The 41,910-nt window shown below is 67.4% G+C and carries 41 protein-coding genes; 13 read left to right on the top strand and 28 right to left on the bottom strand.

Going from position 1 to position 41,910, the window contains the following annotated elements:
* Positions 1 to 128: 128 nt before the first annotated feature.
* The 3 genes from B4L26_RS09210 to B4L26_RS09200 form a co-directional block, all read right to left on the bottom strand.
* Positions 129 to 746, bottom strand: a complete 618-nt coding sequence (locus tag B4L26_RS09210) for a hypothetical protein (protein ID WP_290718228.1) — start codon at positions 744 to 746, stop codon at positions 129 to 131.
* Positions 747 to 919: 173 nt separating this feature from the next.
* Positions 920 to 1,543 (bottom strand): DUF456 domain-containing protein, encoded by a 624-nt coding sequence (locus tag B4L26_RS09205; protein ID WP_290718226.1) that lies wholly within the window; start codon positions 1,541 to 1,543, stop codon positions 920 to 922.
* Between the two features lie 116 nt (positions 1,544 to 1,659).
* Positions 1,660 to 2,532, bottom strand: a complete 873-nt coding sequence (locus tag B4L26_RS09200; protein ID WP_290718224.1) for an exodeoxyribonuclease III — start codon at positions 2,530 to 2,532, stop codon at positions 1,660 to 1,662.
* Between the two features lie 47 nt (positions 2,533 to 2,579).
* On the opposite strand from B4L26_RS09200, the gene B4L26_RS09195 reads away from it, so the two are divergent.
* The 5 genes from B4L26_RS09195 to B4L26_RS09175 all read left to right on the top strand — a co-directional run bounded on the left by B4L26_RS09195 (position 2,580) and on the right by B4L26_RS09175 (position 7,862).
* Positions 2,580 to 3,818 carry an MFS transporter gene (locus B4L26_RS09195; protein WP_290718222.1) on the top strand — a complete coding sequence of 413 codons (1,239 nt, stop codon included), beginning with the start codon at positions 2,580 to 2,582 and terminating at the stop codon, positions 3,816 to 3,818.
* Between the two features lie 93 nt (positions 3,819 to 3,911).
* Positions 3,912 to 4,400, top strand: coding sequence for a Fur family transcriptional regulator (locus tag B4L26_RS09190; protein ID WP_290718220.1), 489 nt, complete (start codon positions 3,912 to 3,914; stop codon positions 4,398 to 4,400).
* Positions 4,397 to 6,616, top strand: coding sequence for a catalase/peroxidase HPI (gene katG / locus B4L26_RS09185; RefSeq protein WP_290718218.1), 2,220 nt, complete (start codon positions 4,397 to 4,399; stop codon positions 6,614 to 6,616). The genes B4L26_RS09190 and katG overlap by 4 nt, the downstream gene beginning before the upstream one ends.
* A 37-nt stretch (positions 6,617 to 6,653) precedes the next feature.
* The gene (locus B4L26_RS09180) at positions 6,654 to 7,307 is read left to right on the top strand and encodes a class I SAM-dependent methyltransferase (RefSeq protein WP_290718236.1); all 654 of its coding nucleotides are present in this window, start codon (positions 6,654 to 6,656) and stop codon (positions 7,305 to 7,307) included.
* Between the two features lie 90 nt (positions 7,308 to 7,397).
* The gene (locus B4L26_RS09175; RefSeq protein WP_290718216.1) at positions 7,398 to 7,862 is read left to right on the top strand and encodes a hypothetical protein; all 465 of its coding nucleotides are present in this window, start codon (positions 7,398 to 7,400) and stop codon (positions 7,860 to 7,862) included.
* A gap of 4 nt (positions 7,863 to 7,866) precedes the next feature.
* Here the strand turns inward: B4L26_RS09175 and B4L26_RS09170 are convergent, their stop codons facing one another.
* The 12 genes from B4L26_RS09170 to B4L26_RS09115 form a co-directional block, all read right to left on the bottom strand.
* Positions 7,867 to 8,289 (bottom strand): nitroreductase/quinone reductase family protein, encoded by a 423-nt coding sequence (locus tag B4L26_RS09170; protein WP_290718214.1) that lies wholly within the window; start codon positions 8,287 to 8,289, stop codon positions 7,867 to 7,869.
* 92 nt (positions 8,290 to 8,381) lie between these two features.
* The gene (locus B4L26_RS09165) at positions 8,382 to 8,984 is read right to left on the bottom strand and encodes a TetR/AcrR family transcriptional regulator (RefSeq protein WP_290718212.1); all 603 of its coding nucleotides are present in this window, start codon (positions 8,982 to 8,984) and stop codon (positions 8,382 to 8,384) included.
* Positions 8,981 to 9,829, bottom strand: coding sequence for an enoyl-CoA hydratase family protein (locus B4L26_RS09160; protein ID WP_290718210.1), 849 nt, complete (start codon positions 9,827 to 9,829; stop codon positions 8,981 to 8,983). The genes B4L26_RS09165 and B4L26_RS09160 overlap by 4 nt, the downstream gene beginning before the upstream one ends.
* A gap of 10 nt (positions 9,830 to 9,839) precedes the next feature.
* A complete protein-coding gene (locus tag B4L26_RS09155; protein WP_290718208.1) occupies positions 9,840 to 10,997 on the bottom strand; it encodes an acyl-CoA dehydrogenase family protein in 1,158 nt (385 codons plus the stop codon).
* 21 nt (positions 10,998 to 11,018) lie between these two features.
* Positions 11,019 to 13,007, bottom strand: a complete 1,989-nt coding sequence (locus tag B4L26_RS09150) for an acetyl/propionyl/methylcrotonyl-CoA carboxylase subunit alpha (RefSeq protein WP_290718206.1) — start codon at positions 13,005 to 13,007, stop codon at positions 11,019 to 11,021.
* An 8-nt stretch (positions 13,008 to 13,015) separates the two neighbouring features.
* The gene (locus B4L26_RS09145; RefSeq protein WP_290718204.1) at positions 13,016 to 14,614 is read right to left on the bottom strand and encodes an acyl-CoA carboxylase subunit beta; all 1,599 of its coding nucleotides are present in this window, start codon (positions 14,612 to 14,614) and stop codon (positions 13,016 to 13,018) included.
* Positions 14,611 to 15,774, bottom strand: a complete 1,164-nt coding sequence (locus tag B4L26_RS09140; RefSeq protein ID WP_290718202.1) for an acyl-CoA dehydrogenase family protein — start codon at positions 15,772 to 15,774, stop codon at positions 14,611 to 14,613. Before B4L26_RS09140 ends, B4L26_RS09145 begins: the two co-directional genes overlap by 4 nt.
* The gene (locus B4L26_RS09135) at positions 15,774 to 17,483 is read right to left on the bottom strand and encodes an acyclic terpene utilization AtuA family protein (protein ID WP_422653588.1); all 1,710 of its coding nucleotides are present in this window, start codon (positions 17,481 to 17,483) and stop codon (positions 15,774 to 15,776) included. The genes B4L26_RS09140 and B4L26_RS09135 overlap by 1 nt, the downstream gene beginning before the upstream one ends.
* Positions 17,480 to 18,283, bottom strand: coding sequence for a TIGR03084 family metal-binding protein (locus B4L26_RS09130; RefSeq protein ID WP_290718200.1), 804 nt, complete (start codon positions 18,281 to 18,283; stop codon positions 17,480 to 17,482). The genes B4L26_RS09135 and B4L26_RS09130 overlap by 4 nt, the downstream gene beginning before the upstream one ends.
* A gap of 164 nt (positions 18,284 to 18,447) precedes the next feature.
* Positions 18,448 to 19,119 carry an alpha/beta fold hydrolase gene (locus B4L26_RS09125; RefSeq protein WP_290718199.1) on the bottom strand — a complete coding sequence of 224 codons (672 nt, stop codon included), beginning with the start codon at positions 19,117 to 19,119 and terminating at the stop codon, positions 18,448 to 18,450.
* 26 nt (positions 19,120 to 19,145) lie between these two features.
* Complete coding sequence (locus tag B4L26_RS09120) at positions 19,146 to 20,027, bottom strand: PaaI family thioesterase (protein ID WP_290718198.1); 882 nt, start codon at positions 20,025 to 20,027, stop codon at positions 19,146 to 19,148.
* Complete coding sequence (locus B4L26_RS09115; RefSeq protein WP_290718196.1) at positions 20,024 to 21,049, bottom strand: hypothetical protein; 1,026 nt, start codon at positions 21,047 to 21,049, stop codon at positions 20,024 to 20,026. Before B4L26_RS09115 ends, B4L26_RS09120 begins: the two co-directional genes overlap by 4 nt.
* Before the next feature lie 87 nt (positions 21,050 to 21,136).
* On the opposite strand from B4L26_RS09115, the gene B4L26_RS09110 reads away from it, so the two are divergent.
* Entirely contained in the window at positions 21,137 to 21,895 is a 759-nt protein-coding gene (locus B4L26_RS09110; RefSeq protein ID WP_290718194.1) for an esterase/lipase family protein, read from the top strand.
* A 57-nt stretch (positions 21,896 to 21,952) separates the two neighbouring features.
* On the opposite strand, the gene B4L26_RS09105 is transcribed toward B4L26_RS09110, so the two are convergent.
* The 8 genes from B4L26_RS09105 to B4L26_RS09070 form a co-directional block, all read right to left on the bottom strand.
* On the bottom strand, positions 21,953 to 22,816 hold the full coding sequence (locus B4L26_RS09105) for an SDR family NAD(P)-dependent oxidoreductase (RefSeq protein ID WP_290718192.1): 864 nt from the start codon (positions 22,814 to 22,816) through the stop codon (positions 21,953 to 21,955).
* Position 22,817: 1 nt separating this feature from the next.
* On the bottom strand, positions 22,818 to 24,125 hold the full coding sequence (locus B4L26_RS09100; protein WP_290718190.1) for a hypothetical protein: 1,308 nt from the start codon (positions 24,123 to 24,125) through the stop codon (positions 22,818 to 22,820).
* A gap of 4 nt (positions 24,126 to 24,129) precedes the next feature.
* A complete protein-coding gene (locus B4L26_RS09095; protein WP_290718188.1) occupies positions 24,130 to 24,705 on the bottom strand; it encodes a nuclear transport factor 2 family protein in 576 nt (191 codons plus the stop codon).
* A gap of 30 nt (positions 24,706 to 24,735) precedes the next feature.
* Positions 24,736 to 24,927, bottom strand: a complete 192-nt coding sequence (locus tag B4L26_RS09090; protein WP_290718186.1) for a ferredoxin — start codon at positions 24,925 to 24,927, stop codon at positions 24,736 to 24,738.
* 17 nt (positions 24,928 to 24,944) lie between these two features.
* The gene (locus B4L26_RS09085; protein WP_290718184.1) at positions 24,945 to 26,324 is read right to left on the bottom strand and encodes a cytochrome P450; all 1,380 of its coding nucleotides are present in this window, start codon (positions 26,322 to 26,324) and stop codon (positions 24,945 to 24,947) included.
* A 54-nt stretch (positions 26,325 to 26,378) separates the two neighbouring features.
* Positions 26,379 to 27,170, bottom strand: a complete 792-nt coding sequence (locus B4L26_RS09080) for an SDR family oxidoreductase (RefSeq protein WP_290718182.1) — start codon at positions 27,168 to 27,170, stop codon at positions 26,379 to 26,381.
* The gene (locus B4L26_RS09075; protein ID WP_290718232.1) at positions 27,170 to 28,384 is read right to left on the bottom strand and encodes a cytochrome P450; all 1,215 of its coding nucleotides are present in this window, start codon (positions 28,382 to 28,384) and stop codon (positions 27,170 to 27,172) included. Before B4L26_RS09075 ends, B4L26_RS09080 begins: the two co-directional genes overlap by 1 nt.
* Positions 28,385 to 28,453: 69 nt before the next feature.
* Complete coding sequence (locus B4L26_RS09070) at positions 28,454 to 29,056, bottom strand: TetR/AcrR family transcriptional regulator (RefSeq protein WP_290718180.1); 603 nt, start codon at positions 29,054 to 29,056, stop codon at positions 28,454 to 28,456.
* 96 nt (positions 29,057 to 29,152) lie between these two features.
* Here B4L26_RS09070 and B4L26_RS09065 point away from each other — a divergent pair, with 96 nt between their 5' ends.
* The 5 genes from B4L26_RS09065 to B4L26_RS09045 are packed head-to-tail and all read left to right on the top strand — an operon-like array spanning position 29,153 to position 34,012.
* Positions 29,153 to 30,619 carry an aldehyde dehydrogenase gene (locus B4L26_RS09065; protein WP_290718178.1) on the top strand — a complete coding sequence of 489 codons (1,467 nt, stop codon included), beginning with the start codon at positions 29,153 to 29,155 and terminating at the stop codon, positions 30,617 to 30,619.
* Positions 30,620 to 30,671: 52 nt separating this feature from the next.
* A complete protein-coding gene (locus B4L26_RS09060) occupies positions 30,672 to 31,409 on the top strand; it encodes an SDR family oxidoreductase (protein ID WP_290718176.1) in 738 nt (245 codons plus the stop codon).
* Positions 31,406 to 32,254: an NAD(P)-dependent oxidoreductase gene (locus tag B4L26_RS09055; protein ID WP_290718174.1), complete on the top strand. Its 849-nt coding sequence runs from the start codon at positions 31,406 to 31,408 to the stop codon at positions 32,252 to 32,254. The genes B4L26_RS09060 and B4L26_RS09055 overlap by 4 nt, the downstream gene beginning before the upstream one ends.
* A 43-nt stretch (positions 32,255 to 32,297) precedes the next feature.
* The gene (locus B4L26_RS09050) at positions 32,298 to 32,696 is read left to right on the top strand and encodes a carboxymuconolactone decarboxylase family protein (RefSeq protein WP_290718172.1); all 399 of its coding nucleotides are present in this window, start codon (positions 32,298 to 32,300) and stop codon (positions 32,694 to 32,696) included.
* Positions 32,693 to 34,012, top strand: a complete 1,320-nt coding sequence (locus tag B4L26_RS09045) for an alpha/beta hydrolase domain-containing protein (protein WP_290718171.1) — start codon at positions 32,693 to 32,695, stop codon at positions 34,010 to 34,012. The genes B4L26_RS09050 and B4L26_RS09045 overlap by 4 nt, the downstream gene beginning before the upstream one ends.
* Positions 34,013 to 34,068: 56 nt before the next feature.
* On the opposite strand, the gene B4L26_RS09040 is transcribed toward B4L26_RS09045, so the two are convergent.
* From B4L26_RS09040 to B4L26_RS09025, 4 genes are read right to left on the bottom strand one after another with little or no spacing between them, the layout of a single operon-like run.
* Positions 34,069 to 35,217: an alpha/beta fold hydrolase gene (locus B4L26_RS09040; protein WP_324548672.1), complete on the bottom strand. Its 1,149-nt coding sequence runs from the start codon at positions 35,215 to 35,217 to the stop codon at positions 34,069 to 34,071.
* Entirely contained in the window at positions 35,214 to 36,644 is a 1,431-nt protein-coding gene (locus B4L26_RS09035) for a wax ester/triacylglycerol synthase domain-containing protein (protein ID WP_290718169.1), read from the bottom strand. Before B4L26_RS09035 ends, B4L26_RS09040 begins: the two co-directional genes overlap by 4 nt.
* 3 nt (positions 36,645 to 36,647) lie before the next feature.
* Positions 36,648 to 38,285, bottom strand: coding sequence for an AMP-binding protein (locus tag B4L26_RS09030; RefSeq protein WP_290718167.1), 1,638 nt, complete (start codon positions 38,283 to 38,285; stop codon positions 36,648 to 36,650).
* Between the two features lie 8 nt (positions 38,286 to 38,293).
* Entirely contained in the window at positions 38,294 to 39,034 is a 741-nt protein-coding gene (locus tag B4L26_RS09025) for a lysophospholipid acyltransferase family protein (RefSeq protein ID WP_290718229.1), read from the bottom strand.
* A gap of 257 nt (positions 39,035 to 39,291) precedes the next feature.
* Here B4L26_RS09025 and B4L26_RS09020 point away from each other — a divergent pair, with 257 nt between their 5' ends.
* Both B4L26_RS09020 and B4L26_RS09015 read left to right on the top strand, forming a co-directional pair.
* Positions 39,292 to 40,293 carry an SDR family NAD(P)-dependent oxidoreductase gene (locus B4L26_RS09020; RefSeq protein WP_290718165.1) on the top strand — a complete coding sequence of 334 codons (1,002 nt, stop codon included), beginning with the start codon at positions 39,292 to 39,294 and terminating at the stop codon, positions 40,291 to 40,293.
* Positions 40,294 to 40,302: 9 nt separating this feature from the next.
* A complete protein-coding gene (locus B4L26_RS09015) occupies positions 40,303 to 41,220 on the top strand; it encodes an amidohydrolase family protein (RefSeq protein ID WP_290718163.1) in 918 nt (305 codons plus the stop codon).
* Here B4L26_RS09015 and B4L26_RS09010 read toward each other — a convergent pair.
* Positions 41,217 to 41,910 (bottom strand): enoyl-CoA hydratase/isomerase family protein (locus B4L26_RS09010; RefSeq protein WP_290718161.1); only part of this gene is annotated, 694 nt, incomplete at its 5' end. The two genes, B4L26_RS09015 and B4L26_RS09010, sit on opposite strands and share 4 nt — an antisense overlap.

Genomic DNA, 41,910 nt, shown 5'->3' with positions numbered 1-41,910 from the left:
CAGACAGCTTGACAACTACCGGGCTGACGCTGACTTGACGAAACCGCGCAGGGTTCATGACACCAAATGAAGATCGGGCCGGATCACCTCGCGGTGATCCGGCCCGATTCCTTGCTAGTCACAACCGACTACGGGGTGTTCCACCACGTCCAGAAGGCGCGGATGGTCTCACCGCCGCGGCAGTTGCTGTAGCCGATGTAGGCGCCGACTGCGGCACCGGCAGCGATGCCCCAGAACGCACCGACGATCACAAAGAAGCCGATGAGGCCTCCGACGATCGCACCGACGAGAACCGACGGAGCAGCGCACGACCAGTTGTTGTTGGCCTTCGTGACGAGGTTGTTCCAGGCCTGGGCCTTGGTCATCTTCGCCACGTTGTGCTTGAAGGCGACATCGTTCTTCGCAACCTTGGCGACCTGGGGCTTCAGGTCCACGGACTTGGAGTCCGACGCGACGACGGCCTTCATCGGGATCGTCTTGCCGGCCACCTGGTGGCTCGTCAGGCTGATGCGCTCGGTCGTCACGCCGAGGGCGTTGCGGACCATCAAGGTGTCACCGGACTGCTTGAAGGTGCCCTTGTTGAGCTGCAGGTGAATCGTGTCGTAGTCGGCGCCGGTCAGGACACCCCGGACGTCACCGGTGCCGAGCATGGCCCGCGGGGCGGCGTTCGCGGTACCCAACGGCACGACGAGCAGTGCGGCGAATGCTACCGCGAGCATTCCCATAATCGAGGCAATGCGCTTCAATGAACTCCCCTTTCGATGGCCTGCAGAAAACCTGCAGTATCGCGATTCAAGCACAGGAAGGTCACGGACGAACGTTTTACGCGCGAACACGGGACAACTGTCCCGATTTCACACGTGTCGGGCCGGGTCCCGGAAAGGACCCGGCCCGAGGTTCACCCGTGGCGAACCGGCTGTTATGGCGCGCTGAGCCACCGCTGGCCGGCGCGGATCGTCTCGCCACCGCCGCAGTTGCTGTAGCCGATGTAAGCACCGATCAGGCCACCGATGACCCAGCCCACGAAGAAGACGAAGAATCCGATGATGGCACCGACCGCGATGGCGGGCAGAGCGCAGTTGAAGTTCTTGTTCGCCTTGTTGACCAGGTCGTTGTAAGCCTGGGCCTTCGTCATTCCCTTGACGTTGTGCTTGGCGACCTGCGTCTTCGTGAAGTGCGGCGTCAGCTCGGCCGACTTGCGGTCAGCGGCAACCCGAGCGGAAACCGGGACACTCTTCCCTTCCGACTTGACGACCAGCGGAATACGGTCAGTGGTCTTGCCCAGAGAGTTGACGATCGCCAGCGAATCACCCTGCTGCCTGAAGACGGAGTTGTGGAGCTTCACGGACACGGTTTGGTAGTCGTTCACGAGCGAGATCTGGGCGTCGCCGGCCTTGACCGCGGCGGGAGCCGCATTCGCGGTGCCCAGGGGGACCACCAGCAGCGCCGCCACGGCCGCCGCCAGCATTCCCAACACTGAAGTAATTCGGTTCATGTTCACCCCTTCTACGTGGCTGCAGCGAATCTGCAGTTCGCCGATCAAAACACAGCGTGCTCTCAGATTTGAGATGAGTCATATTTGACCGATTCGCACGCCCAAAAAGGCGGATATTCAACCGCCATAAAAGGGACTAAATGCGCACTTCCGACGCGTATTCGTCACGCCTGGGGAAGGCGGGCACCACCCTTGCGCTTCACCGGATTGGACGGCGGCGGGACGACAGGCCCGATATCACCGTCGGGAGCGGTGTCCAGATCGACGATGACCGGCGCATGGTCACTGGGCTTGGTCCCCTTGCGCGCCTGCCGGTCGACAAATGCCGCCGCGACGCGCGGTACGACGTCGGCACCGGCGAGGATCAGGTCGATGCGCATCCCGAGGTCCTTGTGGAACATCCCGGCGCGGTAGTCCCAGTAGCTGAAGACCCGCTCCCCCGGCCACCGCGCACGGATGACGTCGACGAGTCCGGTGTCGACGACCGCGGCCAGCGCCGCCCGCTCCACATCGGTGACGTGCGTGTGCCCGGCGAAGGCCGCCGGATCGAACACGTCGTCGTCGGCGGGGGCGATGTTGATATCGCCACACACGATCGTCGACGACGGGCCCGCACTCAGTACCGCGTCCCGTAGCGCTTTGAGCCAGGTCAATTTGTAGTCGTAGTGGTCAGAGCCGACTTCGCGCCCGTTGGGCACGTACAGGGAGTAGACGCGCACCCCGTCGCACACCGCCGAGACGGCACGCGCCTCGACCGATTCGGGGTCGGGATAACCGGGCGTGCCGGGGAAGGCCTTCTCCACGTCGTCGAGTCCGACCCGCGAGAGCAGCGCCACGCCGTTCCACTGCCCCTGCCCGTGGTGGGCCCACTCATAGCCCAGCGCGTCGAGGTCCGCCCCGACGGCGTCGGCGAAACCCGCATCGTCGAGCTTCGTCTCCTGCAGGCAGACGACGTCGGGACGGCGCTGCTCCAACCACGGCAGGAATCGCGGCACCCGCGCTGACAGGGAGTTCACATTCCAGGTCGCAACACGCATGGCTTCAAGTTAGCGTGCAGATACCCGAACCCATGAACGGCGGCTAGATGCACGACGAGCCAGATCCGGGCGTGCCGCGCAGCGCTGCCGGCCCGCGCGCTGAGTCGTTATGGGCGGGGCGCCTCATCGTCGGCATCGCCATCCTGGTCTTCGCCTTCACCTTGCGCACCGCGGTGACCTCACTGGTCCCTCTGCTGACTCGCGTGGCCGCAGACCTCGGGTTCGGACCGACAACCATTGGCTTCGTCGCCATGATGCCGACGGTGATGTTCGGCCTCGCGGGCTTCGTCTCTCCCCCGCTGACCCGACGATTCGGCCTCGAACGCGTCGCGTTGGGGGCGGTGATCGCCACGGGTGTCGGGATCGCCGCACGAGCGGGCTCCGGGTCCGCAGCCATGCTGCTGGTGTGGTCGGGGCTGGCACTGGGCGGCATGGGAATCGGCAACATCATCATCCCGCCACTCGTCAAGCGGTACTTCGGCGACCGAATCGCCCTCCTCTCAACCGCCTACATCACGTGCGTGCAATTAGGCACCGCCGTACCGGCCGCCCTGGCGGTCCCCGTCGCCGAGGCCCACGGCTGGCGGATCTCCCTGGGCATGTGGGCACTGATCCCGGCCATCGCCGTTCTCCCCTGGATCAGCGTCGTACGCGCCCGTCATCGCCACGACCTTGCCGACCACACGGCACTGCCGCACGGCCGGGTGCGCGGTGTGTGGCGCTCGCCGCTGGCCTGGGGTCTGACCGTGATGTTCGGCATGACGGCGTTGGTGACGTACGCGCTGTTCGCATGGCTCCCGGTGTTGCTGATCGACGCGGGCGGAAGCGAACGACTCGGCGGAAACATGATCGCCCTGTTCGCAGCCCTTGGCTTCGCTGGCACGCTCGTCGCACCGTCGATCTGTGCGCGGTTCCGTAATCCGTTCGGCTTCGCGCTGGTCTTCGCGGCCCTGCTCGTCGTCGGCATGGTCGGCTTTCTAGTGGCACCACTGGCCGCCCCGTACCTGTGGATCTTGCTGCTCGGCCTCGGGCCGACGACCTTCCCGATGGCGCTCACGTTGATCAACCTGCGTACGCGGACCGACGAGGAGTCGGCCGCTCTATCTGGGTTTACCCAGGGCACCGGATATTTGCTGGCGTGTTCGGGACCGGTGCTATTCGGCGTACTGAACGAGATGACCGGCAGTTGGGCGTGGTCGATGGGCTTTCTGTTCGCCGCCGTCGGGGCTCTCGTCGCCGGCGCCGCTGTCGCCTGTCGCCCGGGATACCTGACTGTGCGGGCTTGACCGCGCGAGCCCGACACCGCCAGCAGGCAGGGACTTTCGGACTGATATCCGCAAACTCTGGATCGAGTCAAGAAAAGGGTCCATACTGGAAACGTGCCGTCGACCGATGAGCTGACGCAGGCGCTGCGCGCCGCGGATCTGCGTGTCACGCAACCCCGCGTGGCGGTACTCGACGCCGTCCACCGCAACCCGCACGCCGACACCGACAGCGTTCTCACGACCGTCCGCGCGGACCTGCCCACCGTCTCGCGCCAGGCGGTCTACGACATCCTCGCCGCACTGACCGAGTCCGGCCTCGTCCGCCGCATCCAGCCCGCGGGCACCTATGCCCGCTACGAAGCGCGCGTCGGCGACAACCACCACCACGCGGTGTGCCGACGGTGCGGTGCCATCAGCGACATCGATTGCGCCACCGGCCAGACACCCTGCCTTGACGGCCCCGCCCCCGACGCATTCATCGTCGACGAGGCGGAGGTCATCTACTGGGGCACGTGCGCGACGTGCTCGACCACAGACTTCTCCGAAGAAGAATTCACCAAAGAAGATTCAGCCCTCAGCCAGTACCGAAAGGACCCGAAATGACTGATGCCGCCGAGCTCGACGCCGTCAATGCCTCCGACGCCAGTTGCCCCGTGATTCACGGACTCACCCGCCCCACCGAGGGGTCGGCGAACCAGGAGTGGTGGCCCAAGCGTCTCAACCTGCGCATCCTCGCGACGCACCAGCCCGTGTCCAACCCGATGGCAGGCGAGGACTTCGACTACGCCAAGGAGTTCGAGTCGCTCGACCTCGAAGAGGTGAAGGCGGACCTGCGCGCCGTCATGACCGACTCGAAGGAGTGGTGGCCCGCCGACTACGGCAACTACGTCGGCAACATGGTCCGCATGACGTGGCACGCTGCGGGCACCTACCGCGTCCAGGACGGCCGCGGCGGCGCCGGCAACGGCCAGCAGCGCTTCGCCCCGCTCAACAGCTGGCCCGACAACGTCGGCCTCGACAAGCCGCGCCGCATCCTGTGGCCGGTGAAGAAGAAGTACGGCCGCAAGCTCAGCTGGGCCGACCTCATCGTCCTGGCCGGCAACGTCGCCATGGAGAACTGCGGGTTCGAGACGCTCGGCTTCGGCGGCGGCCGCGCCGACCAGTACGAGGGCGACGACGAGACCTACTGGGGTCCGGAGACCACCTGGCTGGGCGATGAGCGCTACACCGGCAACCGCCAACTGGAGAATCCCCTTGCTGCGGTCCAGATGGGCCTGATCTACGTGAACCCCGAGGGCCCCAACGGCAACCCGGATCCGCTGGCCGCGGCGGCCGACATCCGCGAGACGTTCAAGCGCATGGCGATGGACGACGTGGAGACCGCGGCCCTGATCGCCGGCGGCCACACCTTCGGCAAGACCCACGGCGCCGGTCCGGCCGACCTCGTCGGCCCCGAGCCCGAGGCCGCCCCCATCGAGCAGATGGGCCTGGGTTGGAAGAGCAGCTTCGGCTCCGGCGACGGTGCCGACACCATCCAGTCCGGTCTGGAGGGCGCCTGGAACAGCACCCCCACCACGTGGGACAACAACTTCTTCTGGACCCTGTACGGGTACGAGTGGGAGTTGGGCGAGAGCCCGGCCGGTGCCAAGCAGTGGCACCCGAAGGACGGCGCGGGTGCGACGAGCGTCCCCGATGCCGCCGACCCGACCAAGCGGCACGCACCGATGATGCTGACCACTGACATCGCCCTGCGCACCGATCCGGCCTACGAGAAGATCACGCGCCACTTCCTGGACAACCCGCAGGACTTCGCCAGGGAGTTCGCCAAGGCGTGGTTCAAGCTGACCCACCGCGATATGGGCCCGCTGTCCCGCTACAAGGGCTCCGAGGTCCCCGACGAGGTGTTCATCTGGCAGGATCCGATCCCCGAGATCGACTACACCCTGGTCGGACCGTCGGAGATCGCTGACCTGCGCAGGCGGATCGTCGACTCGAAACTGACCGTCGAACAGCTGGTGTCGACGGCGTGGGCGTCGGCGGCGAGCTACCGCAACAGCGACAAGCGGGGCGGCGCCAACGGTGCGCGCATCCGCCTTGAGCCGCAGCGGAGCTGGGAGGTCAACCAGCCCGAGAAGCTCGCCAAGGCCCTGTCGCGGCTGGAGAAGATCCAGGCCGAGTTCAACGCCGCACAGGACGGCGCGACCCGCATCTCGCTGGCGGACCTGATCGTGCTGGCGGGCGGCGTCGGCGTCGAAGAGGCGGCCCGCAAGGCCGGTTACTCGATCAACGTGCCGTTCCACCCGGGCCGCAACGACGCGACCGCAGAACAGACCGATGTCGAGTCCTTCGAGTACCTCGAGCCCAAGGCCGACGGCTTCCGCAACTACCGCGGTAAGAGCGCCGAACTGCAAGGCGAGTTCCTGCTGGTCGACAAGGCCAACCTGTTGGGCCTGTCCGCTCCGCAGATGGCCGTCCTCGTCGCGGGTCTACGCGTGCTGGGCGCCAACTACGACGGATCGAAGGCGGGCGTGTTCACCGAGAGGCCGGGCACCCTGACCAACGACTTCTTCACCACCATCACCGACATGGATGTCACCTGGTCGAGCAAGGACGACGAGGAGGAGGTCTTCGTCGGGACCGTCGGAGGCAAGAAGAAGTGGCTCGGCACCCGCGTCGACCTGGTCTTCGGCTCCAATGCCGAGCTGCGCGCACTGTCGGAGGTCTACGGTGCCGACGACGCCGCGGGCAAGTTCGTCGATGACTTCGTCGCCGCCTGGGTGAAGGTCATGGACAACGATCGGTTCGACCTGCACAACTGATATCGACGGTGGGCCGGGTTACCGTGACGGAGTGAGCATGCACTCCCACGGTGACCCGGCCTCTTCCATTGACGCGCGCGAGCATTGGGAAGAGTTCTACGACGGCAAGCGGCCGTGGTCGGGCAAACCCAACGCGATCCTCGTCGAGGAGATCGGTGACATCGATGCCGACGGTAAGGGCGCCCTCGACCTTGGCTGCGGATCGGGCGCCGATGCCATCTGGCTCGCACAACAGGGCTGGCGGGTGACAGCCGTCGACATCGCCGACGCCGCCCTGGCCTCCGGTCGGGCGCATGCCGCCGACGCTGGCGTGGCCGACGACGCGATCACCTGGCGGCGATCCGACCTGGGTGCCGAGTTCCCCAACGGCACCTGGGACCTGATCAGCGCGTTCTACCTGCACTCCACGGTGACGCTGGAGCGCGCGGCCATCCTGCGCAAGGCCGCGGCGGCCGTGAAGCCCGGGGGCACGCTGCTCGTCGTCGGGCATTGGGCCATGCCGTCGTGGCGGTTCGACGGCGATCCCCCGGCCTTCCCGAGCACCGACGACGTGCTCTCCGACGTCGGCGCGGACGAGTCCTCACCGTGGACCGTCGTGCGCACCGGGCTCTCCGAAGTGCCCATGACCGACCCCGACGGCAACCCCTGCACGCGCACCGACAACGTCGTCCACCTGCGCCGGGACGAATAGACCCTTTCGCTTGGCGCCAAACAGGAGGATCGTCGTAGGTGGAATTGGGAATGCATGGAATGGAGCTCACCTACGGAGAGGAGTCCGGACATGATTGCCAAACCACTTCTCGCGGCCGTAACCGCAGTCGCGACACTCGCGCTTGGAGCCACCACGGCGATTGCGCCCACCGCGCACGCGCAAGAGATTCGCCACATCGCGAGCAATGCCTGCTGGAGCATCAGCCCCAACGTCGTCGACGCCCCATACCGCGGGCGGATCACCACCACGCAGTGGCTGCCCACCGAGCGGGGCCACCTCACCGTGTACATCGAGCACACGGCATCGATCTTCGGCTACCGGACACGGCCGCAATTGGCCTGGCACAACCTGACCTCCGGCGCGCGCGGCCACGTGGGCACGACGGCCTACAGCAACCCTCTGGGTGAGGGTGCCTCGGTCAGCAACTTCTGGACCGGACCGGGAAAAGTGCACCTCACGATGCTCACCACCAGTAACAACAGGGTGGTGACGGTGCGTTCGACGGTCTGCTCGACGACGGTGCGGGTCTACTGAGCCGTCAGCCGGTGCGGCGCAACGCGAGGACCGGGATGGTGCGCACACCTTCGGTCTTCTGCGCGTACTCGGCGAATCCCGGATACCGCTGCGCCTGTTCGGCGTAGGCGAGATCGCGACGGTCGCCAGTGATCTCGTCGACGGACACCGCGTACCGCTGCGTCCCCCGCTCCACCTCGGTGGTGCCCGCGGCCAGCAGGTTGTAGTACCACTCCGGGTTGGTCGGCGCACCGGCCTTCGACGCGAAGATGTAGATCACGTCCGGGTCGTCGTCATCGGGTAGGTACATCAAGGGCACGACGCGCTGCACTCCCGACTTGCGGCCGCGGTGGTGCACCAGCACCATCGGCGCCCCCTCGAAGGGTCCTGAGACACGGCCTTCGTTCGCACGGAACTCCTCGACCACCCCTGCGTTGTAGTCAACCATCGTCGAGCCTCGCTTCCGCCGCGTCGGCGTGCCGACCATTTTGCGCCGTCGTCGCGACCATTCTGCGCCGTCGGCGTGCCGACCACTACCGATTACTGCGACAACGCATCGACCAGCTGTCCGCACCACGTCGCGACGACCTGCTCGCGACGACGAGAATCGTCGGAGAGCGTGTCAGCCAGGCCAAGCCCGCGCGCGAGGTCGAGTGTCACCTGCGCCAGGCGGTGCGCATCCGGGTGCACGCCCGCCGGATCGAGGCCGGCGACGGTGAACCTGTGCGCCGCCCGGGCGAGCTTGGCCTCCAACGGCAGGATGACTTCCCGCAACGCCGGGTCCGACGCGGCGGCCGCCCAGACCTGCAACGCCGCCTTGAACTGGGTACCGGTGTAGATGGCGACGGCCTTGTCGACGACGGCGTTGACGCGGGTGTCGAGGTCATCGGGGACATCCGCCAACACGACAGACGCGTCGGCGGTCATCGTCTCGAACATCTGCTCCATGACGGCGGTGATCAGCGATTCCCGCGTCGGGAAATGGTGCTGTGCGGCCCCGCGCGACACACCGGCGGCTTCGGCAACGGCAGCGACCGTCGTCGCCGACCAGCCCTGCGTGGCGAGCATGTCGATGCACTCGTCGAGTAGGCGTTCACGCGTGGCGCGGGACCGTTCCTGTTGCGGTTGCCGCGCGGCAGTCACCGACTCGAATCCCAGCTGGGCCGCTGCTTCGTGAGGAACGCGGTCATGCCCTCGCGCGCGTCATCGGAGGCGAACAGTGCGGCCGACTCCGCAGCGCGCCGGGCCGCGAGTTCCTCGAACCCGTCGAGAATGGCCGCGGTGGTCAGCGCCTTGGACGCCGCCAGCCCCTGCGGGGAGGCTTTCCGGACCCCGTCGAGAACTTCGTCGACGAGATCGGTCAACTCCTCGTCGCTCGAAGCCGCCTGCGTCACCAACCCGATCCGCTCGGCCGTGGCCGGGTCGAACTTCTCTCCGGTGAGGAAGTAGCGTCCGGCCGAGCGCGGGGTCATCTTCGGCACGAGTACGACCGAGATGATCGACGGCGCCAACCCGAGTCGGGCCTCGGTCAGTGCGAAGGTTGCCTCGGGCCCCACGAACGCCATGTCAGCGGCACCGACGAGCCCGAAGCCGCCGGCGCGCACATGACCGTTCGCGACGACGATCACCGGCTTGGGCATCGTCAGCATCGACCGCATCATTCCGACCATCGACGAGGCACTCTCGGCGGTGGCCTCCTCCGGGCTCAGGCCGCGGCCCAGTGCCTCACGAAGGTCCGCACCGGCGCAGAACGTGCCCCCGCTGTGGGTGAGGACGACCGCGCGGACCGCGTCGTCGGCGGCCGCCTCGGTCAGCGCTGCGGACAACCCAGCGACGAGCGTCGACGAGAGCGCGTTGCGGTTCTCCACCGCGTTCAACGTGATCGTCGTGACCGCGCGCTCGGTGCTGGTGACAACTTCAGCCGATTCCGGGGGGTCTGACGGGATATTCCCGTCGGTGGGTCGATTCGAGGCCGAAGTTGGCGACATATCCATGCTCCTAGTACGACTTCGGCAGACCCAGGCTGGTCTGCGCCACGAAGTTCAGGATCATCTCGCGACTCACCGGCGCGACCTTGGCGATGCGGACCAGCGCCAGCATGGGCGCCAGCCCGTACTCGCTCGTCAGACCGTTGCCACCGAGGGTGTGCACGGCCTGGTCGACGAGCTTCGTCGACGCTTCCGCCGCGGCGTACTTGGCCATGTTGGCCGGTTCGGCGGCCCCCCAGTCGTCGCCGGCGTCGTAGAGCGTCGCGGCCTTCTGCATCATCAGCTTGGCCATCTCCAGCTCGACCTTGCCGGCGGCCAGCGGATGCGCGATCGCCTGGTGGGCGCCGATCGGCGTCTTCCACACGGTGCGGTCCTTGGCGTAGGCGACGGCCTTCTCCAGTGCGAAGCGGCCCATGCCGATCGCTGACGCCGCACCCATGATCCGCTCCGGGTTGAGACCGGCGAACAGCTGGCTCAGCGCCGCCTCCGGCTCCCCGACGAGCGCGTCGCCGGGCAGGCGCACATCGTCGAAGAAGAGCTGGAACTGCTTCTCCGGGTTCTGCAGCTCCATCGGAATCTGGGTGTAGGTGAAGCCCTCGGTGTCGGTGGGCACGATGAACAACGCGGGCGCCAGCTTGCCGGTCTTGGCCTCCTCCGTGCGTCCGACGACCAACACCGCGTCGGCCTGGTCGATACCGGAGATGAACACCTTTTGCCCGGACAGGATCCACTCGTCTCCGTCACGGCGGGCGGTGGTGGTGATGTGGTGCGAGTTCGACCCCGCGTCGGGCTCGGTTATCCCGAACGCCATCGTGATCTCACCGCTGGCCAGGCCGGGCAGCCATTTCTGCTTCTGCTCGTCGGTGCCGAAGCGGGCAATCACGTTGCCGCAGATCGCCGGCGACACGACGAGCATCAGCAGCCCGGTGCCTGCTGCGGCGAGCTCCTCCATCACGATTGACAGCTCGTACATCCCGGCCCCGCCACCGCCATACTCCTCGGGCAGGTTGACGCCGATGAATCCCAGGTCACCGGCCTCTTTCCAGAGCTCAGTGGTCTTCAGGTCTTCCTTTGCGCACTTGCTGAAATACTCGCTGCCGTACTTCTTCCCGAGCGCAGCCACCGCAGCGCGCAACTCCTTGCGCTCGTCGGTCTCGATGAAACTCATTGCTTCCCTTCCGTACAGATCTCAGGCGTCGGCCGACGCGTCTTCTGCCTCGATGACGGCCAACACATCGCCGACGGCGAGCTGGCGGCCCACCTCGACGGCCAGCGTGGCGACGACGCCATCACTCGGTGCGGCGATCGTGTGCTCCATCTTCATGGCCTCCAACCACAGCAGCGGCTGGCCCGCGGTCACGCGGTCGCCCTGCTCGACGGCAACTCGGATGACCGAGCCGGGCATCGGCGCCAGTAGCGACCCGGGCCGCTGCACCGACGACGGGTCGACGTAGCGCGGCGCCACACCCAGCGCCACCGACGCCCCGGGACGGTCGACGAAAACGGTGTCCCCATAGCGGCTGACGGTGTATTCGCGGGCGACGCCGTCGACGATGAGACGACCGTCGACTACCTCCACACCCTCGTCGTCGGGGAGGTCGACGACGCCACGGGTGATGCGATACCGGACGACGATCTCCTCGTCGCCGGACGCGTACGTCTTGGACTGATAGCCCGACGGGATGTTGCGGAACCCCGACGGGATGGTCCCCAACGCCCCGGCGGTGGCCCGGTTCTCCTGTGCATCGGCCAGCGCCGCAGCGATCGCGGCCACCCGGACGTCAGCCGCGCAGGCCAGCGGCGCGGCGAGCACGTCGAGGCCGACCTCGTCGATGAAACCGGTGTCGGTGTCGCCGGAGGCGAACTGCGCCGAGCGCAGCGTGTTCACCAGCATGTCCCGGTTGGTCACCGGTCCGTGCAGCGTCGCATCGGCCAAGGCCCGGGCCAGGACGGCCGCTGCCCGGTGCCGAGTCGGCGCCCAGCTGATCACCTTGGCGATCATCGGGTCGTAGAACGTCGAGATCTCACTGCCGTCGGCGATGCCGGTGTCGACGCGGACCCGCGACAGGACCGAATCCGACGCCGCGATGGCAAAGCGGTGCACCGTTCCCGACTGCGGCGCCCACTCGGCCGCAGGGTTCTCCGCGTACAGGCGTGCCTCAATCGAGTGGCCGGTCGCCCTCGGCTCGTCGCCCACCAACGGCTCACCCATCGCGACGCGCAACTGCCACTCGACGAGGTCGAGTCCGGTGGTTTCCTCGGTCACCGGGTGCTCCACCTGCAGGCGCGTATTCGTCTCCAGGAAGAAGAACCGACCGTTTCCGTCTGCCAGAAACTCCACGGTGCCCGCACCCGAATACCCGATCGCGGCCACGGCTTTGCGCGCCGCGTCGTAGAGGCGGTCGCGTAGGTCGCCGCCGAGGGATTCGACGAGCGGTGATGGCGCCTCCTCGATGACCTTCTGGTGACGGCGCTGGATGGAGCACTCACGCTCCCCGACGGCCCAGACCGCGCCGTGGTCGTCGGCCATCACCTGCACCTCGATGTGGTGGCCGCGCTCGACGTAGGGCTCGCAGAACACCGTCGGGTCACCGAAGGCCGACTCTGCCTCCCGCTTGGCCCCGGCTACCTGGTCGTCGAGGTCGGCGAGAGCGCGGACGATGCGCATACCGCGACCGCCACCGCCGGCCGACGCCTTGATCAGCAGCGGCAGGTCGGCAGCGGTGACCGTCGTCGGGTCGAGGTCGCCGAGCACCGGCACGCCTGCGGCCGCCATCAACTCCTTGGCGTTGACCTTCGACCCCATCGCGGTGATCGCCGACGGCGGCGGGCCGATCCAGACCAGCCCGGCGTCGATGACCGCCTGCGCGAAGTCGGCGTTCTCCGAGAGGAAGCCGTAGCCGGGGTGGATGGCATCCGCACCGGCCGCCCGTGCTGCGGCGATGATCAGCTCGCCGCGCAGGTAAGTCTCGGCCGACGTGGAGCCGGGCAGGTGCACCGCCGCATCGGCCTGGCGCACGTGCGGCGCGTCGGCGTCGGGGTCGGAGTACACCGCGACCGTCGCGATACCCATGGCGCGACAGGTCGCGAATACGCGGCACGCGATCTCGCCGCGGTTGGCGACGAGGACAGAAGTGATCTCCCGTTCGACGGGGGTGGTGATTGCTCGAGTAGTCATATCCCCGCTCACATCCGAAAGACGCCGAAGCCGTCGGCGCCGGAAACGTCGCCGTTGTGGATTGTCGACAGACACATGCCGAGCACCGAGCGGGTATCGCGCGGGTCGATCACCCCGTCGTCGTAGAGCATGCCGCTCAGGAATGCCGGGATCGATTCCTTCTCGATCTGCGCCTCGATCATGGCGCGCATCCCTGCATCGGCCTCTTCGTCGACGGTGCCGCCGCGGGCCTCGGTGGCTGCGCGCGACACGATCGAGATGACACCGGCCAGCTGGGCTCCGCCCATGACCGCCGATTTGGCGCTCGGCCAGGCGAACAGGAAGCGCGGGTCGTAGGCGCGGCCGCACATTCCGTAGTGCCCAGCGCCGTAGCTGGCCCCCATCAGCAGCGAGATGTGCGGCACCGTCGAGTTGGAGACTGCGTTGATCATCATCGAGCCGTGTTTGATGATGCCGCCGCGCTCGTACTCCGCACCGACCATGTAGCCGGTCGTGTTGTGCAAGAACAGCAACGGGGTGTCGTACCGGTTGGCCAGCTGGATGAACTGCGTCGCCTTCTGCGACTCGGCCGAGAACAGCACGCCCTGCGCGTTGGCGAGGATGCCGACCGGATACCCGTGGATCCGCGCCCACCCGGTGCACAGCGAGTTGCCGTACTCGGGCTTGAACTCGTCGAAGTCACTGTCGTCGACGATGCGCGCGATCACGTCGCGCGGGTTGAACGGGATCTTGAGATCGCTCGGCACGATGCCGAGAAGCTCCTCGGCGTCGTAGCGCGGTTCGATCGACGCGGCGATCGGTCCCGGGCCCTTCTTGCGCCAGTTCAACCGGGCGACGATGCGGCGGCCGATGCGCAGCGCATCCTGCTCATCGACGGCCAGATAATCGGCCAGGCCCGATTCGCGGGCGTGCATGGTCGCACCGCCCAGCGTCTCGTCGTCACTCTCCTCACCGGTGGCCATCTTGACCAGCGGAGGGCCGCCGAGGAAGACCTTGGAGGCGCCGTCGATCATGACGACGTGGTCGCTCATACCGGGGATGTAGGCGCCGCCGGCCGTGGAATTGCCGAAGACCAGGGCGATCGTCGGGATGCCGTCGGCGGATAGTCGGGTGAGGTCGCGGAACCCCTGCCCGCCGGGGATGAACACCTCTTTTTGCGTCGGCAGGTCGGCACCGCCGGACTCCACCAGGGAGATGACCGGCAGCCGGTTCTCCCGGGCGATCGCGTTGGCGCGCAGGCTCTTGCGCAGCGTCCACGGGTTGGAGGTGCCGCCCTTCACCGTCGGGTCATTGGCGGCGATCATGCATTCCACGCCCTCAACGACCCCGATGCCGATGATCACCGATGCGCCGACCTGGAACTGTGATCCCCACGCGGCGAGCGGGCACAGTTCGAGGAAAGGACTGTCGGGGTCGATGAGCATCTCGATGCGCTCGCGCGCGGTCATCTTGCCGCGGTCACGGTGGCGCTGAACATACTTTTCGCCGCCGCCGGCCAGCGCCTTGTCGAACTCGACCTGCAACTCATCGAGTTTTTCGGTCATCGCCGAAGCCGCCGCGGCGTATGCCTCACTACCCGGGTCGAGTGTGGACTTGAGAACGGTCATGCCTGATACCCCAATCGTTTTGCCGCCAAGCCGGTCAAGATCTCCGTGGTTCCGCCGCCGATGCCGAGGATCCGCATGTCGCGGTATTGGCGCTCGACCTCGGTGCCGTTCATGTAGCCCATACCGCCGAACAGCTGAACGGCCTGGTTGGCGACCCATTCGCCGGCCTCAACGGCGGTGTTCTTCGCGAAGCAGACTTCTGCGATCAAGTCCGCCGGTGACCCATTCACCTGGCTTTCCACGACCGCTCGGGTGTAGGTCCGCGCGACGTCGATGCGCCGCGCCATCTCGGTGACCGTGTTCTGCACCGATTGCCGCGAGATGAGCGGACGGCCGAAGGTCTCGCGGTCGCGGACCCAGGCCAGTGTGAGGTCCAAGCAACGCTGTGCGTGGGCGTAGGCCTGCACGGCGAGCGCGACTCGCTCGGTGACGAACGCGTTGGCGATCTGCGCGAAACCGGAGTTCTCGGCACCGACGAGGTTGGCAGTCGGGACGCGGACGTCCTGATACGACAATTCTGCGGTGTCCGAGGCCAGCCAGCCCATCTTGTCGAGCTTGCGGGTAACGGTGAACCCGGGCGTGCCCTTTTCGACGACGAGCAGCGAGACCCCGCCGGCGCCGGCGCCGCCGGTGCGGACCGCGGTGACGACGAAGTCGGCGCGCACCCCGGAGGTGATGAAAGTCTTCGACCCGTTGACGACGTACTCGTCGCCGTCGAGTTGCGCGGTGGTGCGCAGGTGGCCGACGTCGCTGCCGCCACTCGGCTCTGTGATGGCGAGGCTGCCGATCTTCTCGCCGGCCAGCGTCGGACGCACCCAGCGGTTGATCTGGTCGGCATCACCGGCTGCGATCAGGTGCGGGAGGGCGATGCCGCTGGTGAACAACGACGCGAAGACGCCGCCGGAAGTGCCACGGTAGAGGAGCTCCTCTTCGGTGATCACCGCGTCGACGACGTCACCGCCGGACCCGCCGACCTCCTCGGGCATACCCAGTCCGAGCAGCCCTAGCTTTGCGGCCTCGACATGCAGTTCACGCGGGATCAGGCCCTCGTGTTCCCACTCGTCCTGGTTCGGCAGGATGTGGCGGTCGACGAATCCGGCGACGCTGGCGCGCAGCGCTTGGCGCTCGGGGGCGTCCCACAGCGCGGAGGTGAACGGCATCAGCTCACCTGTCCGTCGAGGAAGCGCGTCGGGATCTCGAGGTAACGCGAGCGCAGCCATTCGCCCATGCCCTTGGCCTGGGGGTCGAAGCGCACGTTGTCGGCAACACCGCGCCCCAGCACGCCCTCAATCACGAAGTTCACCGCACGCAGGTTGGGCAGCGCGTAGCGGTGCACGGTGAGATCGGCGACCTCGGGTAGCAGTTCGCGGACCTTCTCGACGGTGAGCGTCTGATCGAGCCAGGTGTACTCCTCGTCGGAGCGCACCCACACCCCGATGTTGGCGCTGCCGCCCTTGTCGCCCGAGCGCGCGCCCGCGACGGTGCCCAGCGCCTTGCGCACGGTGGGCCCGAAGTCGCCCGCTACCGCTCCCGGCGCCGAATCCTCGTCGACGGGGACCGGGCCGCGCAGCGGCGACGGGTCGATGGTGACGGCCACTCCGTCGGGTTGGATGACGCGATGGGTCACCTTGGCGGCATCGACGTAGCCGGGCTCGAAGACGCCGTAGGGCGAGGCGTTCCCGGGGGGCGCCGTCAGGGTGAAGCCGGGGTAACTGGCGAGGGCCAATTCGACGATCGCCGACGAGAGGGCGCGGCCCACCTTGTCCGGGTCGGTGTCGCGGGCGACGACGCGCAGCAGGGCGCTGGCCTGCTCCTCGGTGGCGCCATCGGCGTGGTCGGTGCGGGCGAGGGAGAAGGTCAGATCAGCTGGTTCGGCCGAGAGGGCAGCGCGGAACTGCTCTTCGAAGAGGGCTGCCTTCGCGTCGATGTCGAGGCCCGTGAGCACCACGTCGACCTGGTTGCGCAGGCCGGCGAGGAAGTTGAGCGAGACCTTGAGGTCGCTCGGCGGGTTCTCGCCCCGCACACCGCTGATCGCGACGCGATCCGGGCCGGCCTGGGTGAGTTCGGCGGAGTCCAGGCGCGCGGTGACGTCTGGGTTGAGGTAACGGGGGCCGCCGACCTCGTAGAGCAGCTGCGCGGTGACGGTTCCGACGGTGACCGCCCCGCCGGTGCCCTCGTGCTTGGTGATGACCGACGATCCATCGGCGCTGATCTCGGCGATCGGAAAGCCGAGGTGCCCCATCGGGATCTCGGTGAAGAACGAGTAATTGCCGCCGGTGGCCTGCGCTCCGCATTCGAGGATGTGGCCGGCGACGACGGCGCCGGCGAGCGCATCGAGATCCGTGTAGTCCCAACCGAAGGCCGCGGCGGCGGGTCCGACGGTGAGCGATGCGTCGGTGACGCGGCCGGTGACGACGACGTCGGCACCGCGGTCGAGTGCCGCCTTGATACCGAAAGCGCCGAGGTAGGCGTTGGCGGTCAACGGGTTGCCGAAGCCGAGTTTGCCCGCATCCTTGATCAGGTCGTCGCCGCTGACGAACGCGACTTGTGCGTCGAGCCCCAGCCGGTCGGACAGTTCACGGATCGCGACGGCCAGCCCGTGCGGATTGAGCCCGCCGGCGTTGCTGACGATCTTGACGCCCTTGTCCAAGGCAAGTCCGAGGCAATCCTCGAGTTGGCGCAGGAAGGTCTTGGCGTAGCCGAGGGCCGGGTCCTTCAGACGGTCTCGGCCCAGGATGAGCATGGTCAGCTCGGCGAGGTAGTCGCCGTTGAGGTAGTCGAGTTCACCGCCCTCGAGCATCTCGCGCATCGCCGCGAAACGGTCGCCGTAGAAGCCCGACATGTTGCCGATACGGATGATGTCGCTCACTGCTGATCTCCCTTCGCCTCACGGCCCGTTCCGGGCGGGCCGGCGAAGCACTGTGCGATACCCACCCATTCCGCGGCGTCGTCGCCCGTGGTGGTGATGTCGAGGTCGGCCGGATGACGGCGCTGCGTGACGAGTTGACAGAAGTCCAGGGCCGACCCACGGACGACGTTCGATGCGTCCTCGGGTCCCCACGTCCATTCATCAGCACCGGTTGGGGACTTGAGCTCATAGCGGAACGGCTCGGCCGGGACCTGCTTGCCATTGACCAGGTAGGCGAAGTCGCGGGTGCGCGCGCCGATGTGGGCGACGTGGCGCAGACGCTCAGTCGGTTCGACCGTGACCCCCAACGCATCGGCGACGTCGAGCCCATGCGCCCACGTCTCCATGATGCGAGCCGTCGCCATCGACGACGCCGACATCGACGGACCGAACCACAAGAGCTTGGTCCCGTCGGGGACCGCGCACAGTGCGCCGGCGAGCTTTGCCCTCGTCTCCCGCCAGTCCACGAGCAGGTCGGCCGGCGGTCGCTGCGCCTCTGCCTGGGCAGCACGGTCGACATATCCCTCGGCCTCGCCGGACGCGAACGCCTCGGCGACCATCGCGCTGAAGCCTTCGGGGTCGGTCACGGAGAACAGCGAGGTGCGGTCGGTCCACAGGAGGTGCCCGATCTGATGAGCGATCGTCCACCCCGCCGCGGGTGTGGGCATGGCCCACTGTTCATCGGTGAGGTTTGCGACCAGGTCGTCGAGTGCATCACTCTCCGCAGTCAGGTCGCCCACAAGAGCTACTACGTCCGCCATGAGATCAGCGTCACACGACTATCGGAAAAAAGCAAGCACGCCTGATTGTTTCCACGCTTCGCCGAGCGAGCCCGAATCATCGCCGAACGAGCCCAATATTGCGTCGACCGAGCCCACATCGTCGTCGACCGAGCCCAGATTCCCTTCGACCGAAGCCCAGAGACCTACGCCAAGAGCTTCCCGGCCACCGCCGACGGTTGCGTGAGCGCAGCAAGATGCCCTCCGGGCACCGCCTCCACGTCGACGCCGAGCCGCTCGCCCACCACCCGACGTTGAAACTCCAGAGGAAACAGCCGGTCATCTTCGGCGACGATGAACCGCGTCGGCACGTCCGGCCACGCGTCCAGCGGCCACGGATCGTCAAACGGGCGATCCGATTGAAACGGAGGCGGCAGCGCTTGCGCTTGCGCGAGCAGTTCGGCGTCGGCGTCGTGAAAGAACGTCACCCAGGGGTCGAATGGCGCATCGGGGTCGCGCCCGTCGTCGACCGCCTTTCGCCTCACCGCCTCCTCCTGGCCCGTATTGCTCCACCAATCACGGCCGGTCTCACCCGGCCGCGGCGACATCGCGTTGAGCATCACCACTTCGACGACGTCGAGTCGGCCGCACGCCAACGGGGCGCTCAGTCCGGCCATCGACTGGGCGACCAGCACGACGGGTCCGGGCGGCGCCGCGTCGACGATGCGGTCGGCGTAGACAGCAAGCCGGGCGTCGTCGTCTGCCGCCGGCAATTCAACGGCGACGGCGCTGTGCCCGCGTTCAACAAGCCTCGGTATGAGCCGGTGGTAGTACCAAGCCTGACCACCGGCCCCGGGCACCAGCACGAAGGAAGTCACTGCTCCAGGCTAAGGCCCAGTCAGCGTTAGACGTCGCACCTGGCGTCGGCGGTGGCACGGGCGAGCAGGATCCCGTCGGCGTCGTGCAGCTCGACGTCGACGGTGGACAGCCGACGGCCGATCTTCACCGGGATCGCCGTTGCCGTGACCGACCGTCCGTCGACGGCCGGCGAGCGCAGAAACGCCACCGTGAACTCGACGAGTTGGTAGCCGACGCCCGCGCGTAAGTTCGCCGCTACCCCCAGCGACGCCGCCTGCGCGACGATGGTCGCGATCATGCCGCCGTGCATCGTGCCGAAGAAGTTGCCCATCCATTTGGCGGCCGGAATGGCCAGGCGCACCGCAGCGGGATCGGCGTCGGCAATCGACGCGCCGAGCAGCTCTCCGAGCGGCCCGATGCGTCGCTCACCGTCGGCGATCGACGCCACGATCTGCGCGCCGGTGAGCGACTGGTCGATCGGTTCGGGCAGCTCCGCGTCGTCGGGTGCGGGCAGTGTCGGGCCGACGACGATCTCGGATTCCCCGATCCTCGCCCGGCCCACCCGGGCACTTCGTGCCCGACCGCCGGCCACTTCTTCGTCGTCGCCCCGGGTGACGCGCACCGTCGTCGAGCCGAAAGCCTCGTCGGACATGCTCAGCACACTCTCGCCGCGCAGCACGTCGGTCAGCCCGGGACGCGGGCCTACCGAGACACTCAACCGCGCCTGCAACGACGACGAGGAGCGATCCGCGAAGGAAAACGGAATCCCACCCAGGTCGTCGAACAGCACCATCAGGGCGGGCATTTCGATGAGACCTCGGTGGTCGGCGAACCGGGCACCCATCGGCTGGGTCATCACGAGCGGGGGCTCGAGCGAGTCGACCCGGATCGCGAATGCGTCGAAGGCGTTGACCGGCTGGTAGGTCACGACTTCTTGCCGAGGATCGCCGCAACCTCGGGTGAGGAGTAGAACGGCTCCAGTTGCTCGCGCACGATCCGCTCGAGCTCACCGGACTGCTTGACCGCGTCGAACAAGCGCGGGGCTCCACCGACGGCGTATTCCACGAGCGTGTCCCGGCTGAGGTCCAGGTCGTCGAGCACCTCGGCGGCAGGACTGTCGCCGTACACCGTGAAGAACCCGTCGATCAGGGCGTCGACGAGGAGCAGGACTGGCTCGGACACCGCCGCGGCGATGACGACGTCCTGGCCGATGCCGCCGATGCGCCGCACATCCTCCACCGACATCAGCTGGTCCAGCCGTCCCACCTTCTCGTCGGCATACAGGTCGAACACCTCGAGGACGGCCGCCCGCGTCGACGGGTCCTTCAACGTGGCGATGATGATCTTGTTCAGGCGCCCCATGGCGAACTCGGCGCCCTTGGCGGTGGCATCGCCGAAGAGTTCGCCGAACTGCTCGCCGGTCTTGCCGATCGCCTTGCCAGCGGTCTTTGCACCGAAGGAGACGAGCGACCCGACACCGGGAATCTTCTCGGCCACCGCACGGTTGCCGGCGATGACGTCGTTGACGATGCGGCCCACGAACCGCGACGCGAGGGCTGCGGTCATCGGGCTGTGCGTGAGGTCGTCGAGGATGTCTTCGAGCAGCGGGGTCAGCGCGATGACCTCGTCGGTGATCCGGCCGACGTTGTCGCGGTCGATCACGTCGCGCAGGGTGTACGTGCCAGCCGGGTTGGAGTACAGCACGTCCGCGCTGTGCTCGACCAGCGTCGACGCAGCCGTGCTCGGTGGCACGTTCGTGGCGAGTGTGCGGGCGATGGACTTGACCGTCGCCGGGTCGACGAGCGCGGAGATCGTGGCGTTCTCAGCGACGGCGAGGACATCGTCGACGGCCTTGGTGGCCAGCTCGGGGAGCTCATCGCCGGTGAGGCGGTTGATCACCCAGGAGACCTGCGCGTCGAGCAGGGCTTGGGCGGTGGATTCACTTGTCATGGGTTGAGGATATGGGCTCTACCGTCTGTGGCGCCGCACGGGTGCGGCAGGTGCTACCGTCGTCCGGTGATCAAATTTAGGTTTGCCTTGGCTGCTTTGATCGCGGTGGGACTCGCCATCTCGCCCGCCGTGATCCCGAGCGCCGACGCCGCGCCCCGCACGTCCAACCGGCCCACGCTTCCGGTGGTCTACGTGTCCGGCTCGAATGAGACGCGCGCCAGTGCCGAGAGATTCGCGACGGTGCTGCGCAAGAACGGTTTCGACACGTCGGTCTTCCTGGTCCACGAACCCAAGGACCCCTCGACCGATCCCTACCGGACCGTCTCGGGCAATTCGAAGCGCCTGCCCGCATTCGTCGACGGTGTGTTGGCCAGGACTCACGCCCGCAAGGTCGACGTCGTGACCTGGTCGCAGGGCGGTCTGGTGACCCGCTACTGGTTGAAGTACTTCGGTGGCGCGGCGCATGTGCGCTCGCTGACCAGCATGTCCGGGATGATCAAGGGCTCGCCGTTCCAGCGCACGATGCTGGCGTTGGGGGCCTGCCCTTCGGCGAAGGCCTGCGACGAGATGTCGGACACCGGAAAACGTCTGCATGCGCTGAACACGCCGACCGAGGCCCTGCCGGGTATCAAGTACTTCAACATCACGACAGTGACGGAAGAAAACGCGTTCCCCTACACGACCAATCTGATGAGCGGCCCGGGCGACTACGAGAACCTGATCACGCAGGACCAGTGCCCATTCGACCTGGTCTTCCACACGACCATGCCCGAGAACGCAGGCGTTCAGTCCGCGGTCATCTCCGCGCTGCACGGCGGGCCGATGCGGATGAAGTGCAGCGCCTGACACGACCTCACGCCCGTTAGATCCGACGGCTCCGATGAACCGGTCCTGCCGCAAGGGTCAGCCGAGCAGCGCAGCCAGTTCGTCCAGGCTGTACGGATCGGAATCGTTGTGGTCGCGATAGGCGATGAACGACGGCTGCGCGGGGTCGTACCGGCCGATGAAGCCACCCGCGGCACTGAAGATCTGCCCGGTGATGCCGTTGGACATCTGGCCGGCGAGGAAGACATACAGCGGCGCGACATACTCCGGCGGCGCCGGATCGAGGGCGGCGTCGCGCAGCCCGTCGTCGAGTATGCCGCGCTCGTGCAGGCCCTCGATGTGGCGCACGTAGTCGTCGCCGGTGGACAGGCGTGACCGCGCACCCGGGAGCACCGCATTCACGCGTACACCCGACGACTTCAGGTCTGCCGCGGCCGCCAGGGTGAGCGCGTTGACCCCACCCTTCCCGGCGGGATAACCGCTGCCGCCGAACATGCCGTGGGACGCAGCTGATCCGGTCAGCACGATCGACCCGGACCCCTGCTCGGCCATGAGCCGACCCGCAGCCTGGGTCAGCGCGAAGGCACTCATCAGGTGCGCATCGATCTGCTCTTCGAACTGTTCGCGCGTGATGGTCAGGATCGTTGACCCGGGCGGTTCGGCGACGCCGGCGCAATTGATCGCGACGTCCAGCGCGCCGAAGCGGCGCACTGCCGTCGCAACGATCTCGTCCGCGACCTCCGAGGCCGGTCCGACGACCCCGACCGCCTCGACCTCGCCACCGCCGGTGATCTCGTCGACGGCCGCGGCCACCGCATCGGCGTCACGACCGTTGATCACCAGCGACGCGCCGGCACCGGCCAGCGCGTAGGCGACCGACAGTCCGATCCCCCGCGTCGCACCGGCGACGACGGCGACTCGCCCGCCCAGACCGTTCTCCATATCAGCCCACCGGGGTGATCGGGATGATCGGAATGGCCCGACCGCGGTTGGTGAACTCGAAGTTCGACCCGCTGGAGAATCGCACGATGGCGACCTCATCGGCCTCCCGGTGCGGCTCGCCGCGCACTACGTCGACGACGAGATCACCGTCGGCGTAGGACGCCGAGTCCACGGTCCACCGCGAATCCACGCCGGCCACCATCGCGGCGAGCGGATCGGTGAACTCCGGTGTCAGCAGGTCCATCCAGCCACCGTCGCCGAAGGCCGGCGAATCCTGCGGGATGCGGATGCGCACCCCGGCGTCGGTCTCCTCGACGACGACACCGGTGTACTGCTGCGGCCCGAGGATCGGGTGCGCACGCAGCACGGTCGCCAGGTCCGCCGCGGAATCACCAAGGCGCAACGCGTCGCGCAACCTCTCCGAGGCCATCCCACTGATCCCGATGAGTTGGAGCCCGGTGATCCGCCGGGCCTGCTCGTCGCGGGAAGCCGCGCCGTGGCCGTCGCGATCGGAGACGTCGCGTCGAAGTACCGACAACCGGAAGCCGATGGCCAGCAGGTGGTGCTGCAGCGCGACCTCCTCGGCCATGCGCACCAGGGCCGTATGGGAGAAGTCGGAGAACACCAGGTCTTCCACCAGATCACCCCGGTAGTCGACGTGCCCGTCGGTCGCGGTTTGGTCGATCGGGCTCAGCGCCACCGTCGCGGCCGCCGTCTCGAGCACCGGTTTGGTGAACTCGGGCAATGGCAGCTCGTCGCGGTCGGGTTCGATGGTCACCGTCCACTCGCAATGCGGCGTGCGGTCTGTGGGCACCCGCGGAGGACGGTGCACCGGCCGGATCCGGGCCCGACGGTTCGTCGCGATGGCCGTCGCGTCGAAGGTCGGGTCCTCGATGTCGTGACACATCGAGGTCACGTACTCGTCGCCCATCGGCTCCACGTCCATCAGCGCGCCGCAGTGACTCAGGATGAAACCGCCGTGGTACTCGTCATGCACGACGTAGCGGAAGTCCATGAACTGCGGCGGCGCCCCGATGTCGAGCTGCAGGCACTTGAACATGTCGACGACGCCGTCGCCGTCGATGCCCAGTGCCGACCGCATCCGCCCGGTGTACACCGGGCTGGCCGCCATCCACTCCTCGATGGCAACCTCGGTCATCACCTCGCGCCCGAAGGCCGAGATGAGGTGGGCCATACCGCTGCGGTCGATCAACTGCCCCGACAGCAGAAGCTCGGGCAGCAGAGTCGCCAACTGCGACGACGAGAGGTCGGCGTACGGCGAGGATGGCCGACGGGCTGTGTCGGTCATCGGGTCACCAGAACTTGACGGGCGCGGTGCCGAAGTCGTACCAGCCGGGAAGGTTGCCCGGCGCGGACTTCTCGACGCGGGCCAGCATCTCGTCGCTCATCGCCTTCTTCGTCAGCATCTCGATGAACAGGGCCGAGACATTGCCGTAGTCGAAGAAGTCGCGCTGCCAGGCGAACTCGAAGTTGCCACCGTACTTGAACCAGCTGCCCTGGATGCCCTCGAGCGCGTAGTTCGTCCCGTCCTCACGGGTCCCCTCGTAAACCTGCTTCCACAGACCGATCATGTCGCCGGTCTTCTCGTCGATGACCCACGTCTGGTACGGGTAGATCCAGCCGTTCAGACCCTCCATCTCCTGGCCGAGGGCCAGATCGCGGATCTCGTCGCGGCCGACGGCCATGAAGTCCTTCGTCGGACCGTAATTCCAGCCATAGGTGGCGTCCACGGCGTAGTAGTCGGCGAGGCCGCGCCAATCGCCGATCTTCTCGGCCTCGATGTTGGCCGCGAGCCAGCGGTCCTTCATCTCCTCGAGTTCGGCGCGGTCGAACGGGCCGAAGCTGGTGCTTGCGCTGATTTCAGTCATGGTGTGTTCCTTTGCTTGCGTTGTTGGTGGTCAGTCTTCGACGATCCGCAGGGCTTGCGTGGGGCAGTACCGGACGGCTGCTTCGACGGCGGGCCGCAGTGATTCGTCGGGCTCCGCGTCGAGGATCTCCACCGAATCGCGCTGCGCCTCGAACACGTCGGGGGCCTCCATCTCGCACATCCCGTGCCCCTGGCACAGGTCGAGATCGACTTCGATTCGCATCGTCAATCCCCTTCCGCTCAGTCCCGCTGCCGGCGGCGGTAGCGCACCCGGCACGGCTGCGCCAGCTGGACGACCATCTTCGAGTGGTCGTTGTGGTAGGAATCGGGATCCTGCGCCAGCTCGAACTCGTAGTTCTGCAGCAGCACCGAGAAGATCGCCTTCATCTGCATCATCGCGAACTGCGCGCCGACGCAACGGTGGCGTCCGGCACCGAACGGGATCCAGGTCCACCGGTTGATGATGTCGTCCTGGCGCGGGTCGATGTAGCGATAAGGATCGTACGAATCCGCGTCGGGGAAGTCCTCGGGCAAGCGGTTGTTGACTGCCGGCGATACCGCGATCAGCTGGCCTTCCTTGACAACCTCATCCTCGATGGTGAAGTCCTCGCGGACCAGACGCATCAAGATGATCAGCGGCGGGTGCAGCCGCAGCGCCTCCTTGATTCCGGCTTCCAACAGCGGGATCTGGCGCATCGACGCGAAGCTGTACTCCGCCTTTCCCTCACCCTTGTCCTCATAGATGTCGTCGAGCTCGGCGACCACCTCGGCCATGTAGTCGGGGTGGCGCAGCAACTCCAGGAGCGTCCAGGCCGAGGTGCCCTGAGTGGTGTGGTGCCCGGCGAACATCATCGAGATGAACATGCCGGTCACCGTGTCAGCGCTGAACATCGGCGTCCCGTCCTCGTTCTTCAACGAGACGAGAACGTCGAGGAGGTCGCGCTGGTCCTTGTCGGTCTCCGGGTTGGCCTCGCGCTCCTCGAGGATTCCACCGATGAACTCGACGAGCTCGGCGCGTGCCGCGTCGCGGCGGCGGAAGCTCTCAATGTCGGCGTTGTAGTCGACGTAGGCGTACGGGTCGGTACCTCGCTCGAGGTCGTGGTAGATCTCCGAGATCCGCTTGTTGAGGCTTTCCCGGAACTTGCGACCGATCAGGCACGACGACGACGTGTAGAGCGTCAATTCACCGAACCACTCGAGCAGGTCGATCTCGCCCTCGTCGCCCCAGTTGGCGATCATCCGCTCGACCTCATTGGGGATGGTGATGGCGTGCTGCTTCATGTGCGCACCCTTGAGCGCCTGGTTGTGCAGCGCCTTCGACCGTTCTTCGGGCGAAGCGTCGAACACCACGCCCTCGCCGAACACCGGCGTCATGAACGGGTACGCGGCGGCTTGATCGAGCAGCTCGTCGGGAGCGCGGAAGAACTCCTCGTTGGCGGTCGCGCCGGAGACGAGCACGACCTCACTGCCGGCCAGCTGGAACATGCCGACGTCGCCGCACTCGTTGCGCACGCGCCAGAACAGCTCGATCGGGTCGTTGGTCATGTCGTCGAGGTGGCCGTGTTCGCCCTCCCCGCCGGAGACGCGCTTGGGGGTCTTCCGGTCGATGGATGTGGTCATGATGGGTTATCCCTTCTGTGTCATGACTGGTGTTGTGCTGGGCTGAATCAGAGGTCAGATATCGGTTCGTTTGGATTTCGGGATGGCGCCTTCGGCTTCCACTTCAACCTCGCGCATGTGCGCGCCGCGCGGCATGGTGACCATCGTCTCGATGGCGATCGCCAGGTGTTCGGGCTCCATGAAGTTGCCGTGACGGGCCAGGCCGAACTTGATCCAGTCGTTGAGCATCTTCTCGCCCACCTCCGGGTCCATGTCCATGCCCATGCCGGTCAGCGTCTGGCCCGGGCGGACGATGCCGACGCGGACGCCGGTGCCCTCCAGTTCGAGCTGGACGGTGGCGACCAGGCCGTCGACGCCGCTCTTGGCGGCGACGTAGGCCGACGACCAGGGCCGCGGGTGGGCCGCAACGTCGGAGCCGATGAACACGAAGTCACCGCGGGTGCGCGAGATCATGCCCTCGATCACCGCGCGGTACACGCGATAGGCGCCGACGAGGTGGATGTTGATCTGATCGGCCCAGTCGTCCACCGGCATCTCGTGTCCGAGGCCGACCCGCAGGTCACCTGCTCCGGCGACGACGATCTCGAGGGGGCCCAGCGCCGCTTCGGCTTGCGCCACGGCGGCGGTCACCGACTGCTGGTCGGTGACGTCGAGTGGAACGGCGACAGCCTCGCCGCCGGCCTCGTTGATCCGGTCGGCCAACTCCTGCAGCTTCTCGACCCGGCGCGCGGCCAGGGCGACGGGGTATCCAGCGCCGGCGAGGCGTTCAGCGGTCGCCGCGCCGATGCCGGAGGAGGCGCCGGCGACGAGGACGGGACGGCGGTCGGGATGAGGGATGTAAGCCATCAACGGGCCTGCACTTTCATGGGGAGGTTGGCGAAGCCGCGCACATTGACCGAGTGCACGCGCACCGCGTTGTCCAGATCGATCTCGTAGTTGGAGACACTTCGCGCGACCTCCTCCAACCCGATGTTGGATTCCAGTCGGGCCAGGTGGGCGCCCAAGCAGAAGTGGGTGCCGATACCGAAGCTCATGAGGTTCTGTGCGACATCGCGACCGAGGATGTACTGATCGGCGTCGGCGCCGAAAACCTCGGCGTCGCGGTTGGCCGAGCCGACGAGGAGCAGGACGCGGTGGGTCGCCGGAATGACCGTGCCGTTCACCTCGTAGTCCTCGGCGACGCGGCGCAGCACCATCTGCGTCGAGTTGTCGAAGCGCAGGGTCTCCTCGGTCCACAGCGGGACCAGGTCCGGATCGGCGAGCACACGGTCGAGCTGCGGGCGGTTCTCGTGCGCCCAATAGACGGCGTTGGCGAGCAGCTTGGTGGTGGTCTCATTGCCGGCGACGACCATCAGGAACATGAAGCCGACGATGTCGTCGTCGGACAGGCGCACGTTCTCACCGGACTCCTCGTCGACGATCTCGGCGTCGAGCAGGGCCGAGACGAGATCGTCGCCCGGATTCTTGCGACGCCCAGCGAGCAACTCGTTGTAGTACGTATAGAGACTCAGGAAGGCGTGGACGGCTGCCTCGGGGACGTCGAGGACCCCCTCCTCGCGATGGATCAGCAGATCGGACTGCTCGCGCAGGTAGGCGCGATCGGAGACGGGGACGTCGAGCAATTCGCTCACCACGTCCATCGGCAGCTTGCCGGCGAAGTCGGTGACGTAGTCGAACTCGCCCATCTCCAGGCACTTGTTCCAGTGCTCCCGGGTGAGCTCGCGGATGCTCTCGGCCAGCTCGTTGACCCGTCGCGGGGTGAAGCCCTTGGAGACGAGCTTGCGGATGCGCATGTGCTTGGGGTCGTCCATCGCCAGGAAGGACATCGACTTGCTCGCGTCGGGACCGTAGGCGCTCGGGTCCATCGACACGCCCCATGCGTTGGACAGCTGGACGCTGTTACGGAAGGCGTTGCGCACATCCTCGTGGCGCGACAGCGCCCAGAAGTCGAGCTCGGCGTTGTAGTAGACCGGCGCTTCGGCCCGCAGCCGCGCATACGTGGGGTACGGGTCTTCGTGGAAGTCGTAGGCGTAGGGATCGAACGGCAATCGCTGTTCCATTCCCGCGATGGTCGTGCTCACTGGTTCTCCTTGGGCTGAATCCGGTGGTGCGGTTGGTGCTGAGGTTGGTTACTGCTCGGCGGCGCGCATGATCAGCAACGCCGATTCGGTGAGTCGGTCGGCCGTGTCCTCGTAGGACATGTGGCCCATTCCGGCGTGGACGAGACCGCCGGCGTAGAGCATTTCGAGTGCTTCGACGGCCGGGCCCGGGTTCTCCCAGTCGACGCCGAGTGCGGCCGAGAGTCGGCGGCGGATGAACCCGCCGATGCGCAGACGAAGGTGTTCGACGTCGGGGTCGCTGCCAAGAAGGGCGACGGTGACCGCTCCGCCGATGTCGCCGTCGCCTGTGACGACGAGGGCGATCGAGCGCAGGAGTTCGACGACGCGATCGGTCGGCGACAGGGACATGTCGGGTTCAGCGACGCCGTCGGCGAGACGGCGCCAGAAAACCTCTGCGACGAGGTGGCTCTTGGAGCTGAAATAGGTGTACGCCGTGGCCGGTGCGACGCCGGCCAGCTTGGCGACCGACCGCACGGTGAGGCCGTCGAAACCATCGGTGCGCAGCACGACGACGGCCGCGTCGGTCAGCTTGGCAACCGTGTCAGCCTGCTGCGCGGTGAGGCGCCGTCGCGTCGATTCCTGCGAAATCGAAGCACTTGCCGGGGTGGACATGTGGGCCACGCTACACTATGTTTGTACTCGCGTCTAGACACCTGTCCAGACGGCAGACCAGACAGCATCTCCACCGCTCCGACAAGGGAGAACCCAATGGCATTGCGCCCGGAACACAGCTCCGACCTGCTGATCGACGGCAAGCTCGTCCCCGGCTCCGGCGGCACGTTCGACGTCGTGAACCCGGCGACCGAAGAGGTAATCGGGCAGGCCGCCGATGCCACCTCGGCCGACCTCGACGCCGCCATCGGCGCCGCCCGCCGCGCCTTCGACACGACCGATTGGGCACGTGATCACGCGTTCCGCGCGAAGTGCCTGCGCCAGCTGCGCGACGCGCTGCTGGCCCATGCCGACGAGTTCAAAGAACTCACCACCGCCGAGGTCGGCGCTCCCGCATTCCTCACCGGCGGCCCGCACTTCGCCGGCCCCGCCGAAGACCTGGGTTGGTTCGCCGACCTCGCCGAGAGTTTCGAGTGGACGCGCGACTTGGGCAAGGCCAAGCCGATGGGCATCCCCAACCAGCGCGAACTGCGCTACGAGGCCGTCGGCGTCGTCGGGGCCATCACGCCGTGGAACTTCCCCCACCAGATCAACTTCGCCAAGATCGGCCCGGCGCTGGCCGCCGGGTGCACGGTCGTGCTGAAGCCCGCGCCGGACACCCCGTGGGCCGCGGCCCTGGTCGGCAAGGTCATCGCCGAGGAGACTGACTTTCCGCCGGGCGTGGTCAACGTGATCACCTCCTCCGACCACGCGATCGGTGCGCAGCTCTCGGCCGACCCGCGGGTCGACATCATCTCGTTCACCGGCTCCACCGTGACGGGCAAGAAGGTCATGGAGGCCTCGGTGGACAGCCTGAAGAAGGTCTTCCTCGAGCTCGGCGGCAAGTCCGCGTTCATCGTCCTCGATGACGCCGACCTCGGCGGCGCCTGCTCGATGGCCGGCTTCGCCGTCGCCACCCATGCCGGCCAGGGGTGTGCCATCACCACGCGCCTGTTGGTCCCGCGCGAGAAGCTCGACGAGGCGATCAAGGCGACCGCCGACACTATGAAGGGCCTCGCGGCCGACGACCCGAGCAAGCCGGGCACCATCTGCGGTCCGCTGATCAGCGCGAAGCAGCGCGAGCGCGTCGAGGGCTACATCAAGCTCGCCGTCGAAGAGGGCGGCACCATCGAGTGCGGCGGCGGCCGGCCCGCGGGCAAGGACAAGGGCTTCTTCGTCGAGCCGACGCTGATCTCGGGTCTGGACAACTCCTCGCGCGTGGCGCAGGAGGAGATCTTCGGTCCGGTGCTCGTCATCATCCCCCACGACGGCGACGACGATGCGATCCGCATCGCCAACGACTCCCCCTACGGCCTGTCCGGCATGGTCTACGGCACCGACGAGGACCGCATCAACCACGTCGTCAACAGTGTCCGGACCGGAACAATGGGCGTCAACGGCGGCATCTGGTACGCCGCCGACGTGCCCTTCGGCGGCTTCAAGCAGTCCGGTATCGGGCGCGAGATGGGCGTCGCCGGGTTCGAGGAGTACCTCGAGTCCAAGGCCGTCGCCAAGCCGGCGTAACCACAGCCCGCATAGCCACAACCAACCAAACCCAACAGTTAGGAAAGATCTCATGAGCTCAGGACGCTTCGACGGCAGGACCATCATCGTGACCGGTGCCGCCGGCGGTATCGGCGAAGGCTACGCCCGCGGGCTGGCCGACGAGGGCGCGAACGTCGTCGTCGCCGACCTCAACGACGAGGCCGGCGAGAAGGTCGCCGCCGACATCGGTGGCCTGTACGTGCACACCGACGTCTCCGACCCGGCTTCGGCCGAGGCCCTCGCCGCGGCGACGGTCGAGCGCTACGGCAACATCAACGGCCTGGTGAACAACGCCGCGATCTACGGCGGAATGAAGCTCGACTTCCTCATCACCGTCCCGTGGGACTACTACAAGAAGTTCATGAGCGTGAACCTCGACGGCGCGCTCGCCGTGACCCGCGCGGTGTACCCGCACATGAAGGAGGGCGGCGCGATCGTGAACCAGTCCTCGACCGCCGCTTACCTCTACAGCGGTTTCTACGGCCTGGCCAAGGCCGGGATCAACAACCTGACCTTCCAGCTCGCCACCGAGCTCGGCGGCAACAACATCCGCGTCAACGCGATCGCGCCCGGCCCCACCGACACCGAGGCCACCCGGACGACCACCCCCGAGGAGATGGTCAAGGACATGGTGAAGGCGCTGCCGCTCAAGCGGTTCGGCACCCCCGCCGACCACGTCGGCATGTGCAAGTTCCTGCTGTCGGATGAGGCCAGCTGGATCACCGGCCAGATCTTCAACGTCGACGGCGGGCAGGTCTACCGGCCATGAGCGACGACGTCCGCCTCGGCTACGTCGGCCTGGGCAACATCGGCGGCCCGATGGCCGCACGGTTGGCGCAGTGGCCGGGCGGGCTCACCGTCTTCGACCTGTCCGACGAGGCGGTCGAACGCCTCGTCGAGGCAGGGGCGGCGCGGGCCGACTCCCTCCCAGAGCTGGCCAAGCGAGCCGACGTCATCGGCATCTGCGTCGTCAACGACGCCCAGGTGCACGCCGTCGTCGCCGACCTCCTCACCACGGCGGCACCCGGCACGGTCATCACCGTCCATTCGACGATCGGGCCCGACACCGCCGCCGAGTTGGCGCAGGTCTGTGCCCGCCACGGGGTACAACTGCTCGACGCTCCGATCTCTGGCGGAGCGCCGGGGGCCGAGCAGGGCCGGTTGGCGATCATGTTCGGCGGCCCACGCGAGGCCTACGACCAGGTCAAGCCGGCGTTCAAACTCGCCGGGGACATGTTGGTCCACGCCGGCGAGGAGGTCGGGGCGGGCACCAAGATGAAGCTGGCGCGCAACCTGCTGCACTTCATCTCGTTCACCGCAACGACGGAGGCGTCCCGCTTGGCCGAGGCCGCCGGGATCGACTTGGAGAAACTCGGCCGAGTCGTTCGCCACACCGACGCCATCACCGGTGGCGCCGGGGCGATCATGCTGCGCAAGACGACGGCACCGATCGATCCCGACGACTTCTGGTACGGCGTCTTCACCCACGTGGTCAACTTGGGCAACAAGGACCTCGACCTGGCGTTGGCGCTGGGCGGGCAACTCGACGTCGACCTTCCGCTGGGCACGATTGCCCGCGCCGAACTGGCGCCGGGCCTCGGAATCGTCGACTAGTACCAGAGCCAGAGCAGAGCAAGAACCAGAGGAGCACAGAGGCATGAGTTCAGGAACCGCCGTCGGCGGAGAGGGTACCGAACAGCGCAAGCGCGGCGTCGACAAGATGTCGGAGGTCTATGGCTGGGAGATGTCTGACGGTCCCGGCCTTCACTTCGGGCACACCGCCGACCAGTTGTTCGCCGAGGTGTGGACGCGCGAAGGTCTGTCCAACCGCGACCGGCGCCTGCTGCTGCTCGGCCTGCTGGCCGGCAACGGCCACACCGACGTCGCCGAGATCCAGGCCGGAGCGGCCCTCGGCAATGGCGAGCTCACGCCCGAACAGCTCGAGGAGATCGCACTGTTCCTCTGCTACTACGCGGGCTGGCCGGTGGGGACGAAGATGAACTCGGTGTTCGGCGGCGCGATCAACAACTGGCGCAAAGCGCAGAAGCAGGCATGAGCGTCGCGTTCGTCGAGCTCACCGGGGGCAAGGGCTGCTCGTTGATGAGTGCGACGGCGGGCCCCGACCTGGTGGCGCACGACTACACCGAGACCGAGTACGCCGCCAGCGGCACCGTCGGCGGGCGCACTCCGACCGGTGACGCGCCGCCGGCCGATTTCACCACCCGCGTCGTGGTCCGCCGCCCCGCTCATCCGGAGCGGTTCAGCGGCACGCTCGTCGTCGAATGGCTCAATGTCAGCTCCGGTGCCGACGCCCCGGCCGAGTACACCTATATCGCCCAAGAACTCGTCCGGGCCGGACACGCGTGGGCGGGCATCTCGGCGCAATACACCGGGGTCGAGGGCGGCGCCGGGTCGGTGCAGCTCGATGTCGCAGCGCCGGGACTGGCCCAGGCCGACCCGGAGCGCTACGGCGCCATGAACCACCCCGGCGACGCCTACTGCTACGACATCTTCGGTGCGATCGCGGCCGCCCTGCGCGGTCCTGGTGGACCGCTGGCAGATCTTCGGGTCGAACGAGTATTGGCCGTCGGCGAATCGCAGTCGTCGATGGCGCTGACCACCTACGTGACCGAGTTCGCCGAGGGCGACGACGCGATCGACGGCTACCTTGTCCACAGCCGGCCTTTTGGGCGCCTGCCGTTCGCGCAGGTCGGGGCACCGGCCGACATCACGCTGGCCTACGAGGGCGGGCCCGTCCGCTTCGGTAAGCCCGCCAAGCCCGTCGTCGTCGTGCAGACCGAGACCGAGTTGCTCACCAACTTCAAGTACTACCTGGCGCGCGAGCCCGACAACGAGCACCTGCGGGTCTGGGAGGTCGCCGGCTCGGCACACGCCGACCTCGTGCAGATCGGACCGTTCGAGGAATATCTCGGCCTCCCCGATCCCGTGAACCGCGGGCAGCAGTTGTTCGTCCTGCGCGCCGCACTGCGCCACCTGGATGCGTGGTCGCGCGGTGGAGCCGCGCCGCGCAGTACACCGCCGCTGAGCCTCATCGAGCATCCTGACGCCGAGCCGACGCTACAACTCGACGACGTCGGCAATGCCGTCGGCGGGGTGCGCATGCCCTGTGTCGAGGCACCCACGCAGGTACTGACCGGCGTCGTCGCGAATCCGGTGTCGCGGATCCATCTGCTCTTCGGCGCGACAAAGCCGATTCCCGACGAGGCGCTGGCGGCCCGATACGGGTCTTCCGAGGGCTACCTGAAGGCGTACGAGCAGGCCGCTGACGCTGCGATCGAAGCCGGTTTCGCCGTTCCCGAGGATCGCGCCGAACTACTGGACGGCGCCAACCCCGACCTAATCCCCGGCTGAGCCGTCCCCGCTCTTCGTCGAGCGTGCGGCAAGGCCAGCCCGCCGCACGCTCGGCGTCAGCTGAGGGGCTCGGTGAGGAACTCGTCGGTCAGGGACTTGACCACACCGGAGAAGACGTGGCCCACATGGCCACCCGGGTACCACTCGATGCGCCCACCCCAATGGTCGTGCAGCTTCTGCGCCGCAGTCACCCAGGTGACGCGGTCGTTGAGCGCAGCGATCACCAGGCGCCGATCCGGCTCGGCGTAAGGCATTACGGAAAGCGGGTCGACGACCGATGTCACCGCGGTGACGCTGTCGCTGCGAAGCAACTGCGCCGCGGTCTTGCCCAGTTCACCGGCACGGTCCATGTGGTGGGCCAGCGTCGAATGCACGCCGAGCATCGGGACCAGCGCCAACACTGACGAGACCGACGGCTCCAGACCGGCGACCATCGCCGCCAGCGGACCACCCAACGACGTTCCGGCAATCGTGATGTCGGCCGGTGCGGCCGAATTCGCCCACGCGACGAGCGCCCGGATCTCGGCGATGGCGCGCACCGTGACGGCGACGTTCTCCAACGGGTCGAACCCGGGGTAGTCGACGCTGGGGTGGGCCCGGGTCCCGTGCGCCGGCAGCACCGGCAGGATGACGTTGTATCCGAGCTTCTCGTGCAGGTGCGCGGCCCGGAAGGTGAAGAGGTCGTCAGGCCGGCCCTGCCCGGCACCGTGCACCCAGATGATCCAGCGGCGCCCGGGTTCGTCGTGGGCGAGCACCCGCGCCGACACCACACCGTCCAGGTAGGGCGCGTACGGCGCCAACGGCCCGGGCAGGTTGACCTCCGGGTAGAAGTCGATGAGTTCGTAGACCGTCGTCGTAAAGCGCTTGCGGGTGCGGCGCAGGATCGTCGGCACCGGTTGCGGCTGGTTGACCCCGGTCACGCCGAGTTCGGTGAGAATCGGTGCCGCCTCCTCGCACCGGGCGACATCGGAGGCCAGGTCGTCGATGGATGACACGTCGCGCACGATCGAGTTGATCGCGACGAAGAGCTCGTCGACGGCGGACTCACCGACCGTCCGCGCCCCCACCTTCGACGGCGGGATGCCCAGCCGGTCCGATCCCCGCGCCGCTGCGCGCGCACTGGCGACCGCGCGGGGCATCACGTTGGCGAACAGCCCGACCCGCGCAACCGTCGTATCCCATTTGCTCAGTCCCACGTCACTCACTTCGCCTTCTCGTCGGGTTTGGCCGCGGTTTCGGCGGACAGGTCGAGCATCCCGCGCTCGACCAAGGCAGCCTCTACTGTGTCGAGCGACTCCGCCACCCGGCCCAGGAACCGCTCCGGGTCGGGCATGGATTCGGGCGTCGTGATGAGGCCCATGCTGATCCGCCCGGCATAGCTGTAGGCGGTGAGGTTCACGTCGGCCGGCGCGATCGCCAGCGCGAAGGAAATCCAGTCGACGACCTCGATCTGCCCGACCCAGCGCGTCTGGCGCGGCCCGGGGAGGTTCGCGGTCGTGATGTTGTTGACGACGCGGGGCACCACCGGCGCGGCCAGCTTCCGGAACACCGGCCCGGTCCGACCGGTGTAGACGGCGATCTGATCGGTCAGCTCGAAACCGACGGTGCGCCGCTTGCTCACCGCGGCGGCGCAGCTCTGCGCGGTCGCCGTCAGGCGGTCGACGGGGTCGTCGATGTCGGTCCGCAGGTAGGCCAGTGCCGTGGAGATCTCGTTGCCAGCGGTCCGGTTGGATGTCAGGTCGGCAGCGACGCCGAACACCGTCACCGACGGGGACCGCAAGTCCTCGCTACGGGCGATCATCTCCGCGCGCTTGGCACCGGCGATGACGCCGTGCAACGCGCCGTTGACGGTCGTCTCGGTAGCGACCGCGACGCGCTGGATCCGCGCCAATGCGAGGTCGGCACTCGCGCAGCGCCGCTCCCCGCCGCTGCGCGTGGAGAAACTGTTGCGCGCGGACTCCATCGGCTGGGGCACCAGATGGCGGTCCTCGAACCGGCGGGAGTTGACGACGCCCTTGACGAAGCGTGCGGTCGCGCCGGGCACGTCACGGATCAGCCTCTTGGACTCCTCGCGCGCGTTGGTCAGCAGTTCCTCACGCTCGACCGGCTCCAACTCGCCGATCGGGCAGGGCGCGACCGTGCCGCCCTCCTCCGACGTGGCGATCATGAAGGTGTTCAACGCCGCCAATCCGTCGGCTACCGCATGGTGCACCCGCACGACGACGGCCTGCTGGCCGTCGGCGAGGCCGTTGACCAAGGTCATCGCCCACAGTGGCCGGGCGCGGTCGAGCTGCTCGACGGCCAGATCGGTGAGGATCGCATCCAGGGCATGCCGGTCCCCCGGCTCTTGCGCGGTCCGCTCGTCCAGATGATCGGCAACGTTGAAGTTCTCGTCGTACACCCAGAACGGCCGGGCACTGTAGGTCTGCGACGCGGTCTCAACGCGTTGCGTCGCACGCGGAAAATGGCCGAGGTAGTCCGGCAGGACCTCGATCAACTCGTCCAACGTCACGGGCTTGCCCCGGCGCGACGAGTCGATGATCGCCACCTTCAGCGTGTGCATCGGAGTGGTGGGGTTCTCCATGTTCAGCATCAGGGCGTCATTGCCCGAAAGCCGCTGCAGTCGTTGCATGCTTCAGCCCTCCTTCGGTGACAGGTCCCGTTTGAGCACCTTGCCGGTGGCGTTACGCGGGAGAACCTCGATGAAATGGATATCGCGGGGCACCTTGTAGCCCGCAAGCTGTGCCTTGACGTGCGCCTTGAGTTGGTCGGCATCGATGCTCGCGTCACTGCGCACCACGTAGGCGGCCAATCGCTGGCCGAACTTCTCGTCATCGACACCGATCACCGCGACCTCGCCGACGCCGGGGTGCGCGTCGAGGACCTGCTCGACCTCGAGCGGGTAGACGTTCTCCCCACCCGACACGATCATCTCGTCGTCGCGACCGACGACGTAGAGACGACCGGCCTCGTCGAAACGCCCGACGTCTCCGGAGAGCATGTAGCCGTCGGCGTAGTCCTTGGTGTCGGTGCTGGTGTAGCCGTCGAACGACGACTCGTTGGCGACGGCGATCTTGCCGACGTCGCCGACCGGCAGCGGACGCAACTCGTCGTCGAGGATCCGGACCTCGGTCCCGGCGATCGGCCGTCCGGCGGTGTCGGGCGCGAAGCGCAGATCCGCGGGGGTGGCGGTGCTGATCAGGCCCGCCTCGGTCGCGTTGTAGCTGTTGTAGACGACGTCGCCGAAGCGGTCCATGAACGCGATCATCGACTCCGCGCGCATCCTCGAACCGCTCGCGGTCGCAAACCGCAACGACGGCATCGGGCGAGCGTCGAGGACCTCGTCGGGCAGGTCGATGATCCGCTCCAGCATGACCGGTACAACAGCGAGCCCGGACGCGTTGTGCTTGCGCACGAGGTCGAGGGTGCCGACCGGGTCGAAGCGACGACTCATCACCATCGTCACGTGCATGGTCGAGGCGATCGCCATCTGCCCGAATCCCCACGCGTGGAAGATCGGTGCGGCGATCACCATCGTCTCGCCCCCACGCCACGGGATGCGGTCGAGCATCGCCGCCAGAGACATCACGTCGGAGCCGCTGGTGGCGCGCTTGGCCCCCTTAGGGGTGCCCGTCGTGCCCGACGTGAGCAGGATGATGCGACCGGGTTTGCGCGGGCGCGCCGGGCGCTGGCCGAGGCGGCGGACGATGAGCCGTTCGGCGGTGTCGGGATCGTCGCGCAGCCCGGTGCCCTCCTGCCACGACCACAAGCACGGCATCGTCGGGTTGGCGTCGCGGGAGTGGGCGATCAGGTCGGCGAACTCGTCGTCGGCGATGACGATGTCGGCGTTCTCGCGCAGGAGGACGTCGCGCAGCTGCGGCCCGGCGAACCCGGTGTTCAGCAGGACGGCGTCGGCGCCGAGGCGGATGGTCGCGGCCAGCGCTTCGATGAGCCCGCGGTGGTTGCGGCACATGATGGCGACGGTGCGCGGCGTCCGGCCGGCCATCTCGGCGAGCCCGACGGCGAGGGCGTCGACACGGGCGTCGAGCTGCGCCCAGGTGAGCGATCCCGCCTCGTCGTACAGCGCGGTGTCGCCCGGGTGCTGCGCGGCGGCCAGCCCGATTCCGCTGACCGCGTTGGTTCCACCTTGGCGCCGCAGCGACAGGCCCATCCGCAGGTAGCGGTCGGGGCGCAGCAGGGTCAGGAATCGGCTGCGCACGAGCACGCTGAAGATCCAGGTCAAGCGGGAGATCTGATCGCGGATGCGGTTCATTGGTGTCCTCAGCCGATGATGGGGAATCGGCGCTCGTCGGAGAGTTCGTCGAGTGCGGCCTGCATGCGGGAACGGATGAGTTCGTCGACGGCGTCGATGTCGGGGTCGGCGCCGAACTCGGCAGTGATGTCGATCGGGTCGAGGACCCGGGTGACCATCTTGGAAGGCAGCGGAAGGTTCGGCGTCATGCCGAGTCCGAGGCCGAACGGGAAGCCGAGGACCAGCGGGGCGCGCTGGGCGCGGATCAACTTGTCCAGGCGCAGGAACTTGGCCAGGCCGGCGCCGTCGTTGAGGAAGAGTTGGGTCTCCTGGCCGCCAATGGTGACGATGGGGACGATCGGCACCCCGGCCTTGAGAGCTGTGCGGATGTAACCCTGGTTGCCGTTGAAGTCGACCTTGGCCCCGTCTCGGGTCGGGCGCATGGCGTCCCAGTCACCGCCGGGGAAGACGAGGGTGGCCATGCCGTCCTGGAGTGCGGCGACCGCGTTGCGCGGGTTCGCGGGGAGGAACCCGAATTTGCGGAAGATGGCGTCACCCTGGCCGATGAAGATCAGGTCGTGGGCCAGCGTGCACAACGGACGGTCATCGCCGAACTCCTCGGAGAAGGCGACAGCCAACAGTGGGACGTCGTAGGCCAGGGTCCCGCCGGAGTGGTTGCTGACCAGCAACACGCCCCCTTCGGGCACCTTCTCCATGCCGGTGACCTCCGACCGGAAGTACATCTTGGCGATGGTCCGCAGCAGCGGCATGACCCGCCCGACCCATACGGGGTCCCAGCCGTCGGTCTTGGGCGCGGAATCGTCCGACTCGGGTGCATCCCCCTTCGCCGACGCGGAACCGTCTTTACCCTCTGCCATCGTTCCCCCCTCCGAGCCATGAAAACCCGCCGTGCGCTGGGCGACAAGCGGATCTGAGTGTGTTTCACACTAGACTAGAACACGTTCTAGTTTTGCGGCAACCGCCCGAGCTGTGTCCACAGTGAATCCTCATACTGAAGAATCGACTCGTGCGCGTCTTGATCACCGGTGCGACCGGATTCGTCGGCGGCTGGACAGCGGCCGCCATCGCCGAGCAGGGCCACGAGCTCCGCTTCTTAGTCCGCAGTCCCGACAAACTGCGGCGAACAGCAGATTTCTTCGGTTTCAACGGCGACGACCACGTCGTCGGTGACATCACCGATCCGACGTCGACGGCGAGCGCCCTGCAGGGTTGCGACGCCGTCGTGCACACCGCAGCCGAGGTCGTGCTGCAGCACACCGACGACGCCGACGACGACGCCATGGTGGCGCGCAACGTCGCCGGCACGCGCAACATCGTCGGCGGTGCCGTCGATGCCGGTATCGGGGCCATCGTCCACGTGTCGAGCTCGGTGGTGCTGTGGTCGAAGACGCGGCCGATACTCGACGGCGAGTCGCCGTTGACCGGCGGCGCCGGGGCTTACGGACGCTCGAAGACCGCCGTCGAAAAGTACGTCCGCGACCTCCAGGACCGTGGGGCACCGATCGCGATCACCTACCCGTGCGGCGTCATGGGTCCCGCCGCCGCCGGCCACCTGGGCGAATCGGGCGACGGACTGTTCAGCCTCGCCGACGCCGGTGTCCTCGGCCGCACCGGCGGACTGACCGTCGTCGACGTGCGCGACCTAGCCGACCTACACACCCGGCTCATCGAGCCCGGCCACGGCCCGCGCCGCGTCGCCGCCGGCGGGCACCGGTTGACCGGTCGAGCGCTGGCCCGCGCAATGTCGGCCGCATCGGGACGTCGGGTCCACTACATCCCGATCCCCAACACTGCCCTCGTCGGGCTGGGCCGACTCGCCGACCGCTTCCGCAACCTCGTCCCTGCCAGTCTCGAGCAGCTCAGCGAGACGGCGGTCGATTACCTGCTGTATCCGCCCGACCCCGACAACTCGACCGCCGAGGCACTGGGCGTCACCTTCCGGCCGATCTCCGAGACCTTCGAGGCGGTTTTCGCCTCGCGCAACGACCGGAACACGCAAGAGGCATAGCCTGAAGCCGTGTGCACCGATGACACGGATGCGGGAACGCCCGAACCCTTCACCGCCGCTGACGCCGAGGCGGTGCGGCGGCTCTGGGAACCGCTGGGCCTGCCCGGCCTGATCGACATCCACACCCACTTCATGCCGCGCAACGTGCTCGACAAGGTGTGGGCCTTCTTCGACGGCGTCGGGCCCGCGTTGGGCCGCGAGTGGCCGATCCACTACCGCGCCGACGAGCAGGTCCGCTCCGACGGTCTCGAGGCTTTCGGGGTGCGTGCCTTCACCTCGATGGTCTACGCGCACAAGCCCGGCATGGCCGCATGGCTCAACGAGTGGGCAGTCGGCTTCGCCTCCCGCGAGCCGCGCTGCCTGCACACGTCGACCTTCTACCCCGAGCCGGGCGCACTGCAGTACACCGCCGACGCCATCGAAGCGGGGACACGGGTCTTCAAGGTGCACGTGCAGGTCGGCGACTTCTCCCCCGCCGACCCGCTGCTCACCGGGGTGTGGGGACTCATCGCCGACGCCGACCTGCCCGTGGTCATCCACTGCGGATCGGGTCCGGCTCCGGGGCCCTACACCGGGCCCGGCCCGGTCGCCGAGATCCTGGCCCGCTTCCCGTCGCTACGGCTCATCGTCGCCCACATGGGCACGACGGAGTACCTGGACTTCCTCGACCTCGCCGAACGCTACGAGAACGTCGGCCTGGACACGACGATGTCGTTCACCGATTTCGCCGAGGTCGACTCGCCGTACCCGCGTGACGCGCTACCCCGGGTAAAGGCGTTGGGCGACAAGGTCTTCTGGGGCTCGGACTACCCGAACATCCCCTATCCGTACGCCCACGGCATCGAGGCCCTCATCGGCCTCGACCTCGGCGACGATTGGCTCCGCAAGGTCCTTTACGACAACGCGGCCCGACTCTTCGAGGTCTAGCCGTCCTTGCCGGTGAAGTCGGCAAGCGCCTCGGCGTTGGCGCCGGTGCCCATGAGTCGGCGGAACCACGCGCCCTCGACCTCCTTGGCCGCGCGGACCTGCTCGCTGATCGGCGCGACCATCGTCTCCTTGACGGCCATCAGACTCGCCAGCGGCTTGTCGGCGAGCACGTGCGCGTGCCGATAGGTCGTCGGCATCAATTCGTCAGGCTCGCAGACGTCGAAGACCAGGCCCATCCGCTGCGCCTGCGCGGCGTCGATCCACTCCGACGACATCAGCATCCACGTCGCGTTCTGCCGCCCGATCAGTGCCGGCATGAAGAACGACGACGAGGCCTCCGGTGCGACGCCCAGCGCGGTGAACGGGCACTTCAGCCGCGCCTGCGACGACATGAACACCAGGTCGGCGAAGCCGATGATCGTGGCACCGATTCCGAGGCCGATCCCATTGATCGCGACGATCAGCGGCTTAGGGAACTCGGCGAGCGCGTCGACCAGCCCGGGGAAACCGAATTCGCCGGGCACGAAGTCGGGATCACTCACGCGGGCCTGCATCTCCATCAGGTCGGTGCCGGCGGAGAACGCCCGTCCGGCGCCTGTGATCACGACGACCGACACGTCGGGATCGGCCGCAGCGTCGCGCAGTCCGCGCGCCGTCGCGTCGTACAACGCCTCGTTGAACGCGTTGAGC

Origin of the sequence: Gordonia sp. UBA7599 (genome assembly GCA_002477755.1) — a bacterium.
Lineage (GTDB): Bacteria > Actinomycetota > Actinomycetes > Mycobacteriales > Mycobacteriaceae > Gordonia.
This window is presented reverse-complemented; position numbering and strand designations above follow the sequence as displayed.

Excerpts from the sequence above, each read along its gene's own strand:
- B4L26_RS09060 (WP_290718176.1), top strand. The coding sequence starts at position 30,672 with ATGAGCTCAGGACGCTTCGACGGCAGGACCATCATCGTGACCGGTGCC.
- B4L26_RS09115 (WP_290718196.1), bottom strand. The coding sequence starts at position 21,049 with ATGACAAGTGAATCCACCGCCCAAGCCCTGCTCGACGCGCAGGTCTCC.
- B4L26_RS09155 (WP_290718208.1), bottom strand. The coding sequence starts at position 10,997 with ATGAGTTTCATCGAGACCGACGAGCGCAAGGAGTTGCGCGCTGCGGTG.
- B4L26_RS09145 (WP_290718204.1), bottom strand. The coding sequence starts at position 14,614 with ATGACCGTTCTCAAGTCCACACTCGACCCGGGTAGTGAGGCATACGCC.
- B4L26_RS09130 (WP_290718200.1), bottom strand. The coding sequence starts at position 18,283 with ATGGCGGACGTAGTAGCTCTTGTGGGCGACCTGACTGCGGAGAGTGAT.
- B4L26_RS09095 (WP_290718188.1), bottom strand. The coding sequence starts at position 24,705 with ATGACTGAAATCAGCGCAAGCACCAGCTTCGGCCCGTTCGACCGCGCC.
- B4L26_RS09050 (WP_290718172.1), top strand. The coding sequence starts at position 32,298 with ATGAGTTCAGGAACCGCCGTCGGCGGAGAGGGTACCGAACAGCGCAAG.
- katG (WP_290718218.1), top strand. The coding sequence starts at position 4,397 with ATGACTGATGCCGCCGAGCTCGACGCCGTCAATGCCTCCGACGCCAGT.
- B4L26_RS09170 (WP_290718214.1), bottom strand. The coding sequence starts at position 8,289 with ATGGTTGACTACAACGCAGGGGTGGTCGAGGAGTTCCGTGCGAACGAA.
- B4L26_RS09075 (WP_290718232.1), bottom strand. The coding sequence starts at position 28,384 with ATGGAACAGCGATTGCCGTTCGATCCCTACGCCTACGACTTCCACGAA.
- B4L26_RS09030 (WP_290718167.1), bottom strand. The coding sequence starts at position 38,285 with ATGAACCGCATCCGCGATCAGATCTCCCGCTTGACCTGGATCTTCAGC.
- B4L26_RS09090 (WP_290718186.1), bottom strand. The coding sequence starts at position 24,927 with ATGCGAATCGAAGTCGATCTCGACCTGTGCCAGGGGCACGGGATGTGC.
- B4L26_RS09045 (WP_290718171.1), top strand. The coding sequence starts at position 32,693 with ATGAGCGTCGCGTTCGTCGAGCTCACCGGGGGCAAGGGCTGCTCGTTG.
- B4L26_RS09065 (WP_290718178.1), top strand. The coding sequence starts at position 29,153 with ATGGCATTGCGCCCGGAACACAGCTCCGACCTGCTGATCGACGGCAAG.
- B4L26_RS09055 (WP_290718174.1), top strand. The coding sequence starts at position 31,406 with ATGAGCGACGACGTCCGCCTCGGCTACGTCGGCCTGGGCAACATCGGC.
- B4L26_RS09105 (WP_290718192.1), bottom strand. The coding sequence starts at position 22,816 with ATGGAGAACGGTCTGGGCGGGCGAGTCGCCGTCGTCGCCGGTGCGACG.
- B4L26_RS09070 (WP_290718180.1), bottom strand. The coding sequence starts at position 29,056 with ATGTCCACCCCGGCAAGTGCTTCGATTTCGCAGGAATCGACGCGACGG.
- B4L26_RS09080 (WP_290718182.1), bottom strand. The coding sequence starts at position 27,170 with ATGGCTTACATCCCTCATCCCGACCGCCGTCCCGTCCTCGTCGCCGGC.
- B4L26_RS09195 (WP_290718222.1), top strand. The coding sequence starts at position 2,580 with ATGCACGACGAGCCAGATCCGGGCGTGCCGCGCAGCGCTGCCGGCCCG.
- B4L26_RS09150 (WP_290718206.1), bottom strand. The coding sequence starts at position 13,007 with ATGACTACTCGAGCAATCACCACCCCCGTCGAACGGGAGATCACTTCT.
- B4L26_RS09200 (WP_290718224.1), bottom strand. The coding sequence starts at position 2,532 with ATGCGTGTTGCGACCTGGAATGTGAACTCCCTGTCAGCGCGGGTGCCG.
- B4L26_RS09085 (WP_290718184.1), bottom strand. The coding sequence starts at position 26,324 with ATGACCACATCCATCGACCGGAAGACCCCCAAGCGCGTCTCCGGCGGG.
- B4L26_RS09175 (WP_290718216.1), top strand. The coding sequence starts at position 7,398 with ATGATTGCCAAACCACTTCTCGCGGCCGTAACCGCAGTCGCGACACTC.
- B4L26_RS09140 (WP_290718202.1), bottom strand. The coding sequence starts at position 15,774 with ATGCCGTTCACCTCCGCGCTGTGGGACGCCCCCGAGCGCCAAGCGCTG.
- B4L26_RS09160 (WP_290718210.1), bottom strand. The coding sequence starts at position 9,829 with ATGTCGCCAACTTCGGCCTCGAATCGACCCACCGACGGGAATATCCCG.
- B4L26_RS09035 (WP_290718169.1), bottom strand. The coding sequence starts at position 36,644 with ATGCAACGACTGCAGCGGCTTTCGGGCAATGACGCCCTGATGCTGAAC.
- B4L26_RS09100 (WP_290718190.1), bottom strand. The coding sequence starts at position 24,125 with ATGACCGACACAGCCCGTCGGCCATCCTCGCCGTACGCCGACCTCTCG.
- B4L26_RS09025 (WP_290718229.1), bottom strand. The coding sequence starts at position 39,034 with ATGCCGCTGCTGCGGACCATCGCCAAGATGTACTTCCGGTCGGAGGTC.
- B4L26_RS09180 (WP_290718236.1), top strand. The coding sequence starts at position 6,654 with ATGCACTCCCACGGTGACCCGGCCTCTTCCATTGACGCGCGCGAGCAT.